Annotated in this window: 50 protein-coding genes (1 of these 50 cut by a window edge); 42 read left to right on the forward strand and 8 right to left on the reverse strand. The window is 47.0% G+C overall.

The window, feature by feature from the left end; all coding sequences use genetic code 11:
- Positions 1-112: 112 nt before the first annotated feature.
- From MWG26_RS09520 to MWG26_RS09530, 3 genes are read left to right on the forward strand one after another with little or no spacing between them, the layout of a single operon-like run.
- A complete protein-coding gene (locus MWG26_RS09520) occupies positions 113-1,060 on the forward strand; it encodes an AAA family ATPase (RefSeq protein ID WP_025657783.1) in 948 nt (315 codons plus the stop codon).
- 8 nt (positions 1,061-1,068) lie between these two features.
- Positions 1,069-2,124 (forward strand): DUF58 domain-containing protein, encoded by a 1,056-nt coding sequence (locus tag MWG26_RS09525; protein ID WP_025657782.1) that lies wholly within the window; start codon positions 1,069-1,071, stop codon positions 2,122-2,124.
- Positions 2,125-2,138: 14 nt separating this feature from the next.
- A complete protein-coding gene (locus MWG26_RS09530; RefSeq protein ID WP_025657781.1) occupies positions 2,139-4,202 on the forward strand; it encodes a transglutaminase-like domain-containing protein in 2,064 nt (687 codons plus the stop codon).
- A gap of 6 nt (positions 4,203-4,208) precedes the next feature.
- Here MWG26_RS09530 and MWG26_RS09535 read toward each other — a convergent pair whose 3' ends face one another.
- The 3 genes from MWG26_RS09535 to MWG26_RS09545 are packed head-to-tail and all read right to left on the reverse strand — an operon-like array spanning position 4,209 to position 6,522.
- The gene (locus tag MWG26_RS09535) at positions 4,209-4,376 is read right to left on the reverse strand and encodes a hypothetical protein (protein ID WP_153921307.1); all 168 of its coding nucleotides are present in this window, start codon (positions 4,374-4,376) and stop codon (positions 4,209-4,211) included.
- Positions 4,377-4,392: 16 nt separating this feature from the next.
- On the reverse strand, positions 4,393-6,009 hold the full coding sequence (locus MWG26_RS09540) for an ABC1 kinase family protein (RefSeq protein WP_025657780.1): 1,617 nt from the start codon (positions 6,007-6,009) through the stop codon (positions 4,393-4,395).
- Positions 6,010-6,021: 12 nt separating this feature from the next.
- Positions 6,022-6,522 (reverse strand): phasin family protein, encoded by a 501-nt coding sequence (locus MWG26_RS09545; RefSeq protein WP_025657779.1) that lies wholly within the window; start codon positions 6,520-6,522, stop codon positions 6,022-6,024.
- Positions 6,523-6,844: 322 nt separating this feature from the next.
- Between MWG26_RS09545 and MWG26_RS09550 the strand changes: the two genes are divergently transcribed.
- A complete protein-coding gene (locus tag MWG26_RS09550) occupies positions 6,845-7,285 on the forward strand; it encodes a GNAT family N-acetyltransferase (RefSeq protein ID WP_025657778.1) in 441 nt (146 codons plus the stop codon).
- Positions 7,286-7,457: 172 nt separating this feature from the next.
- Positions 7,458-7,802, forward strand: a complete 345-nt coding sequence (locus MWG26_RS09555) for a cupin domain-containing protein (protein WP_025657777.1) — start codon at positions 7,458-7,460, stop codon at positions 7,800-7,802.
- 376 nt (positions 7,803-8,178) lie between these two features.
- Here MWG26_RS09555 and MWG26_RS09560 read toward each other — a convergent pair whose 3' ends face one another.
- Positions 8,179-9,273: a pyridoxal phosphate-dependent aminotransferase gene (locus MWG26_RS09560; RefSeq protein ID WP_025657776.1), complete on the reverse strand. Its 1,095-nt coding sequence runs from the start codon at positions 9,271-9,273 to the stop codon at positions 8,179-8,181.
- A 123-nt stretch (positions 9,274-9,396) separates the two neighbouring features.
- On the opposite strand from MWG26_RS09560, the gene MWG26_RS09565 reads away from it, so the two are divergent.
- From MWG26_RS09565 to MWG26_RS09650, 18 genes are all read left to right on the forward strand, one after another.
- A complete protein-coding gene (locus MWG26_RS09565) occupies positions 9,397-12,687 on the forward strand; it encodes a DUF5717 family protein (protein WP_025657775.1) in 3,291 nt (1,096 codons plus the stop codon).
- A gap of 157 nt (positions 12,688-12,844) precedes the next feature.
- Positions 12,845-14,128 (forward strand): DUF5716 family protein, encoded by a 1,284-nt coding sequence (locus MWG26_RS09570; protein WP_025657774.1) that lies wholly within the window; start codon positions 12,845-12,847, stop codon positions 14,126-14,128.
- Positions 14,103-14,870 (forward strand): hypothetical protein, encoded by a 768-nt coding sequence (locus tag MWG26_RS09575; protein ID WP_025657773.1) that lies wholly within the window; start codon positions 14,103-14,105, stop codon positions 14,868-14,870. Before MWG26_RS09570 ends, MWG26_RS09575 begins: the two co-directional genes overlap by 26 nt.
- Positions 14,871-15,015: 145 nt before the next feature.
- Complete coding sequence (locus tag MWG26_RS09580) at positions 15,016-15,894, forward strand: amino acid ABC transporter substrate-binding protein (RefSeq protein ID WP_025657772.1); 879 nt, start codon at positions 15,016-15,018, stop codon at positions 15,892-15,894.
- Positions 15,895-15,963: 69 nt separating this feature from the next.
- Positions 15,964-16,620: an amino acid ABC transporter permease gene (locus MWG26_RS09585; RefSeq protein ID WP_044927442.1), complete on the forward strand. Its 657-nt coding sequence runs from the start codon at positions 15,964-15,966 to the stop codon at positions 16,618-16,620.
- A gap of 11 nt (positions 16,621-16,631) precedes the next feature.
- Positions 16,632-17,324, forward strand: a complete 693-nt coding sequence (locus tag MWG26_RS09590) for an amino acid ABC transporter ATP-binding protein (RefSeq protein WP_117440667.1) — start codon at positions 16,632-16,634, stop codon at positions 17,322-17,324.
- Between the two features lie 870 nt (positions 17,325-18,194).
- Positions 18,195-18,902 (forward strand): phosphoribosylaminoimidazolesuccinocarboxamide synthase, encoded by a 708-nt coding sequence (purC, locus tag MWG26_RS09595; RefSeq protein ID WP_025657768.1) that lies wholly within the window; start codon positions 18,195-18,197, stop codon positions 18,900-18,902.
- A 13-nt stretch (positions 18,903-18,915) separates the two neighbouring features.
- Positions 18,916-20,355 (forward strand): amidophosphoribosyltransferase, encoded by a 1,440-nt coding sequence (gene purF, locus MWG26_RS09600; RefSeq protein WP_117440665.1) that lies wholly within the window; start codon positions 18,916-18,918, stop codon positions 20,353-20,355.
- A gap of 107 nt (positions 20,356-20,462) precedes the next feature.
- Positions 20,463-21,896 carry an adenylosuccinate lyase gene (gene purB / locus MWG26_RS09605; protein WP_025657766.1) on the forward strand — a complete coding sequence of 478 codons (1,434 nt, stop codon included), beginning with the start codon at positions 20,463-20,465 and terminating at the stop codon, positions 21,894-21,896.
- A gap of 640 nt (positions 21,897-22,536) precedes the next feature.
- Positions 22,537-23,010, forward strand: a complete 474-nt coding sequence (locus MWG26_RS09610) for an LURP-one-related/scramblase family protein (protein ID WP_025657764.1) — start codon at positions 22,537-22,539, stop codon at positions 23,008-23,010.
- 195 nt (positions 23,011-23,205) lie between these two features.
- Positions 23,206-23,757, forward strand: coding sequence for a LemA family protein (locus MWG26_RS09615; RefSeq protein WP_050642571.1), 552 nt, complete (start codon positions 23,206-23,208; stop codon positions 23,755-23,757).
- 15 nt (positions 23,758-23,772) lie between these two features.
- Entirely contained in the window at positions 23,773-25,743 is a 1,971-nt protein-coding gene (locus tag MWG26_RS09620; protein ID WP_240285749.1) for a DUF2207 family protein, read from the forward strand.
- A 53-nt stretch (positions 25,744-25,796) separates the two neighbouring features.
- Positions 25,797-27,128, forward strand: coding sequence for a hypothetical protein (locus MWG26_RS09625; protein WP_244062720.1), 1,332 nt, complete (start codon positions 25,797-25,799; stop codon positions 27,126-27,128).
- A gap of 185 nt (positions 27,129-27,313) precedes the next feature.
- Positions 27,314-28,087, forward strand: coding sequence for a threonine/serine exporter family protein (locus MWG26_RS09630; protein WP_117440672.1), 774 nt, complete (start codon positions 27,314-27,316; stop codon positions 28,085-28,087).
- Positions 28,084-28,512 (forward strand): threonine/serine exporter family protein, encoded by a 429-nt coding sequence (locus MWG26_RS09635; RefSeq protein ID WP_025657761.1) that lies wholly within the window; start codon positions 28,084-28,086, stop codon positions 28,510-28,512. Before MWG26_RS09630 ends, MWG26_RS09635 begins: the two co-directional genes overlap by 4 nt.
- 116 nt (positions 28,513-28,628) lie before the next feature.
- On the forward strand, positions 28,629-29,411 hold the full coding sequence (locus MWG26_RS09640; protein ID WP_044927435.1) for an SIR2 family NAD-dependent protein deacylase: 783 nt from the start codon (positions 28,629-28,631) through the stop codon (positions 29,409-29,411).
- Positions 29,404-30,858: a glutamate--tRNA ligase gene (gltX, locus tag MWG26_RS09645; RefSeq protein WP_025657759.1), complete on the forward strand. Its 1,455-nt coding sequence runs from the start codon at positions 29,404-29,406 to the stop codon at positions 30,856-30,858. The genes MWG26_RS09640 and gltX overlap by 8 nt, the downstream gene beginning before the upstream one ends.
- Before the next feature lie 42 nt (positions 30,859-30,900).
- Positions 30,901-32,739: an ATP-dependent helicase gene (locus MWG26_RS09650; protein WP_117440664.1), complete on the forward strand. Its 1,839-nt coding sequence runs from the start codon at positions 30,901-30,903 to the stop codon at positions 32,737-32,739.
- On the opposite strand, the gene MWG26_RS09655 is transcribed toward MWG26_RS09650, so the two are convergent.
- A complete protein-coding gene (locus tag MWG26_RS09655; RefSeq protein ID WP_025657758.1) occupies positions 32,736-33,053 on the reverse strand; it encodes a DUF1292 domain-containing protein in 318 nt (105 codons plus the stop codon). The genes MWG26_RS09650 and MWG26_RS09655 overlap by 4 nt on opposite strands.
- A 360-nt stretch (positions 33,054-33,413) precedes the next feature.
- On the opposite strand from MWG26_RS09655, the gene MWG26_RS09660 reads away from it, so the two are divergent.
- From MWG26_RS09660 to MWG26_RS09670, 3 genes are read left to right on the forward strand one after another with little or no spacing between them, the layout of a single operon-like run.
- Positions 33,414-34,418 carry a sugar ABC transporter substrate-binding protein gene (locus tag MWG26_RS09660; protein WP_117440663.1) on the forward strand — a complete coding sequence of 335 codons (1,005 nt, stop codon included), beginning with the start codon at positions 33,414-33,416 and terminating at the stop codon, positions 34,416-34,418.
- 25 nt (positions 34,419-34,443) lie between these two features.
- Complete coding sequence (locus MWG26_RS09665) at positions 34,444-36,144, forward strand: alpha-amylase family glycosyl hydrolase (protein WP_025657756.1); 1,701 nt, start codon at positions 34,444-34,446, stop codon at positions 36,142-36,144.
- Between the two features lie 40 nt (positions 36,145-36,184).
- Positions 36,185-36,745, forward strand: coding sequence for a DUF5662 family protein (locus MWG26_RS09670; RefSeq protein WP_025657755.1), 561 nt, complete (start codon positions 36,185-36,187; stop codon positions 36,743-36,745).
- 211 nt (positions 36,746-36,956) lie between these two features.
- Here MWG26_RS09670 and MWG26_RS09675 read toward each other — a convergent pair whose 3' ends face one another.
- Complete coding sequence (locus MWG26_RS09675) at positions 36,957-37,436, reverse strand: S-ribosylhomocysteine lyase (RefSeq protein ID WP_025657754.1); 480 nt, start codon at positions 37,434-37,436, stop codon at positions 36,957-36,959.
- A gap of 273 nt (positions 37,437-37,709) precedes the next feature.
- On the opposite strand from MWG26_RS09675, the gene MWG26_RS09680 reads away from it, so the two are divergent.
- The 6 genes from MWG26_RS09680 to MWG26_RS09705 all read left to right on the forward strand — a co-directional run bounded on the left by MWG26_RS09680 (position 37,710) and on the right by MWG26_RS09705 (position 41,609).
- Complete coding sequence (locus tag MWG26_RS09680) at positions 37,710-38,324, forward strand: histidine phosphatase family protein (RefSeq protein ID WP_025657753.1); 615 nt, start codon at positions 37,710-37,712, stop codon at positions 38,322-38,324.
- A 414-nt stretch (positions 38,325-38,738) separates the two neighbouring features.
- Positions 38,739-39,338: a recombinase family protein gene (locus MWG26_RS09685; RefSeq protein WP_025657752.1), complete on the forward strand. Its 600-nt coding sequence runs from the start codon at positions 38,739-38,741 to the stop codon at positions 39,336-39,338.
- Between the two features lie 264 nt (positions 39,339-39,602).
- A complete protein-coding gene (locus MWG26_RS09690; RefSeq protein WP_025657751.1) occupies positions 39,603-39,836 on the forward strand; it encodes a hypothetical protein in 234 nt (77 codons plus the stop codon).
- A gap of 175 nt (positions 39,837-40,011) precedes the next feature.
- Entirely contained in the window at positions 40,012-40,569 is a 558-nt protein-coding gene (locus MWG26_RS09695) for a TetR/AcrR family transcriptional regulator (RefSeq protein WP_025657750.1), read from the forward strand.
- Positions 40,570-40,774: 205 nt separating this feature from the next.
- Positions 40,775-41,188, forward strand: coding sequence for a hypothetical protein (locus MWG26_RS09700; RefSeq protein WP_025657749.1), 414 nt, complete (start codon positions 40,775-40,777; stop codon positions 41,186-41,188).
- 43 nt (positions 41,189-41,231) lie between these two features.
- Positions 41,232-41,609: an HsmA family protein gene (locus MWG26_RS09705; protein WP_025657748.1), complete on the forward strand. Its 378-nt coding sequence runs from the start codon at positions 41,232-41,234 to the stop codon at positions 41,607-41,609.
- Between the two features lie 204 nt (positions 41,610-41,813).
- On the opposite strand, the gene MWG26_RS09710 is transcribed toward MWG26_RS09705, so the two are convergent.
- Positions 41,814-43,448 (reverse strand): ABC-F family ATP-binding cassette domain-containing protein, encoded by a 1,635-nt coding sequence (locus MWG26_RS09710; protein ID WP_025657747.1) that lies wholly within the window; start codon positions 43,446-43,448, stop codon positions 41,814-41,816.
- Positions 43,449-43,613: 165 nt separating this feature from the next.
- Between MWG26_RS09710 and MWG26_RS09715 the strand changes: the two genes are divergently transcribed.
- From MWG26_RS09715 to MWG26_RS09745, 7 genes are all read left to right on the forward strand, one after another.
- Entirely contained in the window at positions 43,614-44,471 is an 858-nt protein-coding gene (locus tag MWG26_RS09715; protein WP_025657746.1) for a patatin-like phospholipase family protein, read from the forward strand.
- 83 nt (positions 44,472-44,554) lie between these two features.
- Entirely contained in the window at positions 44,555-44,959 is a 405-nt protein-coding gene (locus tag MWG26_RS09720; RefSeq protein ID WP_025657745.1) for a secondary thiamine-phosphate synthase enzyme YjbQ, read from the forward strand.
- A 211-nt stretch (positions 44,960-45,170) separates the two neighbouring features.
- Positions 45,171-47,273, forward strand: a complete 2,103-nt coding sequence (ppk1, locus tag MWG26_RS09725) for a polyphosphate kinase 1 (protein WP_025657744.1) — start codon at positions 45,171-45,173, stop codon at positions 47,271-47,273.
- Between the two features lie 18 nt (positions 47,274-47,291).
- Positions 47,292-48,338: an aldose epimerase family protein gene (locus MWG26_RS09730; protein ID WP_025657743.1), complete on the forward strand. Its 1,047-nt coding sequence runs from the start codon at positions 47,292-47,294 to the stop codon at positions 48,336-48,338.
- A 137-nt stretch (positions 48,339-48,475) separates the two neighbouring features.
- A complete protein-coding gene (locus tag MWG26_RS09735) occupies positions 48,476-50,545 on the forward strand; it encodes a DNA topoisomerase (RefSeq protein ID WP_025657742.1) in 2,070 nt (689 codons plus the stop codon).
- 11 nt (positions 50,546-50,556) lie between these two features.
- A complete protein-coding gene (locus tag MWG26_RS09740; RefSeq protein WP_117440662.1) occupies positions 50,557-51,552 on the forward strand; it encodes a D-2-hydroxyacid dehydrogenase in 996 nt (331 codons plus the stop codon).
- 12 nt (positions 51,553-51,564) lie between these two features.
- Complete coding sequence (locus MWG26_RS09745; RefSeq protein ID WP_025657741.1) at positions 51,565-52,230, forward strand: acyltransferase; 666 nt, start codon at positions 51,565-51,567, stop codon at positions 52,228-52,230.
- A 578-nt stretch (positions 52,231-52,808) separates the two neighbouring features.
- Here the strand turns inward: MWG26_RS09745 and MWG26_RS09750 are convergent.
- The gene (locus MWG26_RS09750) at positions 52,809-54,116 is read right to left on the reverse strand and encodes an IS30 family transposase (RefSeq protein ID WP_044927431.1); all 1,308 of its coding nucleotides are present in this window, start codon (positions 54,114-54,116) and stop codon (positions 52,809-52,811) included.
- Positions 54,117-54,384: 268 nt separating this feature from the next.
- Between MWG26_RS09750 and recA the strand changes: the two genes are divergently transcribed.
- From recA to rny, 3 genes are all read left to right on the forward strand, one after another.
- The gene (gene recA, locus MWG26_RS09755; RefSeq protein ID WP_025657739.1) at positions 54,385-55,494 is read left to right on the forward strand and encodes a recombinase RecA; all 1,110 of its coding nucleotides are present in this window, start codon (positions 54,385-54,387) and stop codon (positions 55,492-55,494) included.
- A gap of 1 nt (position 55,495) precedes the next feature.
- Positions 55,496-56,110 carry a regulatory protein RecX gene (locus MWG26_RS09760; RefSeq protein WP_025657738.1) on the forward strand — a complete coding sequence of 205 codons (615 nt, stop codon included), beginning with the start codon at positions 55,496-55,498 and terminating at the stop codon, positions 56,108-56,110.
- Between the two features lie 92 nt (positions 56,111-56,202).
- Positions 56,203-57,671, forward strand: the 5' portion of a protein-coding gene (gene rny / locus MWG26_RS09765) for a ribonuclease Y (RefSeq protein WP_181969558.1). The gene runs 76 nt beyond the window's last position; only the first 1,469 of its 1,545 coding nucleotides appear in the window; the start codon lies at positions 56,203-56,205; its stop codon lies beyond the right edge, outside the window.

Consider the following 57,671-nt stretch of genomic DNA (forward strand, 5'->3'; position numbering starts at 1 on the left):
GTTTCCCCGCCTCCGTAGTCCCTCCCGCCCTAGATAGGCGAATCCTTTCCCAAAACTACTTGATTATATGATATAATTTGGGGAACAAGTATTTGTCAGGAGGAGGCGTTTTATGTCTGATTATAGAGAGGCTATTGATGTGGTGCTTCAAGAGGTTGGCAGGGCCGTTGTTGGGAAAGAGGAGATTACGGAAAAGATTATGATGGCGATTCTGGCTGGGGGGCATATTTTAGTGGAGGATATTCCGGGGATGGGAAAGACCACCATGGCCCTTGCTTTTTCTAAAGCGATGGGGCTTGAGGAGAAGCGGGTTCAGTTTACTCCGGATGTGCTTCCTGCTGACCTGACAGGGTTTACGCTGTATCAGAAAGCGACGGAGCAGTTTGTGTACCAGCCGGGTGCTGTGATGTGCAATCTCCTTCTGGCGGATGAGATCAACAGAACCTCGCCAAAGACGCAGTCCGCGCTATTGGAGGTTATGGAGGAGAGGCAGGTGACCGTGGATGGGGTGACCAGAAAGACGGGGAATCCTTTTATCGTGATCGCTACGGAGAATCCCGCCGGTTCTGCGGGAACACAGCTGCTTCCGGAGTCTCAGCTGGATCGGTTTATGATCTGTGTCAGCATGGGGTATCCAAGCGTGAAAGAAGAAGTAGAGATTATGAAGAGAAACCAGTCAGGGCGTAGCACCGGACCTGTGAGACGGGTAATGACGGCGGAGCTGCTTTTGCGGGCGCAGGAAGAAGTGAAAAATCTGTTTATACATGACGCCGTATACACTTATATTGCCCAGCTGGCAAAGGCAACCAGAGGCGGAGAATACATTGCAATGGGGCTGAGCCCAAGGGGAACCGTGGCCATGGCGGCTATGGCTAAGGCCGGCGCTTATATGAGAGGCCGGGAGTATGTGATTCCAGATGATGTGGCGGATGTGTTTCAATGTGTGGCAGGGCACAGGGTACTGCTCAGCACCAAGGCAAAGGTCGGGCATATCCGGACGGAAGACGTACTGGAACAGATCCTGGAAGAGGTGAAGCCACCGGTTATGAAAAGGCGTTAGGTGGCGGCATGATAAGACGAACACTAGGATATGCGGCGGCGGTTCTGGTAACCGGGTATCTGTTCCTGATGTATGATACTCCGGCCCTTTCAGCAGCTTTAGTGCTGGAAATCCTGTACCCCTTTGTCTCAGTTGCCTGTCTGCACAACATGTCTGCAAGGTTGACGGCGGGGATCGGGAAGGTTCCGGCTATGGGGGAGAAAAACCAGAAAATCAGGGTGAAATTATGGGTAAATAATACTTCCAGGATCTGGAATGGGAAATATGAACTTCGGGTGAAGATCGGCGGAAGAAATTCCGGTCAGATGATGGTAAAAAAGATGTCCGGAATGTTGGAGCCGGGCAGAAAAAAAGCTCTTCCGTTTTATTTTACATCGGAATACTGCGGAAGCATGGAAGTCGCGCTTGTCGGTATGAAAATTTTTGACTTTTTTGGGATGTTTTACAGAACTATCCCCGTTGCGGACAAGGCTTATGTAGGGATCATGCCCCGAACCGGCCTGATGCCGCTGGAAATTACGAGACGGACGCGGGAGTTTCTGGCCGATGCGGATGAATATTCCGTAGAAAAAAGCGGGGATGACCCCGCTGAAATCTATCAGGTCAGGGAATACCGGCCATGGGACTCTGTGCACGACATCCACTGGAAGCTGACGGCCAAAGAAGATGCACTGATGGTGAAGGAATACAGCTTTCCCCTGGGATGCGTTGTGCTGGTCTGGATGGAGTACCCAAAAAAAGCACAGAGCAGCGAGGGGTTCAGTAAAATGCTGGAATCAGCTGCCTCCCTGTGCATGACGCTGGTGGAGGAAAAATGTATTCATATGGCTGCCTGGTTTGAAGAAAAGAATATGAGAATTGTGAAATGGAAGGTCAGCAGTGAGGAGACCGTGCACGGCCTTCTGTGGAGAATGCTGGATATGGAGCCGTATACGGATGACAGCATGCGCAAAGCCTGCTATGAAGATGCATTCCGCGGGGAGCATTTCAGCAGTATTGTTAATATTGACGGACAGGGCGGGATAACCGTCAATGGTGAAAAGCAGGAATTACTGCAGCTGTAGGGAGGAGACTGCCGATGAAAAACAGAAAAGAAGGTAAATCAGGCATCAGGCTGTTTGAACAGAAGAGCAGAGAGATATCCGGGGAAATGAACCGGATTAGTCTGTTTGCGGCAAGGGCATTATCTGCGGGTTTTCTTGCCGCCGCATGGTGGGAGAGCCTGCTGTCCGTGTTCCCCCTGCAGGTATTAAAACCCTGTTTGTATGGCTGCCTTTTTCTGTTGTCCGTATTCTGGCTGTGGCTGTGGGGAAGCAGGGGAAAGAAAAAAATTCTATATCTGGCCGCAGGAGGCGCGGCCCTGATTTTTTTTGTATGGAAAAATCGTGTGCCTGCAACAGCGGTAGTGAATTCACTGGCGAATGCCTATCTGCGTATTCATGAGGAGGGCAGTGTGCCGCTCCTGCTCTATGAAGTGCCTGAGATTTCCAATATCCTGCTGGCCGTAGGGATTGCAGCAGCCACCATACCAATCATAGCGGTGTTTTCCCTGGTTCTGCTCAGGGGAAAAGGAAAAGCGGCTGTCATAGTGCTGCTTTTCTTTCCGGTTATCCTTTCTGCCATGGAAGGTTATTTTCCATCTGTGAGGTCCTGTGGTCTGTTGGTTATGGCCTGCGGTATCTATTTTGCCATAGGGACAGGCAGTACAGGGAGGGCTGCCTGGGGAAATGCGGTGACAGCTGCAGTGCTGGTCTCTGTGCTCTGCGCAGTCTCCTGGGGAGCTGCAGGCAGGATAGAGGTACAAAAGTCCGCAGAAAATGGGTTGTATATCCAGGCAAAGGCAGTAATCGAGAAACATGTGATCCAGAGACTGGAAGAGGCCTCCGGTGTATCAAAAGAAGAAGAACCAAAGGAAAAAGAAGAAGCGAAGCCGGAAAGGCCTCAGGATACTGCACCGGAGAAATCCCAGGATAACGAAGTACAGAACAATGAAGATACCCGGGAAGGTCTGTTTCCAAACGAAGGAGGTACGACTGCCGGAATCCCTCACGACCTGTTCGCTCCGGATCAGTCAACAAGCCTGCAGAACATCGGATATTTCCGGCCGGGAGACGGAAACGGACTTGTTGTAGCGTCTCCAACCCGCCCCGAGAGCACCGTTTATCTGCCGCTGACGTACGGCGCAGTCTATCAGGACAGTACTTGGAAAGCTCCGGAAGAAAACGGTGAGATACCAAATCAATATAGAGGATATCCGGGAAATCTGACCCGTCTGATCAACCTGTGCGAAAAACAGGAGATCCATTCAGTAGAGGAAGCCGCAGAATTTATACAGAAAGAGTTTGAGGAAAATACAGTATACGATTATCAGCCCGGGCCCACTCCTTCGGGGCAGGACTTTTCCGAATACTTTCTGTTTGAAAACAAAAAGGGATTCTGTGTCCATTTTGCCACAACGGCCGTTCTGATGTACCGCATCATGGGATATACAGCCAGGTATGTCGAGGGCTATGCCATCCCTCCATCGGCGTATAAAGAGCAGCCGGACGGTTCCTACCGTGCAGAAGTAACGGGCGACATGGGCCATGCCTGGTGTGAAACCTATGAAGACAAATGGGTCATAAGAGAGCACACCCTCCCGTATACCGGAGACAGCCAGGCAGCAGTACCGCCCGCATCCGCCAGCAAACCCGCAGTAAGCCGTCAAGCCTTATCCAAATCAGCCCTGGCCATCCTGACAGCCTTCCTGCTGGTATTCCTGTGCACAATCCTAACAGCAACACAGGCTGCCGTGCGGAGAAAAAAGAAAGCAAACGCCATACAAAAATACGCCCAGGGCAAGGGCATAACCGAGATCTACCTTGCCTTCTGTGCGGCAGCAGCCGTCCTTGGCACAAACATAAAAACCCCGTTCAGTACAGATTCCTTCGAAACCCTTAAAAAAGCCCTGCCTGTCCTGACCGAACAAGACTGCAACACCCTCCGGCAGGCCGCCCAAAAAGCAATGTACGACAAAACCCCGCCCCCAAAAGAAACCCACCAAAACTTATACGCCCTTTACCAAAAAACATCAAAACACATCCAAAAAGACCTGCCCATAATCAAAAAGATCCAATACCGCTATATAAAATGCCTGCCATAATCTAAATTAAAAGAAGATATAAGCAAGCAAAATCCCCTTGCCAAATACAGCCCTGCCATCCATCCCCACCCGCCCAAGCCACAAAATACCGATCGGACATCCCCCTGGCAGGATGCACCCAGCTTTGCGGAAGGCGAACCGGGAGGGGCCGGGAAGGCGTGTGCTGTTTTGCATTGCGCCCCCTCCCTTACTACTTCCGCCGCGCCATCAGTATCCTGATAATCAATCCGATGATGAGCACCCCAGAGACCGTATACCCCAAAAAACTGATCCAAGGTATCCCAAACCACTGTGGAATTGTGCGTACATGAATAATCATTCCGGAGCCTATGAACAGAGCTGCCGCCAGTATACTCAGAACAAAACGGTCAGCCGTTTTATGAATATCGGCGCGTATCTCTTCGGAATCAGAAAGCTGCAGATTCAGCTGGGCCTGTCCATTCTTGGTAATATTGAGCAGATCAGATATCTGTGCCGGAATCTCCATGGACTTATCCATAGAAGTATAGAGCTGGCGTCCTTTATGCCTGAGCAGTTTTTTTATATCCAGTTCTTTCAGCAGGAGCGAGGACATGTGCATAGAAAGAATCTGCAGAATATTGACGTCCGGGGCACAGGCTGCCAGCGTTCCCTCCATCGTGACCATGCTCCGTCCGAGCAGCGTAATGTCTGGGGTAATAGCCAGACGGTGATCCTTTACAAGAGAAAGCATGCGCTCAATTAATTCTCCCAGCTTCATTGTTCCGAAATCCATGGACATATATTTGCTTAAAATATCATCAATGTCTGTATAAAGTCTGGCATGGTTGACGCGTTCCTGGGGTTCCCCGAATGCCAGAAGCACATTTTTCAGAGAATAGATATCGTGTTCCAGAATCGCCGTGATCGCCTTCTTGAGCAGCTGTTTGTTGTGCTCAGTCAGCCTGCCCGTCATCCCTAAGTCAAGCCAGGCGATCTGTCCGCCTGCTACCCAGAGATTGCCCGGATGGGGATCCGCATGAAAAAAACCATCCTCGAGTATCTGCTTACAGTAATTTTCGGCAGCCTTCTGGCCGATCTCTGTCATATCATAGCCAAGCTCTTTGAGACGTTCTGTCTCGTCGATCTGTATTCCGTCAATATACTCCATCACAAGCAGCCGGGGAGTAGTAAACTCGTGAAATACTCTTGGACAGGTGACATACACAATATCCTTCTGGTTCACATAAAAAAGATTCAGGTTTGCAGCCTCCTGAAGAAAATCTATTTCTTCCCGGGTGGTCTTCCAGAGTTCATCCAGAATCGTCCTGAAATCAATCAGGTCTTCTGTCCCAATAGCCAATTTCAGAATGCCGGCAGCTTTTTTCAGAAGCAGGATGTCGTCCTGCATGATCTCTTTTATGGCCGGCCGCTGTATTTTAATAACGACTTTTGTGCCATCCTTCAGGACCGCGGGGTGCACCTGGGCAATCGAAGCAGAGCCGAGAGGTGTCTCCTCAATCTGAGAGAAGATGTTTCCCGCCGGCTCTTTGAGTTCTTCTTCAATGACTCCGGACACAACGGAATAGGGCAGGGGGCTTACCTCTGTGCGCAGCTTCGTCAGCTCACGGCAGTAATTTTCAGGAAGCATATCCGAACGCATGGACATAATCTGCCCAAGTTTTACATAAGTTGGGCCCAAATCTTCCAGAATTTCGCGAAGCTTGGCCGGGGTGAGCCCATGGGTTATGCGATGTTTACCAAGTACCTGCATGATCTCCCGCAGGCGCTTTTGGGAAGCTGGGGGTTCTGCCTGGGATGTCTCCGGGGTTACGATTGTTTCGTTCATAGGCAGAACCTGCTATTGGGGATCCTGAGGGGCATCAGCTTCTGCTTCCTCTGCAGGGCTGTCCTCAGTGCAGGAGTCCTCCCCTGCAGGGCCGTCCTCAGGGTCGGCAGCTTTCTCCGCTGCTTTACAGGAGTCGCCGTTATCCGCATCCATGGCCCCGTCCCCGGACTTTTCCTCCGCAGCCTCTTCTGCGGCTTTCTCTGCAGCCTTTTGTGCTGCGGCTTTTTCGACCTCTGCGATTTTGGCCTTGAGTGCTTCCAGCTCATCCTCTTTCATATGGTCTACTGCGGTCATTGCATCTTTGTATTCCTTCACAACTGTGACAGATACATGCTCCTTCATCTTTTCCCTGGCGTTTTTTTTCAGTTCTTCATTGAGTACTTTTCCCTGCTCAACAGTAATCTCGCCTTTTTTTACCAGATTCTCAACCACATCTTTTGCCGTCTCTGCCGTAGTGGCTATCGCACCGACACCCGCAAGAAATATTTTCTTTAATCCTTCGTTTAATTCCATAAATATACCATCCTTTCTGGAGAATTCAGTCAATTAGTTATAGAAATATTATACCACAAATCATGGAGATGATTTCTTAAAATTCCATAAGGAAGTTAAGAGGTCATTTTTTACGGGGCCGTGTACCACGCTGCACGGCATTTGAGACAATAAAGTGATAGGGTAAGAGTAGACCTTTTCCGGGAAATATGATAATATGAGGGCAGCGGAGATGGCGAAGGACCGTGCTTTTTCGTGCCGAGAGTTTGTGGAGGCCGGAAATGGCGGCCAGGAAGAGCTGCTTCGAAAGAAAGACATTTGAAGGATACAACAGGAGGCATATATGATACGAGAAGTGAGACAGGAAGACAGAGAACAATATTTGAAGATGGCGCATGATTTCTACCATTCACCGGCAGTGCTGCATCCGATACCGGATTCATATATTGAGAAAACCTTCGAGGAATGCATCAGCAGCGGAACTTATGGAAAGATCTATATGCTGGAACATGAGGGCAGCATGGCGGGGTACGGCCTGATCGCGAAGACATTTTCCCAGGAGGCTGGCGGGTATGTGTACTGGCTGGAAGAACTCTATATCTTGGAAGAATACCGCTCCAAGGGGCTGGGAAGCGAATTTTTCGCATACATGGAAGCACACAGAGAAGAAGGTGTCACACGCTTCCGCCTGGAAATAGAAGATGACAATACAAGAGCAAAAGCCCTTTATGAGAAACTGGGATATCAAGATCTGGATTACCGGCAGATGAAGAAAGATTTTTAGCATACATGTATACCTTATTCTGCAGCTTTGCTGCAGACCCGCCCGCAGGGCATGAGTTGCGGGGTGCCCTTTGGATATGCAATGTTTTATGTCAGATCGAGAATGGGTTTAAAGCACAGATTACGCGCGGAATTAGCCTAAATATACAACAAAGAAAAAGGAGGACTTTAATATGACAAAAGCAGGCGAAAGAAAGATTGAGACAGTAGAAAAAGCAAACGGAGGTGCAGGCTTCATCATGAAGGAAGCCCTGTTAAGCACAGAAGAGCTTGGAAACCACTGCAAAATGTTCTCAAGAGTAACGCTCAAGCCCAATTGTGAACTTGGCCATCACGAGCATCACGGAGAAACCGAAACGTACTACATTCTCTCTGGAAAGGGAATGTATGATGATAACGGAAAAGCGGTGCCTATAGAGGCGGGAGATGTAGTATACTGCAAAAACGGAGACGGACATGGAGTCAAAAATACGGGGGGAGAGGATCTTGTTTTTGTGGCGCTTATATTGAGGGTGTAGGACGCCTGATGGGAGCGGGCCGCTGCGATGCTGTCCGGGGAGGCTTATGCTGATCCTGGAAACCGGCCGCTTAGCCTACAATTGCTAACTGTGAAAAAGCCGCAGCTTATGGGACCGAGCATATTCACTTAGAAAGCCTGATGCTTTCTAAGCTCAGATGCTCTGGAAAACTGATTTGGAAATCAGTTTTCCCCCATAAGCTGCGGCTTTTTCGCAGTAAGCAATTGTACGGCACGCTAAAGGCTTCCAGAATCAGCATAAGCCTCCCCGGACAGCATCGCAGCGGCCCGCTCCGATTTTGATTAGCGGCGCTTACGCACTGATTCCGCCGCCAGAAGAGCCCTGTTCCACTTCCGTACAGCGTCCCCATACCAACCTACCCCAAACTCCTTCGAATCCCCTCAATAAGCCTAGAATTCTCCTCCCGCCCCATTACACAAAACCGCACATATTCTCCCTCCAGGCACTGAAAGGAAGAACAGTCCCGGATCATCATGCCCTGTTTGATACAGGCCTCGAATAGGTCAAAGGCAGTCATACCGGGTTTGCGGATACGGATCAGGATGAAATTGGCGGCTGCGTCGTAGACGGTGATGCCGCTTATTTTGTGCAGTTCTTCCAACATTCTTGTGCGCTCAGCTTTTATTAAGGAGCGGGTTTCTTCTATATAATTAGTGTCCTGCAGCATCAGTTCTCCGGCAAAGGCGGCGATGCTGTTCAGAGACCAGGGAATCTGGTGCTCCTTTACCCGGGCCAGGAAGGAATGGCTGCTGGTGACTCCGTAACCCAGGCGGAGGCCGGGGGCGGCGAAGAATTTGGAGACTCCGCGCAGAACCATGAAGTTGTCAAATTCTTCGATCAGGGACATGGCACTTACGGAAGAGATATCTGGGGCGAATTCTACATAAGTTTCATCAATCATAACAAAGGTTCCGGCCTTCTGACAGACGGACAGGATGCTGCGCATATCAGAGGTGCCTATGACTGAAGATGTAGGATTGTTGGGATTGCATATGATCAGGAGATCATACCCAGCCTCGAGTCTTTCTAGAAAATCAGAGATGTTGAGGCAAAACCCAGTGTCGGGATTCAGATGGTAGTAATCCTGCGTACTATCAGAAAACGAGAGTTCTCTTGCATATTCTGAATATGTGGGGCCCAGTATGAGAGTTTTTTTAGGGCGGCGCTGCTCAATAAGCAAAGAGATTAGTTCTGTAGATCCATTTCCCACCATGACATGAGCGGGGGATACCTGACAGTATTCGCCGATGGCGCAGCGAAGGGAGGTATATTCTCTGTCCGGATAGGTGGAAATGATATCCAAATGACGGCTCAAAGCCGCTTTTACCTTCCGGGATAGGCCCAGTGGGTTTACATTGGCGCCGAAGCTGATTATGGAATCCTTAGGAATTCCGTAGTATTCCGATATTTTTTCCAGGTCACTGCCGTGAAATTCTGGTTTTGTATTCATGTATACGATCCCCTTTCAAATTCTTTCATTCACCCGTTGCAAGAAATAGTATAAAGATGATATAATTCATTATAGCGTGCTTATGAAAAAATGCAACGAAAGAAATATGAGTAGGTGACTAACTTGAAGAATAAGATTAAACGTCTTTCCAAAGGAGATTTTCACATTCCGCAGCCGGAGATTATTTTCCCCGAGACACGGATTATTATGCGTGTCGGCGAGGGGGAGATGTATAAGGGCAGTTTTTCCCTGCAGAACCAGGGCGAGGGGACCATCAGAGGGTTGGTATATCCCTCTTCTTATCGTGTCCATTGTGAGGAACAGGGCTTCGATGGGAACCCGGTTAATATCTATTATACATATGATGGTTCCGGGCTGGTGCCGGGACATGTGGAACATGGCAGGTTTACCATAGTGTGTAATGGCGGGGAATATGATGTTGCATTTACGGCAATCATAGAGAAGCCCTTTGTTATGACAAGCTATGGGAAGGTTCAGAGCCTGGAAGATTTTAAGAAGCTTTCTTTCCGGGATCCGGCAGAGGCGGAAAAGCTGTTCCGCTCCAGAGATTTTTACGAGATTTTAAAATATGAAGATAAACGTATCCAGGCCCTTTACGACAATATGCGCAAATGGGAGTTGGATCAGCAGGCCCTGGAGGAATTTCTTGTGGGCTGTAAGCAGAAAGAAAAGATATTTCTGACCCTGGAAGAGGAGAGCCGCGCTTTTATGGAAGTGGAAGAGGCTCGCAAAGAAACTCTGACGATTAAAAAGAATACTTGGGGATATCTTTCTATTGACGTGCAGACGGAAGGAGATTTTTTAACCGTAGAGCACGTGAAGGTGACCACAGAAGAGTTTATCGGCAATTCCTACCGTTTGGAATATATTATCACACCGGAGCATCTGCACCGGGGCAGCAATTTCGGGCAGATCATGCTGCAGACACCTTATGAGACTCTGGCCTACGAGATTGTGGTGGAGAAGGATGTCAGGCGGGAGGAGGAACACCGTGCGGGCGATATGGAATTTACCAGCATTGTGAAGCGGTATCTGACTTATGAGGCCGGCAGGATAGACCTAAATACCTGGACAGAGGAATCCCTGAAAAAGATAGAGCATCTCAGGGAGAAGGATAATAAGAAGGAGATGTATCTTCTTGTACACGCGCATATCTGCCTGCTTGGAAAACGCATGGAAGAGGCGAAGTGGATTCTGGAATCCTATAATTATAACCGGTTTGCAATTGGCAAGAATGTTGAGATGAGTTCCTACTATTTATATCTTACGACCCTGCTCAGCAATGATTCGATCGGGCAGCGCCGGGTGGCAGAGGAACTTTCCAAGTCCTATATGAAGCATCCGGAGAGCTGGCTGATTCTGTGTATGCTGGTCAATGTAGACTCCGAGTATAAGATATACAGCGAACGCCTGCGTGCACTGGAACGCCAGTTTTATGAGGAGAAGACGCACAGCATCTGGTTCTATATGGAGGCATTTAAGTGCTTCAGGGATAAGAGTTCCTCCCTGAAAAAGCTGGGCAAATTCGAGGTTATGGTGCTGTATTTTGCGGCAAAATATAAACTGATGACAAAGGAGCTGGCCCTGTATACGGCGAATCTGGCAAGCCAGCTGAAGAACTTTGACAGGCACCTGTATGAGACCCTGGTACTGGCCTACAAGATGTATGAGGAAAACATGATCCTTACAGCCATCTGTACCCTTCTGATCAAAGGAAACTGTATCGGCTACGATTATTTTAAATGGTATGAAAAAGCGGTGGAGACTGAGCAGAAGATTGCACAGCTCTATGAATATTATATGGCTTCTATTAAGGAAAGCCATTTCCATAAGGCACTGCCCAGATCTGTGTACCTGTATTTTATGCATGGAAACACGCTGGACTACCGAAAGTGCGCTCTATTATACTCCAATTTGATTACGTATGAGGATGAATCCAGCGAGATCTATGCGCATTACCGGGATGAGATGGAGGCTTTTGCATGGAATCAGCTGGAGAGACGGCACATCGACGAACAGCTGAGGATCATTTATAAGCGCTTTATCGTGGAGCGTTCCATGAATCCGGAGCGCATCAAGGCATTATATGATATTTGCCACGCCTATGAGATTACAACCAAGGTACCGAACATGAAGTTCATCCACATCATAGCGGATGACGGAAGCATTACCCAAAAGGTGCCGTATACGGACCGGGGCGCCCAGGTCTTCTTATACGCCAAGACAGACAGGCTTGTATGGGAATCCAGGGACGGCAGGCATTATACGGATTCAATCCCTTATGAGAGCAGACGCATGTTCTATGAACTGCGTTATATGGATATGTGCAAGAAGTATATCAACAGCATGCGCATGAACCGGATGGAAGAGGCAGAGGAAACACTGACTCTTGATATTGTGCGGGAAAAGGGCGTTGAGAACTATGAGGAAGAGGAATTATTCAGTCTCTGCAGTAAGAACATCAGGGAGAATAACTACGAAAACGATGATTTTCTGACCTATATCTGTTTTGAATTATTCAAAAAAGGTCAGTATGATAAGGTGATCCTGACGTATCTTTCCAATTATTACTGCGGCGCCACAACGGATATGAAGCGGCTCTGGAGAGAGGCGCGGGAGTATGAGGTACATACGCATAAGCTGGCGGAGCGGATTCTGACACAGATGCTCTTCTCGGAAGAACTGTTTGCGGAAGTGCAGGTGTTCGAGGAATACTATGCGGAGGGCGCATATTTCAGACTGCAGCAGGCATACCTGGCCTATATGTCCAGGGGCTATGTTGTGGAGGAAAGAAAAATCAGCAAGAGCATCATTGATATTATATGCAGAGAGTATGAAAAGGGAGAGGACACGATAGATATCTGTAAGATTGCGGTTCTCAAGTACTATTCCAACAGAGAATATAATTCGATGATACGCAAGACCCTGAAGAAGTTCCTGCAGGAACTCAGCGGCAAGCAGATTTATTTCCCGTTTTTCCTCGCATATGAGAAAGACTGGCTGATTGAACTTCAGCTCTGGGATAAGACGCTGATCGAATATAAGGGGCAGAAGGGCAGCCGTGTCATGCTTTACTATCAGCTGCAGAAAGGGGATTCCGAGGAGGTGGATTACTCCACCGAGGTTTTGACTCCGATGTACGAGAACCTGTATGTGAAGAAGTTTGTGCTGTTTGCCAATGAAAAGCTGAAATACTATTTTAAGGAGACAATTGACGGAAATACATACAGGAGCGATAAGGAAACCTGTGTGAAAGAAGTAAAGAAAGGCGAATCGGGAAGATACGGACGTCTGAACGACATCCTGCTGGAGGATGGCAGAGAGCGGGATATAAAGATGAGGTCATATGCGGCGGAGGATGCGATTGCCGCTCATATGTTTGAACAATATTAATGGAAGATGATGGTTACTGTTCACAGGCCAGCCTGGGATCGGTAACATAGAATGTCACTATGCCGCCGGGAGGACTGGGACATAGCCGGCAGAAAGTACATTGCGGCCGAGGGGCAAAGTAAAAGCCCCGGCGGTAAAGGTGAGGAGGCTGTCTGTAATGGGACAAGGCAATATAATTGGATATGAGATAAATGATAAGACCTGCCAGATCAGTTTCTACAACGATCAGCAGCTGGAGCCGGAGACACTGGAGGTGGATTCTGATAATTACCAGATCCCCCTGATTATTGGTAAACTCAGGGATACATGGGCTTATGGTAAGGAAGCAAAGCGTCTGGTTACAATTAAAGAGGGGTTTACGGTTACGAGGCTGCTGGACAAGAGCCTGGCAGGAGAAAAGATTGAGTTCGGGGAAGAGACTTATGATGCGGTCTGGCTGCTCTCCAAGTTTGTGCAGATGTCGCTGCAGTCTTTTCCGCAGATTGAGGGGATCGTGTTTTCTGTCCCGGAACTGACTGAGGAGCTGGCCCAGCTTCTGCGTGGGATTGCGGTACGCATGAACATCGATAAGAGGCACATTTTCATTCAGGATTATAAGGAAAGTTTCTGTAACTATCTTTTTTACCAGCCTAAGGAATTGTGGCAGTACGATGCCGCACTATTCTGCTGTGACCGTAATGAGATCAAGGCTTTTATGTTAAGAAGACTGAAGCCCGGGCTGGGTGGGGGGAAGACGACTTTCGTCACGGTGGACGAAGTCGCCAGCGCCCATATGAAAGAATTGGCTGCCGTTTATCCGGTGCTGAATGAGGACAAGGCGAAGGAGGCGGATTCACGTTTTTGCAAATTTATAGAAAGCGTATTTGATAAACGCATTGTATCCTCAGTCTTTCTGACAGGAGAGGGGTTTGAAAATAACTGGTATCCGACCTCTCTGCGCGTACTTTGTAATGGAAGAAGAGCTTTTATCGGAAATAATCTGTACAGCAAGGGAGCCTGTTACACGGCTTACCGGAAGATGTTTATGCACATAGAAGATCCGGTATATCTCTCGGAGACAAAGCTGACGGATCAGATCACTGTGAATATGAGAGTAGACGGCCAGGAGATGTGGTACCCGATTGTGTCCTGGGGAGCGCACTGGTATGAGTCTAACAATCAGTGGGAAGTGCTTCTGGAGGATATGGAGAACATAGAACTGCATGTAGAATCTCTGGTGCAGGGAACTTTAAAAACAGAGGTTATTTCGTTGGAAAATTTCCCAAAGAGAGGCGAATATTCTATGCGGCTGCAGATAGAGACGCTGTTTCTGGATGAAAAGACCTGTAAAATCACAGTGCGGGACGTAGGGTTCGGAGAATTTTACCTGCCTACGGATTTTCAGGAAGAGAAGATTATACATTTAGGAGGCAATGATGGGAAGTTTAATTCTTTGTCATGACAGGCATGCAACGCATCCTTATGAGATTACAAGGATCCACTGCAAGATATTTACAATTGAAGAATTATGCTATTATCTGTGCAACAATCTCTACCTGATTGACTACACGATCATGAACGAACAGCTCTGTACCTGGCTGGAGGAAGAGATCGGTATGCCGGAACTGGCAGGAAATCTCAGGGATGTCATCCGGATGCGCGGTTCAGTGGAAAAGTTTGTATTGACGATCCTGAAGAGCTCCCGGATATTCAGGGAACCGGAGATGATACGGATCCAGAATGTGCTGGAGCGGCTGAAGAATCAGAAGGACATTGAGCGTCAGAAGTATAAGGGCGATAACCTGCTGGAGAGCGGGGAGATCGAGGAGGCGATCCTCGTGTATCAGGCCATACTCAACGAAGAGGCGGATGAAAGCGTGGACCCCAAGTTCTACGGCAAGATATACGCCGGGCTGGGTGCAGCTTACGGGAGGCTGTTTTTATATCAGGAGTCGGCCAGGATGTACGACCGGGCTTACCAGATCTGCGAAGACTCTGCACTGCTCAAGCCGTATCTGTATGCGTCCTATAAGTATATGTCCCTGGAGGAATACCACATCCTGCTGACTAAGCATGACGACTATGTGGAAGTCAACGCTCAGATGCGCCAGGAGATGGAAGACATTAAGAAGCATATACAAATGGAGCCAAATTCCGTGCTGCTTGAAAAATGGAAACAGCAGTACCGGCGAAGTCATATATAGGGGGACGTTCCATGTTAGGACTCAAGCCCGTCCCCAAATCCCAATTGACATTCGAATAGAAGTATGTTATTATATGTACGATTTTAGCGTGGTAAAGTAATCAATTTGTAAAAGAATAAAGCACCACGACAGGGAGGGCGTATCTATGAAGAGAAAATTAGCAGTAGCAATGGCAGCTGCACTTGTGCTGACAACAGCGCTGGCAGGATGCGGAAACAAAACGGAAGATACCAAGTCAGAGGGTACTAAAACAGAGGATACCAAGACAGAAGATTCCGCAAAAGGCGATGAAAAGACAGATGCAGTAAGTGCAGAAAAAAGCGAGGGAGACAGTTTTACGGTAGGGTTTGACGCAAGTTTCCCGCCTTATGGCTATAAGGATGATGACGGCGAATACGTAGGATTTGACCTGGATCTCGCACAGGAAGTGTGCGATAGAAACGGCTGGGAGCTGAAAAAGCAGCCGATCGACTGGGATGCGAAGGATATGGAGCTTAGTTCCGGCACCATCGACTGTATCTGGAACGGATTCACCATGAATGGCCGTGAAGACGATTACACATGGTCAGAGCCATATGTAGACAACAGTCAGGTAGTGGTAGTTGCAGAAGATTCCGGAATCAAATCACTGGAGGATCTGGCAGGGAAAATCGTGGAAGTACAGGCTGATTCATCTGCACTGGCAGCCCTGGAGGGAGACCAGAAAGAACTGGCAGGAACATTCAACCAGCTGACACAGGTACCGGATTATAATACGGCATTTATGGATCTGGAAGCAGGCGCTGCAGAAGCGGTAGCAATGGACGTAGGTGTTGCAAAGTATCAGATCGAATCCCGCGGAGGCGGATACATAACCCTGGACGAGACGATTTCTTCCGAGCAGTATGCAGTCGGATTTAAAAAGGGAAATGAGAAGCTTAGGGATCAGGTTCAGAAAACGCTTGATGAGATGTCAGAGGATGGAACATTCATGACAATCGCTAAAAAGTGGGGCGTTGAAGACGCTGTCTGCTTAGGCAAATAAAATTTAAAAGTAAGAATGAAAAAGGTCAGAATTACTATCTGGCCTTTTTACTACCCGGAGGTCAGGAAGATGAAGATAAGTTTTATGGCAATGATCAGCCAGTTATCAGGGGGCATGTTAGGAACAGTAGGGATATTTTTTGCAACTCTTTTGTTTTCACTGCCGTTAGGTTTGCTTGTGTCATTCGGAAGAATGTCAAAAATTAAAATCATTCAGTGGATAACGAAAGTATATATTTCTATTATGCGCGGGACACCGCTCATGCTGCAGCTGATGGTGGTTTATTTCGGGCCGTACTACATATTCGGAATCCGGATCACGGCGTCTTACAGACTGAGTGCGGTTTTGATTGCATTTGCGGTCAACTATGCCGCATATTTTGCAGAAATTTACCGCGGGGGAATCGAATCTATGCCGGTCGGACAATACGAGGCGGCAAAGCTGCTGGGATATAACCGGGTGCAGACTTTCTTCCGTATCATTTTCCCCCAGGTTATCAAAAGAATTCTGCCGTCAGTGACAAATGAAGTAATTACGCTTGTAAAAGATACGTCTCTTGCATTTGCAATTGCCTATGCGGAAATGTTTACGACCGCAAAACAGATAGCAGCTGCCCAGACCTCCATTATTCCTTTGGTGGCTGCAGGTATATTCTATTATGTGTTTAACCTGATCGTAGCAGTTTTCATGGAATTTATCGAGAAGAAGCTAAATTATTATAAATAGGAGGGAATGTCATGAGTCTGTTAGAAATGAAACATATCAAAAAACACTTTGACGACGTTGAAGTACTGCAGGACATTTCCCTGAAGGTAGACGAAGGACAGGTCCTGGCAATTATCGGCCCATCCGGATCCGGAAAATCCACACTGCTTCGTTGTGCGACGAACCTCGAAACCCCGGATGCGGGAGAGATCCATTATGAAGGAGAATATGGTCTGGTATTCCAGAATTTCAATCTTTTTCCCCATTTTTCAGTTATGAGGAACATCACAGATGCCCCGATCAAAGTGCAGAAACGGGAAAAAGAGGAGGTCTTTAAGGAAGCGCGCGTACTTTTGAAAAAAATGGGTCTGGAGGACAAGGAAAATGCTTACCCGTACCAACTCTCGGGCGGTCAGCAGCAGCGAGTTTCCATAGCCAGGGCCCTGGCTATGAACCCCAAAATCCTTTTCTTCGACGAGCCAACCTCGGCGCTGGATCCTGAGCTGACGGGAGAGATCCTGAAAGTAATCAAAGATCTGGCCGCAGAGCACATGACTATGGTGATCGTCACCCACGAAATGAATTTTGCAAAACATGTGGCCGACCATATCATCTTTATGGATAAGGGCGTTATCGCGGAACAGGGAACCCCGGAAGAGGTCTTTGGGTCGGATAATATACGAATGAAAGAATTCCTGGGGAAACTCTCCAGAAATGGGATATAGATTACGAGATTTAGCCTTGGGGGGGGATGGAGAGGGGGCGCTTACCGCGAGCCGGGACGTGCTGCCAAAAGTGCCTATCCTGTTGGAATTACAGCCCGCTGCGCCAAGCAGCAGTAAGCGGAAATCCGCAAAACCAGACAGAACCGAACACATTCACCGCTTAATCTGATGATTAAGCGCCTTAGGTGTTCTAAAAAGCTGCTTCGGAAGCAGCTTTTTTCTGTCTGGTTTTGCGGATTTTCGCTAACTGCTGCTAGGCTCGCTAATATGTAATTCCAACAGGATAGGCACTTTTGGCAGCACGTCCCGGCTCCCGGTAAGCTGGACTCATCCAGTCGGCAGGGAAGATCTCATTCCCCCGGTGGGGATTCTAAAACGGGGGCTGCGGATGTGGAATGGCTGCGGGGAACGTTTTTGAGGGGGAGGTGATTTGCATCAGTTTTTGCAAAAAGTCCAATATTTCATAAAAATAATAAGCATGTGGACATCATATACATAGTCGATACACGTCCGTTACTCCGGTCTGGGACTCCAACCGGGGAACGGGCTTTTTATTACCGGCTGGATGAGCCAGCTTTATGACAGGGATGCCGGGGTGGGACTGGGGCTGTATATGCCGGAGCGAAATGCTAGAAGCGCTTAGCAGCACGGGTGCATTACGCACCGGCATATACAGCCCCAGTCCCACCCCGGCATCCCTGTCATTAAGCGTCCCCATCTCACCCCGGGACGAATTCTCGTCCTCCAAATCCCATATTGATTTTCCGTCTCCCTTGTATTATAATCATCATGCGAGACTTTGTTTTTCTTTTAGAAAGACAGCCTTACTACTTTATGTATGAAAAATCGAAAAAGGACAGGTGTGAACGTATGAAAAAATTAGAACAGCTTTACGAAGGAAAAGCAAAAAAGGTATTTGCTACTGACGACCCGGATATTGTGATTGTAGATTATAAAGACGATGCCACCGCATTTAATGGTGAGAAGAAGGGGACGATTGTTGGGAAAGGCGTGATTAATAACCGCATGACCAACTATATCTTCCAGGTGCTGGAAAAGGAAGGCGTGCCGACACACTATGTAAAAGAACTGAGTGACAGAGAGACTGCAGTGAAGAAGGTGGAGATCGTTCCTCTGGAAGTGATTGTGCGTAATGTGGCTGCGGGCAGCTTTTCCAAGAAGCTTGGGATTGAAGAAGGCAGAAAATTATTAGCACCGACTTTGGAGTTCAGTTATAAAGATGATGATCTGGGCGACCCTATGATCAATGATTATTTTGCAATTGCGATTGGGGCTGCAACGAGAGAAGAGATTGATAAGATTACGGAATATACTTTTAAAGTTAATGACGTTATGAGAAAGTTCTTTGATGAAGCTGGGATTGAGCTGATCGACTTTAAGATTGAATTCGGCAGATTCCATGGGGAGATTATCCTTGCGGATGAAGTGTCACCGGATACATGCAGGCTGTGGGACAAGGAGACACACGAGAAATTGGACAAAGACCGTTTCCGCAGAGATATGGGCAATGTAGAGGATGCATATCAGGAAGTATTTAAGAGAATCGGCATCAAATAAATAGGAGACATTCATGAGCAGAATTGATAAAGTTATGACAGGCTTGGGGGAAGAATGTGGAGTTTTTGGTGCATATGATATGGATGGCGGCAATGTGGCGCCATCCGTATATTATGGCCTTTTTGCACTGCAGCACAGAGGACAGGAAAGCTGTGGTATTGCGGTAACTGACACATATGGACAGCGAAGGGTTTTATCAAAAAAGGGCCTGGGGCTTGTGAACGATGTGTTCGATGAGGAATCCCTGCATGGTTTGAAGGGGAATCTGGGGATCGGACACGTGCGCTATTCCACGGCAGGGGGAACCCGGGTGGAGAATGCACAGCCGCTCGTTATCAATTACGTGAAAGGGACACTGGCCATTGCCCATAACGGCAATCTGGTCAATGCCATTGAATTGAGAAAAGAACTGGAATATACAGGAGCTATTTTTCAGACTACCATCGATTCGGAAGTGATTGCATATCATATCGCGAGGGAGCGCCTGAATGTAAGCCGGGCGGAGGACGCAGTTAAAAATGCGATGATGAAGATAAAGGGGGCGTATGCCCTAGTAGTGAGCAGCCCGCGCAAGATGATTGGAGCCAGGGACCCTCTGGGACTGAAGCCGCTGTGTATTGGAAAAAGGGATAATACGTACTTTCTGGCCTCGGAGAGCTGTGCCATTGCGGCGGTGGACGCGGAGTTTGTACGTGATGTACTTCCCGGGGAGATTGTTACGATTACCAAAGAAGGAATCGCGTCCGATACGAGCATGGCAGTACCGGCTGCGGGACAGGCCCGCTGCATTTTTGAGTATATTTATTTTGCGCGGACAGACAGTACTCTGGACGGGGTAAATGTCTATCATTCCAGGATTACCGCAGGCAGGGCATTGGCGGAATCATACCCTGTGGAGGCGGATCTGGTAGTTGGCGTGCCGGATTCCGGGCTGGTTGCGGCAAAGGGATATTCGGAACAGTCGGGCATCCCCTATGGGATGGCCTTCCATAAGAACAGCTATGTGGGAAGGACGTTTATTAAGCCGAGCCAGAGCGAAAGGGAATCCAGCGTGAAGATCAAGCTGAATGTCATACCCGAGGTGGTAAAAGGCAAAAGGATCATCATGGTGGATGATTCGATTGTGCGGGGAACAACCTGTGCTAATATTATCAGGATGCTGAAAGCAGCGGGAGCCACCGAAGTCCATGTCAGAATCAGTTCACCGCCGTTCTTGTATCCGTGCTATTTTGGAACCGATGTACCGTCCAATGAACAGCTTATAGCGCATTCCCATACGCCGGAACAGATTCGGAAGATGATAGGGGCGGATTCTTTGGGATACATGGAGGTCAGTAAGCTGAAAAATATGGTGGGAGATCTGGGCTACTGCGATGCATGTTTTACCGGAAAATATCCAATGGAGGTGCCGGACGGGGATATCAGCCAGGCATTTGAGCAGGGGACCTGGTAGGACGCCTGCTTTTCGCTTTTATGGATATGAAGCAGAAATCCTTGGTTTATACAATTGCCGGGGTATTGACAGTCATTTAGTATATATAAGAATAGGAGATTAGATTTATGAGTACGGACCGTTATGTCAGCCCTCTTTCTGAGCGTTATGCGAGTAAAGAGATGCAGTATATATTTTCACCTGATAAGAAGTTCAGAACATGGAGAAGGCTTTGGATTGCCCTGGCCGAGACGGAAAAGGAACTGGGTCTGAATATCACAGATGAGCAGATTGAGGAATTAAAGGCCCATGCGGAAGATATCAACTATGATGTGGCTAAGGAAAGAGAAAAGGTCGTGCGCCATGACGTGATGTCTCATGTGTACGCCTATGGTGTACAGTGCCCCAAGGCAAAAGGCATTATTCACCTTGGCGCCACATCCTGCTATGTGGGAGATAATACCGATATAATCGTAATGGCGGAGGCACTGAGGCTGGTGAGGACAAAGCTGGTCAATGTGATCGCGGAACTTTCCAGGTTTGCAGACGAGTATAAGGCACAGCCTACGCTTGCATTTACCCATTTTCAGCCTGCACAGCCTTCCACAGTCGGCAAGAGGGCGACGCTCTGGATGCAGGAGTTTGAAATGGATCTGGAGGATTTGGATTATGTCCTTGGCAGCCTGAAACTGCTGGGATCCAAGGGAACCACAGGAACCCAGGCAAGCTTTCTGGAGCTCTTTGACGGGGATCAGGAGACCATTGACAAGATCGATCCTATGATCGCGGAAAAGATGGGATTCGGAGCTTGTTATCCGGTATCCGGGCAGACTTATTCCAGAAAAGTGGATACAAGAGTTCTGAATGTATTGGCTGGCATTGCCGCCAGCGCGCACAAGTTCTCAAACGATATCCGCCTTCTGCAGCACCTGAAAGAGGTGGAGGAACCCTTTGAGAAGACCCAGATCGGCTCCTCTGCTATGGCATATAAAAGAAACCCGATGAGAAGCGAGAGGATTGCGTCCCTTTCCAGATATGTAATGATAGACGCATTGAATCCGGCTATTACATCGGCGACACAGTGGTTCGAAAGAACACTGGATGACTCTGCCAATAAGCGTCTGAGCATACCAGAAGGGTTCCTGGCAATTGACGGCATTCTGGATCTGTGTCTGAACGTCGTCGACGGACTGGTTGTATACCCAAAAGTAATTGAAAAGCGTCTGATGTCAGAGCTGCCATTTATGGCCACAGAAAACATTATGATGGATGCCGTGAAGGCGGGCGGAGACAGACAGGAACTACATGAGCGCATCCGCGAGCTATCCATGGAAGCAGGCCGGAATGTAAAGGAAAAAGGGCTGGATAATAACCTTCTTGAACTGATCGCACAGGATGAAGCCTTCAATATGAGCTTGGAAGATCTGAAGGAGACGATGGATCCCTCAAAGTATGTAGGGCGGGCAAAAGAACAGGTAGAGTCTTACCTTAAACATGTAATAAGGCCTCTGTTGGAGGAAAATAAAGACATTTTGGGCGTAAAAGCAGAAATTAATGTTTAGGTTTTAGATGGGCGGGGGATTTTCTCAAAGGGGACGCTGAAAAACCGGGAAGCCTGCCCCAGGCCGGGCACATCTATGCCATTTTAAAAATCCGTTCCGTTTACGTAAGCGGCCCTAAAGGAAAAAACATAGCAAATGGCGGTTCAGCGGCATGCAACCCGAAATTTGATAATTTCGGGTTTTAGGCCGCTTCAGAATTTGACGTGAGACGTCAAATTCTGCCCACCATTTTCTATGTTTTTTCCTTAAGGGCCTCTAACGTAAACTATAGGACTTTTAAAATGGCATAGATGCTCCCGGCCTGGGGCAGGCTTCCCGGTTTTTCAGCTGGTACATCCGGCCGTTAGGAAAAGCTCGTCCACTGAGCGGGGCTCCGAGCGGTGGCAGCGTATTAATTCTTTCTGGGGCTATGCTGTCCCCCAGCGAATTAATACGCTGCCACGGTCTGAGAGCCATCCCGGCGTACGAGTCCTTCCTGCCGGTTGGATGCATCAGCGATATGAAGGGATCAGCGAAAGCCTCCCCATCCATTCACAAGGCTAAAGCTTGTTCATTTAGTTTTGAAGGGGTGTTTTTTTATGTGGTCTGTGTTATGATAGATGAAAGTGTTATTAATTTAACATTTGGAAGGAGAGCGGAGATGCGTTTATTTATTAAACAGAGGGTGTTTTCCTGCACTGATTCTTACGATGTATATGATGAGGGCGGGGAGGCAAAATATTTTGTGAAGGCTGAGTTTTTTACGCTGGGCCATCAGATTCATGTGTATGACTGGCGGCAGAGGGAAGTCGGCGCCATTCGTCAGAAGCTGATGACTCTGATGCCGCAGTTTGAAATCGAAATGAACGGTATGGTACTGGGAGAAATCCAGAAAAAGTTTACATTTTTCCGCCCAAGATATGAAGTGGATTTTAAGGAATGGCATGTGGAAGGCGATTTTCTCGGATGGGAATATGATGTCTGCGACGGCCGCGGTCCGGTGGTGCATATCACTAAGGAGTTCATGCATTGGGGAGATACCTACGTGCTCGACTTTGCAAATCCGGCGGATGAACTTACGGGGCTGCTTCTTGTTATTGCAATAGACGCGGCGAACTGTACGAATGGGCAGTAAGGTACATGAGAGATTATCCGGTTACATTCCGTATGGAGAGGATGCGGCCGGATGGTAACAGTCCGGGCATGCCGGAACTGTTACGCTGGATGCGGGAATAGAGTACTGAATTTTAGAAATTTTATAGACGAAAGTATGAAACTGTCTTATAATTGGAAATAGTAAATTCAGGGATAAATAAAGGAGGCCGTATTTATGGCAATATGGATTATATTAGCAATTATTGTGATTTTGATTATTTGGCTTGCAGGCTCTTACAATGGGTTTATTAAGCTGAGGAACAAGACAGAGGAAGCATTTTCTGCAATGGATGTGTCTTTGAAGAAAAGATACGATCTGATTCCAAACTATGTGGAGACGGTAAAAGGATACGCAAAGCATGAGTCGCAGACTCTGGAAAAAGTGATTTCCGCGCGTAATGCAGCGATGAATGCATCAACGGCGGAGGAACGGATTGCAAACGACAACATTCTAAGCGGCACTTTAAAGTCTTTATTTGCAGTATCTGAGGCATATCCTGATCTGAAGGCAAATCAGAACTTTCTGCAGCTTCAGGACCAGCTGCAGCGGATTGAGGAGGAGATTGCCGGTTCCAGAAGATATTATAATGGCGTAGTGAATCGTTTTAATACGAAGACAGAGATGTTCCCGGGCAATATCATTGCCGGTATCTTCGGGTTTCAGAGAAAGCCTCTGTATGAAGTGAATGACAGCGGTGAGCGTGAGAATGTGAAAGTGACTTTCTAGCAGGGGGATGCCAGTATGAAGAAATTTAGCGGAAGAACCGCCGCTATCATTATATGGGCTGTTGTATGGGTGTTTTTTATGTTTGGTTCAGGGATTGTGGAAAAAGTTGTAAACCCTGAGGTAGAACGAAAAGAAGATCTGAACATGACTACGCAATATTTTAACACAGACATCGAGGTGGGGGAGAACCAGTCCTATAAAGTGACAGAGCAGATCGGAGTTGACTTTCTGACGCCCCGGCATGGCATCTACCGTTATATTCCGGTGAAGGGAACCGTATATACTAAAGACGGCGGGAACTTTCAGGGGGTGCCTTATAATGCCCGGCTGACAGGGCTGGAATCTCGGGAGGAAACAGAAGTTGATTCTGAAAGCGGATCTAAGGTAATCCGTTTTGGTTCGGAGGATGCATATCTGACCGGACGGAAAGAATACCGGTTTTCCTATACGGTGACACCGCGTTTCCAGGAGAATGCGTATCAGAACGCCTATTATAACGTGTTTCCGACTCAGTGGCAGAACAGGATCCCTGCTGGAAGCAGATTTACCATCACATTTCCGAAAGAATTTCCTCACGATATTCTGGAGTTTTATTACGGAACCTATGGGGAGAATAAGAACGCTGCAGCAATTCTGGATCTATCCTGGCAGGGAAATACGGTCACGGGCATTTTGAAAAAAGATTTAAAACTGGGGGAGGGAATTACGTTCTTTGCGCCCATGGAAGCTGGTTATTTCACAGGTGTCGGGCAGCTTACTTTCCTGCCATGGCTGCTGTTATTGCCGGCCGTGATACTTTTGCTGCTGATTGTTTTTCTTTTTGTGAGATTCGGAAGGGATGAACCGATTATTCCTTCGATTCAGTATCAGCCTCCGGATAATCTGGACAGTGCCGCCGTGGGGTATATTATTGACGGCAGTGTAGAAGATAAAGACTTGCTTTCCCTGATTATATACTGGGCGGACAAAGGCTTTCTGAGCATTAAAGAAATGCCGGACCATGGGCTCAGTCTGTTCAAGCTGAAGGAACTTCCTGAGGAAGCGCCCAGCTATCAGTTCTGCATTTTTAATAAGCTGTTTGAGTACAGAGAAATCCGTAAAATCAGTGACCTCCAGTATAAGTTTTCAGGCACGCTGGAGATGGCGAAAAAACAGCTGAAGAATTATTTTCAAAAGCAGGGCCGGGATATGATATATACCAGAGAATCTAAAATTGCCAGGACAGCGGCGATTGTATGCTGTACGCTGCCTTTGGCCTGGTTTATGGTGCTCACAAGTATCTATTCTTATACAAGCGGCGGCAGGATCTTTGTCCAGGTGCTGCTGTGGGTTATGCTGCTGGTTGGCACACTGGTTTTCTGCAGTGATATTGATACATGGTATGCCAGAACCGATACATCCCGCAAACTGACGGCGGGAGGCACACTGGCGGTCTGCTTTTTATCTACCGCAGTGTATGCGGGCAGTTATGTTATGCGTGTATTCCAATATGAAGTCTTTAATTATATATGGGTGCTGGTTCCTGTTCTGGCGGCCACCGGAGTGATGATCGGGCTGGCAGGATTTATGAAGAGACGGACATCCCAGTGTATTGAATGGATGGGAAGACTTGCCGGGCTTCGTGATTTTATAGAAACGGCTGAACTGGAGCGCATGAATGAACTTGCAAAAACGAACCCTGAGTGGTTCTATCATATTATTCCTTATGCTTATGTGTTTGGTCTTTCCGACGTTTTTGCTAAAAAACTGAAAGGCCTCTCAGTACCGGCTCCTGAATGGTTCTCTCCATATCACAGCTATTCTTTTTTCGATTACTATATGTTTAACAGACTCATGATGAGCAGCCTGAATAAAACTGCATCCACGCTGACCGTATCCAGACCAGTGCAGTCAGGAGGTTCCGGAGGCAGTTTTGGCGGCGGAGGCTTTGGCGGCGGCGGTTTTTCCGGCGGCGGTTTCGGCGGCGGAGGAGGAGGCAGCTGGTAATATTAAGAAAATGCAAAGGAATGTTGCGAAAGATTGCGGCGTTCCTTTTTCTTATGTTAAATTTATATTTGTGTGAGTATTATTTGTGGTATGGAAAGAAAGGTGCAGGTAAACTGAAAATGGAATGTTGTATTAGAATTTTTGAGAGCGGTGTTGCGCGAAGAAGGGGATCGCGCATCATAGGGATAGTGATGATAATTATGCTGGCGGCAGGGCTTGTCTGTGAACTCCCTGCTTTGGAATTTACGGAGTCGGACGCCGCATATCGAATGATTTACGGAAAATATTATGGAAAAGAGCTGGTGACATATGGGACAAACAGTGAGGGAGCCGGCGCCTTAGATATTTTCGGCAATGCGGTGAATCGAATACCGGTAAAGACAAATATTAATAAAATGTTGAAAGAAAACAAAAGAGTGAAGTCGATGACAGAGCAGCCGGAAGCGGAACAGGCAGACTTGCTTTCGGACTTCTTTTTGATGGGCATAGAAATACCGGCTATTGGTGGAATATCAGAGACAGAGGTTCCAAATCTCAATTTCACGGGAGTGCATATCCCGGAATCACCGACAGGAAATGTGACCCCGCCGGTGATTCCGGATATTCCTGCAGCCAATGATAAACCCTCAGTTCCGGATGCACCCATCACACCGGATAATCCGATCGTACCCGATCTGCCAATTGTGCCGGATACGCCGCTTGTTCCGGATAATCCACCGGTGGATGTTGACCCGGCAGTTCCGCCGGATGTGGTCGTTCCGGATACTCCGGATGTGGAAGCACCCGACATTCCGGGAGAGAATGATGATCCAAACAACGGTACGGATGAACCGGCGATTGAACAGCCGGCAGGCTTTACGGTAAATGCGGATGGTATGATCTGTGCTTACGATCCCTCTGCGGGTATCGTAAAGGAAGGCCGTCTTGTGCTTCCCGCAGAAGGCTGTTCAGGAATTGCAAGGGGGACCTTTGAAGGGGTCGGCGCGGAGATCTATGAACTTTTTATTCCCCCGAATATTGTAAATATCGAACCAGGTGTTCTGAGTGAACTGACGGACCTTGGCTGGATTCAGCTGACGGAACCCAATGCAAATTATACATGGCAGGACGGTATGCTGTTTGACAGCAGCATGACAACACTTCTTGCATTCCCGCGTGGAAGAATCGGTACATATGCGCTTCCGTCTAATGTGACAAGGCTGGAAGATTATTCGTTTTTAAACACCAATCTGACCAAGATAGATATGATGAAATGTGGTGCTGTAGAAGTGGGCAGCAATGTGTTTGGCGGGAATGGCGGAAATGGAATTACGATTATGGCGCCAAGGGAGCACCTGGAGCATTACCAGAATGTATTTGCAGAGTTGGGTGTGACAATACGTTAAAAAGAGATTTCCTCTGAGGACTTTTCGTAACAGGTAACAGTTTAGGACCGCCTGAAATTTTCCGCGGAAAAGGTGTATTTATTCAAAAAATGTGTTAAAATGTGTAAGGATTTGTGCAGACTATATGTGACAGAGAAGCAAGAATCAGTATGCCCGGCACACCCGGGACAAAGGCGGGAAAATGGATGGATTATAAGCTTGTGATGAATACGGCGGTACTGGCCGGCGAGATGATGCTGCGCAGCGGGGCGGAGACGTACAGGGTGGAGGATACCATCAACCATATTCTGCACACGGCTGATACAGAGACGGTTGAGGCCAGTGTGATGATGACCGGCATTGTGGCCACAATTGGCAACCCGGATATGGAGCCGATTACGGTGATTAAAAGAGTACAGAAACGGGGAACAAATCTGAACCGGATTATGAGGGTGAATGAAATATCAAGAAAATACTGTGCGGGAGAGCTGACTCTGGAAACGGCTTATAATGAGCTGAAGAGCATCGGTGGAAAGCAGTACCCTGTCTGGATTTATAATCTGGCAACGGTGCTCGTCCCCGCGGGATTTGCCCCGCTGTTTGGGGGCGGTATTCTGGAAACTGCCGCTGCTGCGTTCGTGGGTGCTGTGCTTGCATTGGTGGTGACTGTGGGAAAACGCCTGCAGATCAATGGTTTTATACTGGATACGCTGTCCTCCTTTGGACTGGCTGTTGCGGCTGCGCTTTTGAAAAGGTTCTGCCCGGGGCTGGATGAGGATATTGTCATTATCAGCGCGATTATGCCAATGGTGCCTGGGGTTGCGATTACAAATGCGGTGAGGGATACCCTGCAGGGGGATTACATTTCCGGCGGAGCCAGGATACTGGAGGCATTTCTCAAGGCAGCGGCTGTAGCGCTGGGAGTAGGGGCGGCAATGGCTCTGACGGGGCTGATGTATCCGGGAGGTGGCAATTTATGAAGCTGATATTTGGAGTCATAGGTTCCTTTGTGGCTGTGGCAGGCTTTGCCGTACTGCTGGAGACGCCGCGCAGATATCTGCTCCATGCGGGAATCGCCGGGGCGATCGGAGGTTTTGTGTACCTGTTCAGCATCCAGCGAGGGGCGGATGTGGTTCTGTCCTCATTTTTTTCTGCGCTGGCGATTGCGCTTACATCGCATACCTTTGCACGGGTGTTTAAGGCGCCGGTTACGATCTTCCTGATTGCAGGAATCCTGCCGACGGTACCCGGGGCGGGGATGTACCGGATTGTGTATTATATCATAGCCAACGACAGCGCAAAAAGCAGTTATTATCTGATCCAGACACTTGAGATTGCCGGTGTCATAGCCCTTGCTATCTTTATCATGGACACCGTGTTTAAAGTGCGGTTTAAGAAAGTATAAAAATACCAAAATTCGCCTTTTTTGTTTGTTGAACAATACAGGGACTTGTTTTATAATGAAATTAACAACATAACCTGCAACAGACTGTTCATGCTAGAGGAAAGGGCGGGATGAATATGCGTAGTAAGAACATTTTGCAACTACTGGAAGAAAGCAAGTATACCGTAGCGATAAGTGGAAAAGAGATGTTTCTTGAGAATGGTTACCCCGGAGTACGTGATGGAGAAGAGTCTTACGAGATTGAACAAAAGTATGGGTATTCTGCCGAGGAGATTTTGAGCAGTGCTTTTTATGCGACAAGGAAAGAAGTTTTCTTTGAGTTTTACAGAACCGAGATGCTTGCAGCTGCAGCGATTGCGCCTGGAAAGGGCTTTTTAAATCTGCAAAAGATGGAGGAATACGGCCTTGTACACTGCGAGATTACAAAAAGGCTGTTTGGACTTCTTGAAAGAGCCGGATGCAGGAATGTGATTAATCTTCATGGAAGTATCTATGATAATTTCTGTCCCCATTGCGGGAAAAAATATCCCATTGAGTACATTATACAGTCAAAAGGCGTGCCCTTGTGCGAGGACTGCAAGAACACGATACGCCCTAAGATCTGCCTTTATGGAGAGATGGTGGATAATGGGATTGTTACAAAAGCAGCGGAGGAGATCCAGAAAGCAGATGTACTGCTTGTGCTTGGAACAAGCCTCCATGCGTCGCTCTGTCATCAGCTGATCCAGTACTATAATGGTGATAAGCTGATCCTGATTACGAACGAAGAGCATTATTCTGATAAGCTTGCAGACGTGCTGGTCTACAGCAGAGTGGATGATGCCCTTGAAAAACTGGTAACAGCATACCAGAACAAATGGAATAAAGAACATGAATTGGAGAAGAGAGAACATGAGTAAAGTAAGAACAAGATTTGCACCCAGCCCGACAGGCAGGATGCATGTAGGAAACCTGCGGACAGCATTGTATGCTTATTTGATCGCAAAACACGAAGGCGGCGACTTTATTCTCCGTGTGGAGGATACGGATCAGGAGCGCTTTGTGGAAGGCGCTCTGGATATCATATACCGTACCCTGGAGAAAACAGGCCTGATTCATGACGAGGGGCCGGATAAGGACGGTGGATTCGGACCTTATGTGCAGAGCGAGAGGAATGCCTCCGGGCTGTACCTGAAGTATGCAAAACAGCTGGTTGAGCAGGGGGACGCTTACTATTGCTTTTGCGATAAAGAAAGGCTGGAATCTCTCAAAACATCCGTGTCGGAGGATGGAACAGACATTGTCGTATATGACAAGCACTGTCTGGGACTTTCCAAAGAGGAGGCAGAGGCAAACATGGCTGCGGGCATGCCGTGGGTTATCCGTCTGAATGTACCCAACGAAGGGACAACGACTTTTCACGATGAGATATATGGGGATATTACGGTGCCGAATAACGAACTGGACGATATGATTCTGATCAAATCTGATGGTTTTCCAACGTACAATTTTGCAAACGTTGTTGATGATCATCTGATGGAAATTACGCATGTTGTCAGGGGAAATGAATACCTCTCCTCCGCTCCCAAATATAACCGGCTTTATGAGGCTTTCGGATGGGATGTACCGGTTTATGTGCACTGCCCGCTGATTACCGATGAGAACCACAAGAAACTGAGCAAACGCTGCGGACATTCTTCCTATGAAGACCTGATCGAGCAGGGCTTCGTGTCAGAAGCCGTTGTAAACTTTGTGGCGCTGCTGGGCTGGAGTCCGGCCGACACACAGGAGATTTTTTCCCTGGAAGGCCTGGTGGAGGCTTTTGATTACCGCAGGATGAATAAATCACCGGCGGTTTTTGATCCGGTAAAGTTAAGATGGATGAACGGAGAATATTTAAAAGCCATGGATTTTGATACATTTTATGAGATGGCAGAACCCTATCTCAGAGAATGTATTACAAAAGATTACGATCTGAAGAAGATTGCATCACTGATCAAGACAAGGATCGAGATATTCCCGGATATCCGTGAACAGGTAGACTTTTTTGAAGAGCTTCCGGATTATGATACAGCAATGTTTACGCATAAGAAGATGAAGACGAATGAAGAGTCCTCTCTGGAAGTACTTACCGAGCTGCTTCCGCTGCTGGAAAAACAGGAAGATTACAGTAATGATGCGCTGTTTGAGACGCTAAAGGGCTATGTGGCAGAGAAAGGCTGTAAGAACGGTTATGTGATGTGGCCGGTGAGAACCGCTGTCTCAGGAAAGCAGAATACACCGGGGGGCGCCACCGAGATCATGGAGATCATCGGAAAAGAAGAGTCTCTCAGACGAATTAGAATTGCAGTTGAAAAGTTAAGCTGACGGTTCACATTTCTGAACGTCAGTAAGTAGAAAGAGGTACGTATGAGTTTTAGTAAGGCTCAGTCAGATGCAGTCACTCATGGGGTGGGCCCATGTCTTGTCCTTGCAGGTCCCGGATCCGGGAAGACCCTGACGATTGTAAACCGAATGAAATACCTGATTGAGGAGCGAAAAGTAAGGCCAGAAGAAATTCTGGTCATTACTTTTACTAAGTATGCAGCAGCAGAGATGAAGTCCCGTTTTCAACAGCTGATGGGAAATAAAGGCCTGCCGGTAACCGTGGGGACCTTCCACGGGATCTATTATGGTATTCTGAAATGGGCATATCATTTCGGCCCTCAGAATATTCTCTCAGAGGAAGAAAAGTATCAGATCGTGAGGCAGGCTGTGAACAGGCAGGATATCGAGATCTTTGATGAGGAAGATTTCCTGCAGGATATCGTGACTGAGATCGGTATTGTGAAAAATAACAGAATGGACATAGATGAATACAGATCCGAAAAGTGCGCGCCGGATGCTTTCAGAAACATTTACCGGGAATACGAGACACAGCGGAAAATCGCAAAGAAAATCGATTTTGACGATATGCTTGTACTGTGTTATGAATTGTTCCGGTCCAGGCCGGATATCCTGAAGCTTTGGCAGGAAAAGTTTCATTATATATTGATTGATGAATTTCAGGACATCAATCAGATCCAGTATGATGTAATTAAGATGCTGGCGGAACCACAGAGTAATCTGTTTGCCGTGGGGGATGATGATCAGTCGATATACGGGTTTCGAGGGGCTGATTCACGGCTGATGTTCCGGTTCACAGAGGACTATCCGGAGGCGAAACAGCTGCTGCTGGATATCAATTACCGGTCCACTTCCAATATTGTGGAGAATGCCCTGAAGGTGATCGGTCACAATGAGATCCGGTTTCAGAAGAAAATACGAGCACAGAAACCCCGGGGAGCAAGCCTGCACGTGCAGGAGGTGCGGGATCCGGCGGAGGAGGGAGGATATGTGCTGGAAGAGATCCGGGAACGGATCCGCGAAGGCGTACGGCCGGAAGACATTGCGGTACTGTTCCGGATCCATACGGATGCCCGGCCTCTCGTGGAGCAGCTGATAGAACACAAAATATCTTTTCAGATGAAGGAACATATGCCAAACATTTACAGCCACTTTATAGCAAAAGATATTATGGCATATTTCCGGATGGCATCGGGGAGCCGTGCCCGCCAGGATTTTCTGCAGATTATGAACCGCCCCAAGCGGTATATTTCCAGAGAAAGCTTATCCGGCAGGGAGGCATCTTTTGAGGATTTGAGAAAGTTTTACTGTGACAAGGAATGGATGCAGGACAGAATAGACCAGTTCGAATGGGATCTGAAAATGCTGGCTAAGATGGCCCCTTATGCTGCCTTCCAGTATTTGAGAAAAAGGATCGGATACGATGATTTTCTGCGGGAATACGCTTCATCCAGAAGAATGCAGGCAGGGGATTTATTCGAGGTGTTGGTAGAATTGGAGGAGGCGGCTAAGCCTTTTGCATCTATGAAGGAATGGTTTGAGCATGTGGAGGAGTATACCAGTGCGCTGAAAATGCGGGAGAGCAGCAGGGAAAGACAGCAGGAGGGCGTCCGGCTGATGACGATGCATGCTGCAAAGGGCCTGGAGTTTGATACGGTTTATATCATCGAGGCGAATGAAGGGCAGATTCCTTATAAAAAAGCTTTGAAGGAACAGGGGACGGAAGAAGAACGCAGGCTGTTTTATGTGGCCATGACCAGGGCAAAAGAGCAGCTGAAAATCATATATGTAAAGAAAAAAAACGGAAAGGATGTTTCACCTTCCCGTTTTGTCGAGGAACTTCTTGAGGATGCAAAGAATTAATCCTCGTCCGAATCCAAGTCTTCATCCAGGTCCAAATCTTCAAATTCCTGGGAATCCAGCCATTCATCAAACTTATCTGCAGCACGTTCATACTCATCGTCGTCTTCAATGTTTTCTAGTTCAGGCTGTCCTTCTACTGGTTCTGAGAAGCGGTAGAGATAAACCTGTCCTTCGTCATTGCTGCCTTCCTCGTCGAGCGGAAGCAGGGCAATGTATTCCTGGCCTTCCACCTCATAAATCGTGAGGACGGCACACTCCAGCTCTTCGTCATTATCGAGTGTCAGTGTTACAGTAAGTGATTCATTTTCGCTCATAAATGGTCTCCTTTTTTCATTGATAACTTAACTCTAACAAAAAGAAGGCTAAAAAGCAAGGGAAAAACATGAGCCGGTTCCTATTGTGACTGTGTCCGTTACTATTTACGGCCCAGGGGCCGCGCATAGTAACGGTATCTGGGCCATTTAAAGTCGCCTAGGGCGAGGGCCCAGATGCCCGGCTCCATCACTTTAATGGCTCAGATGCCGTGCAGCGGGGGCACGGCCCCGTGAATAGTAACCTGCGGCACACTGCATCGTTTACGGCACGGTGTGATCAGTAACTTCCTATTGACATTGGGGAGAAACACGATAGAATGGAAGAAGGTTCTTAAATTTTGCTGAACAGGAGGGTATTGAATGAAAAGAAAGTTACTGAGCGTATTACTCATTGTCCTGATGGTGTGTTTGCTGCTGGCAGGATGTAAAAAGAATGTGGGTACGCCTGAAGATAATGCAGTACAGGATACAGAGACAGAAGAAGGAGAGGACGAGGAGCAGGAGGAGACTGGCTATACATTTGGCTATAGCTGCATTGATATGGGGAACCCCTATTTTGACACCTTAAAGATGTCGATTGAAACCGCGCTGTCCGAACAGGAGTATCACCTGACAGTCAAGGATCCCGGCACAGATGTGAATGTTCAGATTGAGCAGATTCAGGAAATGATTGAGCAGGGTGTAGATGCGGTCTTTTTGTGCCCGGTAGACTGGGAAAAGATCACGCCGGCTTTGGAAGCGCTGAAAGAGGCTGATATACCGGTGATTAATATAGATACACAGGTAAAGGATACAGATTTGATTGACGCTTATGTAGGTTCAGATAATAAAAATGCCGGTTTTCTGTGCGGTGAGGATTTGATGAAGCAGCGTCCGGACGGAGGCAGGATTGTCATTCTGGAGTGTCCGTCCATGAATTCAATTAATGAGAGAATAACAGGCTTCGAGGAGGCGATTGCCAACGGCGGTTTTGAGGTGCTGGCAAGAGCGGATGTTCAGGGAAAAAAGGAGAATGCCAAAAGTGAAATGAAGCGCATACTGTCTGAGAAACCGGAGATTGACGCTGTCATGTGCGGAAATGACCAGGTGGCGCTCGGGGTGCTGGAGGCCGTGGAAGAAGCGGGCAGAAAAGATATCCTGATATATGGGGTAGACGGCTCGCCGGGAGTGAAGAGTGAACTCTCGAAAGCAGGTACTTCCATTGCAGGAACCGGAGCACAGTCGCCCATCAATATCGGCAAAAAAGCCGTGGAAACGGGAATTGCCATCCTGGAAGGCAATGATTATGAAAAAGAAATTTATGAGGAAACATTTTTTATAAATAAGGATAACGTAGAGATGTATGGAACTGACGGCTGGCAGTAACAGCAGGAAGAGAGGACCTTAGATTGTGAAAAAAGTACAGGGAAGCCCGCAGCCATTAGGCGTGACAATCGGAACCGAAAGAATGAATTTTGCCGTTTCCGTATCCCCGGGGAAGTTATGTGAGCTGCTGCTGTACCGGGCCGGCAGTGCGGACGTTGAGACAGTATATCCCATGCAGGAAGACCCTGCGATGGGGGAGGTACGCTTTCTTGCACTGGAAGGGCTCAATCCGCAGGAATATGAGTACAATTACCGGATCGGGGGGAAGGTAACTCTGGATCCATATGTGAGGCGCATAACCGGCCACCTCGACTTTGGCCAGAAAGAAGATCTGGAGTCGCATAAAGTGCGGGGCGTCTTTCTGACGGAGAACTTCGAATGGGAAGAGGACAGAAGGCCCTGCATCCCTTATCATGAAGTCATCGCCTACAGTCTCCATATCCGTGGATTTACCATGCACAGCTCTTCAAAGGTAAAGCATAAGGGGACTTATATGGGGGTGATGGAAAAGCTTCCATATCTGCAGGAACTTGGAATCAACCAGGTGCAGTGCATGCCCGTCTACGAGTTTGAAGAGTATGCGGGAAAACGAACTAATTACTGGGGCTATGGCCGGGGCTGCTATTTTGCGCCCAAGGCGGCCTACAGTGCCGCGGGAGATGCTGCCGCAGAGTTAAAAGAAATGGTAAAAGCCTTCCATAAAGCGGGAATAGAGGTTATCCTTGAGATGCCTTTTGAGGAGGGAATTCTGTATCAGACCGCTCTGGAATGCCTGCATTACTATATGCTGGAATACCATGTAGACGGGTTTGTGGTCAATCCCTATCATGTATCATGGGACGGGCTTATGGCTGATCCTCTTTTAAAGGGTGTCAAGATTCTGAAAAAGGAAGAGTGGTTCCAGAATGTGATGCGCCGGTTCCTGAAGGGGGACGAGGGTATGATAGACGATGTGATATGGGCGCTTCGCCGCAACACAAAAGAGGACGGCTGCTGCAACTATATAACCACGCACACCGGATTCACTCTGGCGGATCTTGTATCCTATGATGAGAAGCACAATGAGGCTAACGGTGAACATAACCACGATGGCCCCGCCTATAATTACAGCTGGAACTGCGGAGCAGAGGGACCCAGCAGAAAACGCTCCATTATGGAGCTTCGCAAAAATCAGATAAAAAATGCATTCTTTCTCCTACTGACAGCCCAGGGGACTCCCTGTCTGCTAGCAGGCGATGAATTTGAAAATACCCAGAAGGGAAATAACAATGTATACTGCCAGGACAATGAACTATCCTGGCTGAATTGGAATAGACTAAAGAATAATGATTCCTTATTCCAGTATGTAAAAGCGTTGATTGCTCTTAGAAGGGAACATCCTGTGCTGCACAGGCCGGATGCGCTGCTGGGGCTGGATCAGATCTCGTGCGGTACTCCGGATGTATCTTATCACGGAGAAAATGCATGGCAGGTACCGGCAGATGTCTCAAGCAGACAGCTGGGGGTCTTGTACTGCGCAAGCGGGCAGAACGACAATGATTGTTTTATTGCCTACAATATGCATTGGGTTAAACATACATTTGCCCTGCCGGCACTGCCAAAGAAAAAGAAGTGGTACCGGGTTATGGACACGGCAGAGGGAATACTGGAAAAGCCGCAGCTTCTGGAAAACCAGAAGACGATGGTATTAAAAGAAAGAAGCATCTTGCTTCTGATCGGCAAATAAATACCGGCTGGCAGGAAGACAGGAAGGACGTTAAAGCGGTATGAAAGCAATACGGCATTTTTGTACAATAACCAGACATAAACTATTGGTCATGAAGGAATGCTTTCGGGTGGGCCTGTACTGGCAGGGGCTTCTGCATGACCTTTCCAAATACAGCTGGACAGAATTCAGCGTAGGCTGCAGATACTACCAGGGAAACAGAAGCCCCAACAATGCAGAGCGGGAGGCAAAGGGACTGTCCAAGGCATGGCTGCATCATAAAGGCCGGAATAAGCATCATTATGAATATTGGATTGATTATGGAATAAACGGAGAAAAAGATATGACAGGCATGAAAATGCCGGTCCGCTATGTAGTAGAAATGTTTCTGGACCGCATCGCGGCCTGCAGGATATACAAAGGCAAAGCTTATAAGAAGACCGATCCCCTTGAGTACTTTATGGCGGGGAAGGGACATTATCTGATGCATAAAGAAACTGAGGCGCTGCTGGAAAAACTGTTGGTGATGCTCGCAGAGAAAGGTGAAGAGCCGACCTATCAGTATATCCGTGAGGAAGTGCTTTGCAGAAATAACCGCTTTACAAAATCATGCCGGGAGTAGAGAAAGAAGAACATAAATAAAGTGTAACAAAAAGAACGACAAAAAGCCAGCATATAAACACAGAGGGCAGGGAAGTGCAAGCAGACTACAATTGTACGGAATGCCTTCACCACAGGACGTAGAGGCTGTGGAAAGTTTATTTGCTGGCTGTTATGGTTTGAGTGATATTTATTGTGCATGTTTTTCTGAAGACGTCAAGTGGAATCTAAATTTATTCCGGATAATACATTTGATAATCCTGTATGTCGATAAGTACATTCTGCAGATATTTTTTCGCTACATATTTCGCCATAGGAAGATTCATGTCCAGATAATTGCCGCAGTCCTTGGCTGCTGCGCCTGGCACTTCTCCTTCAAATGCAGATATATAACTAAACATATCCCTGATAAGCCCAACGATATCTTCCGGCTGATATTGTCCTGCCAGAAGCAGATAAAATCCGGTCCGGCATCCCATCGGCCCGAAGTAAAGCACTTTGTCTTTAAAATCAGGATGGTTCCTCAGAAAGGTAGCGCCGATGTGCTCCAATGTATGAACTTCGGCGGTATTCATAACTGGTTCATCGTTTGGGCTGGTCATACGGATATCAAAAGTAGTAATAGGATTTCCGTTTACCTCATCTCTTCTGGAAACATAAAGGCCCGGAACCAATTTTAAATGGTCTATTGAAAAACTTGCAATTTTTTCCATAATAATCTCCTTTTTGTATACCCAGGGGCAACCCACAACCCATGTACTGCGGGCGGATCCACATGCAAGGGATTGGTGACAGAATTCCCTGGGGTATTAAGTTAATTTGATTTCACCAACTATTATAAAGGTATCTGGCAAATAAGACAAGAAGTAAAAGTTGACGAAAGAAAAAGTAATGATTATACTAAATAAGCAGAGAAATATGATTTACGAAAAAGTATCCTGTAAAATATGTTTATTCATAAAAATTATATATCAGGGAGGCAGATAATGAAGTTATATCTTGTTCGCCATGGCGAAACAGCATGGAATAAATTAAAAAAAGTTCAGGGACACTCCGATATTTCGTTGAATGCGTATGGAAGATACCTGGCGGAAGAGACGGCAAAGGGGCTGGGGGATATTCCGTTTGCGGCCGCATATACGAGTCCTTTGTCCAGGGCAAAGGAAACAGCGCAACTAATTCTGGCAGGGAGAAATATCCCTTTATATGAGGATATCCGAATCCAGGAAATGGGATTTGGCGTAGCAGAGGGAATGTGCTGCAGGGGCGAGAACAAAGAGCCAGGCAGCGATGAGTTTAACAAACTTTTTACTGACACGAAGAACTATATAGTGCCTGAAGGAGGGGAATCGATCGGACAACTGGAAGACAGGATCCAGGACTTTCTTCATGAGCTGTATGACAGAAAAGAGTATGAGGATAAAACACTTTTAATTTCCACGCATGGAGCCGCCCTCACAGCAATGCTGAATCTTATAAAAGGACAGAAGGATATTGCAAGATTTTGGGAAAACGGAGTACCTGCGAATTGTTCAGTTACTGAAGTTACAGTACAGAATGGAAGAGCGGAAATCATTGAGGAAGGACGGGTGTATTATTAGAAAAAGGCCAGTCGAGAACCGGAGGGCAGAGAAATGCTAGTACCTCGAATAATTTTATCTTAGCTTAAGAGTCAGTTACTTGATTTACAATGCACCAGTCAGCCGGAGTAATTAAAAAGAAGGACTGCACAGGCAGCCTGGACACACCAGCCGAAGCCGGAAGGCTGCGCGTTCTGGGACCAGGAACAGGTATAATCCGGATTATACTTTTGCCTTTGCTGTCCTCCTTTTGCGTTGTAATATCTTTCTATGAAAACGATACCGCACAAGCCGCCCCGCGTTTTGTGAACGCATTCTGCTCCTCGAAAAGAAACCCACCTAACACCTGTCAAAACACATAATTGGAAAAATATACCAGCATGAGGCGGTGTATAAATATGCGATAATAGTTGTGTCGTAAAAGGAGGGAAAATAATGCACAAAAGCTTTGGTTATGTTAGGGTATCTTCAAAAGACCAGAATGTAGAACGACAGTTGGTTGCAATGGAATCCCTGAAAATACCGGAAAAAAATCTTTACATTGAAAAAATATCCGGAAAAGACTTTGACAGGCCCGAGTATAAAAGACTTTTGAAAAACCTGAAAGAGGAGGACGTGCTCTATGTAAAGTCAATTGACCGCCTGGGCAGAAACTATGAGGATATTATTGAGCAGTGGAGATACATAACAAAGGAGATAGGCGCGGATATTGTGGTGATTGATATGCCGCTTCTGGATACCAGAAAAGGAAAAGATCTGGTGGGAACACTGATTGCCGATATTGTACTGCAGCTGTTGTCATTTGTTGCACAGAGCGAGCGTGAAAGTATCCGCCAGAGGCAGGCTGAAGGCATCGCAGTAGCAAAGGCTCGGGGAGTTCGTTTTGGCAGACGCAGCCTGAAGATACCAAAAGCATTTGAAAAAATCTATTGGCAGTGGAAGCGCAATGAAATCAGCGCCAGAGAGGCCTCAAGAAGGCTGAATGTGGATTTTAAAACTTTTAAGAAGTGGTGCAGCCAGAAAGATGGGATGTAAAAATAAGGCAAATAATGCAGAAAAAGGTAGACTTTATTCTGCATTATTGATAATATAAATTAAAACAGAAATCACAAAATATATATGGAAAATTTAGTCATTTTCCTATAAAAAGTCACCTTTTACGATCTAAAAAGTTATGTAATGCACTTGCAGACCAAAGTCTACCTTTTTCTTCACAAGATGCATCCAACTAATACTATTTTACCAATAATGCAGAATAAAGTCTGCTTTAATCCGCAGTGCCGTAAGGAGGAATGAACTATGACAAGAGAAGAGGGGCTGTTAGAATTTTTGGCGCATCAGGTAGGTGCCAGCTATATTTCTGATTTGCGGAAAGATGATTTTCACAGGGAGCTGATCAATTGTATAGAAAAAATTAAGAGTACTGACTATCCAATAAATGAATGGGTAGATGTTTTAGACTATCTGACAGGAATTAAAAGAAGAATAGAAAGCCCCGAAGAAGGTAAAGAAGCTTTACTCGAAGTGTTATGAACAGCGTAAAGAATGTAAAACAGGTATCCATAAATCCCGGATAGGATTGCGGATACCTGTTTTATCATTTGGGAATAGAATAACAGATCCATACATTCTGCCACTTGACATGTGGCACTCGAAGGAGTATTATTCAAAATGAACTATGTTCAGTTTCGCATAGGAGGTGTTCTAAATGAACTTGACGGCTACATCAGAAGAGGCAATTATCGAAGCCTGTCAGAGAATTGTGAAAGAAAAAGGACTATCAGCCGTCAATATGCGTTCTGTTGCTGCAGAGTGTAATGTAGCGGTCGGCTCGATCTATAATTACTTTCCGTCCAAATCGGATTTGCTATGTGCGGCAATAGAAAGTATTTGGAAGGACATCTTTTATATATCGGGCAGCAATCCCGGGTTTGTATGTTTTGCGGACTGCCTTTCATGGATGTATGAGAGCATGAAAGAAGGTGGACGGAAATATCCAGAGTTTTTTTCCATGCATGCGTTAAGTTTTGCATCAGAGGATAAAGTGAGGGGACGCAGAAGGATGGAGGAATATTTCACCCAATTAAAGGAAAGCCTTCTGGAAATATTAAAGAAAGACTCCAGAGTGAGGGAAGGGGCGTTTAATGAAAGCCTGACGCCGGAACTGTTTACAGACTATATCCTTATGATCTTTTTTTCATCACTGACAGATACTCAGCAAAATAGCGCAGGACTGCTGGAGATCGTGAAGAGATGCCTTTATTAACCCATTGTCTGGAATAAACTGCAGACCTATCCGGCGGAGTTAACGTGCCGGTACACATAGACTTACACATACCCAAAGGGCACCCCGTAACTCATGCCCTGCGGGCGGGTCTGCAGCTTTGCTGCAGAATAAAGTATACCCACTTTCAGAGTGGGAAAATTTTTATCCAAAATGAACGGTGTTCAGATATTTTCGGAGGTTCATCATGAAAGTAAAAAAAGAAAATTTATTGATAATAGCAAGTCTCGTATGGCTTGCGGCGGGATTCAATATTCTTCGTATAGGAATCAAATCCTATTCAGGATATGTTACGATTTTAAACCTGCTCCTTTCTGCCGTCGTTTTTCTTATATTCTGGTTTATGGTCTTTTATAAATTAACAGTGAAACATACCGACAGGATACAGAAATACGAGGAGGAACTACAGTTCTTTTTAAAGTTTTTTGACATCAAATCATTTTGCATCATGGCCTTTATGATGATATTCGGGATATCAATCCGTTCATTTAACCTTGCGCCGGATGTATTTATCGCTGTTTTTTATACAGGACTCGGCACCGCCCTGTTCGGGGCCGGCCTTTTGTTCGGCCGCAACTACTATAAGTATAAACAGCATTAAGAAGCCATGAAAAAAGTTTTGTATCATTCAACCGGAGGTTTATATGTCTAAATTACTGATCGCAGCGATTATTTTTATGACCCTGGCGCTTACATTCTATACAATCGGGGTATTTGGCGAAAAGAAAAAAGGAGTATTGATGAAATGGCACGTCTTAGTATTTTGGATGGGCTTTATCTGCGATACCACAGGAACTACAATCATGGGAAAAATATCAGGTTCCGGCTTTTCATTCAACCTGCATGGGATAACAGGCCTGATTGCCCTTCTTTTAATGGCATTTCATGCCGTCTGGGCGGCATTCATACTTGCAAAAAACAATGAAAAAGCCAAGAGAGTTTTCCATAAGTTCAGTATCATAGTCTGGTCAATCTGGCTGATCCCATATATACTAGGAATGATCATCGGAATGCAGGGATAAAACAACCGTCCACATACAACTGTCCCCGTTCACCTAATTTCTTAACCCAACCCAATCCGCCGCTTCCGCCGCCAATTTCCCCAAAAAGCGGACATCTTACAATCCTGATGCGCCCAGCCTATCTGAGACGGAGAGAGGCATCCCTCTCCCCGTTTCAGATAGGCGTCCCATCATCATACATTAAAATTCCCGCTCAATAAAATTTTAATCATCCTCTTCTGTAGCGACGCTGTATGTCTGCCGTTTTCTAGCCATCTCATCGTTCTCGAGGTACTCATCATAGGTCGTGATCTTATCGATCAGTTTACCGCCCGGTACGATTTCCATGATCCGATTGGCGGTTGTCTGCACAATCTGATGGTCACGGGATGTGAAAAGCAGAACTCCCGGGAATTTAATCATCCCGTTGTTGAGTGCGGTGATTGCCTCCATATCCAGGTGGTTGGTTGGCTCATCTAAGAGCAGGACGTTGGCGCCGGATATCATCATCTTGGACAGCAGGCAGCGAACCTTCTCACCACCGGAAAGGACCCTTAGGCGCTTCACGCCGTCCTCACCGGCAAAGAGCATTCTGCCGAGGAACCCGCGGACATAGGTCACATCTTTGTTCTCGGAATACTGAGTAAGCCATTCGGTGATGGTATAGTCATTATCAAACTCCCCGCCGAAGTCTTTGGGAAAATATGCCTGTGAGGTAGTGATTCCCCATTTATATGTTCCCTCGTCCGGCTCCATTTCCCCGATCAGGATCTTAAACAATACCGTTTTGGCTTGTTCGTTGCTGCCCACAAAGGCAACCTTGTCATCGTGTCCAAGCGTAAAGGTAAGGTTATCCAGTATTTTTTCTCCATCAATGGTCTTGGAAAGTCCCTCTACAGAAAGCACCTCGTTTCCGATCTCACGGTCAGGACGGAAATCGATGTATGGATATTTTCTGCTGGATGGTTTGATCTCATCCAGTTCGATCTTCTCCAAAGCCCTCTTACGCGAGGTTGCCTGCTTGGACTTGGAAGCGTTCGCGCTGAACCGGGAAATAAAATCCTGCAGTTCCTTGATCTTTTCTTCCTTTTTCTTGTTGGCCTCCTTCATCTGGCGGATCAGCAGCTGGCTGGATTCATACCAGAAATCATAGTTGCCGGCGTATAGCTGAATCTTGCCGTAGTCAATATCGGCTATCTGCGTACATACCTTATTCAAAAAGTAACGGTCATGAGAAACGACGATGACCGTGTTGTCAAAGTTGATCAGGAACTCTTCCAGCCATGCGATCGCATCCAGGTCCAGATGGTTGGTAGGCTCGTCCAGAAGCAGGATATCCGGGTTGCCGAATAATGCCTGGGCAAGAAGTACTTTAACCTTTTCTGCACCAGTCAGATCTTTCAGATATTTGTAATGGAGTTCGGTGTCGATGCCGAGGCCGTTCAGGAGGGTGGCTGCGTCTGATTCTGCCTCCCAGCCGTTCATGGTTGCAAATTCCGCCTCCAGTTCACTTGCCCGGATTCCGTCCTCATCCGTAAAATCTTCTTTTGCATAGATGACTTCCTTTTCTTTCATAATTTCATACAAACGCGCATTCCCCATAATTACGGTGTCAAGCACAATAAACTCGTCGTATTTGTAATGATCCTGCTGCAGAAAGGAAAGACGTTCACCCGGTGTGATATTGACCTCGCCTTTGGTAGGTTCCAGCTGACCGGATAAAATCTTTAGAAACGTAGATTTTCCCGCGCCGTTGGCACCAATCATACCGTAGCAGTTTCCTTCTGTAAATTTGATATTGACATCTTCAAACAGCGCTTTTTTACCAACGCGCAAGGTTACATTATTTGCACTGATCATAGCATAATCTCCTTTATATTCATGTTCCTGTAATCCCAACGCTTATATTAACATGAGATGGATGGAAATGGCAAGGTTTCGGGCGGTTTTCACGAAAATTAAAAGTTTGTTGTTTTCGAATAGAGAAAATCGTTATATAATGAGAAAAGAAAGCGAGGAGAATTTATGCAGAAAGCAACATTAGTTTTGGAAGGCGGAGCAACACGCGGAGTATTTTCATCGGGAGTCCTGGATTATCTGATGGAGCAGGAGCTGTATATGTCACATGTGATCGGAGTTTCGGCCGGGGCATGCAATGCAGTGGACTATGTTTCCAAGCAGCCGGGCAGAACCAGGGACTGCATGATACCTACAGATAAAAGCGGCAGTTATTATTATGGTTTCAGGAAGTTTGTCAAAGAGCGCAGCCTGATGAACATGGATTTGATTTTTGACATTTTCCCGAATCAGATCTATCCGTTTGACTATGAGACTTATTTTCAGTCCGAGATAGAGTGCGAACTGGTGGCGACCAACTGTCTGACTGGAAAAGCGGAGTATTTCAAAGAGAAAAGCGAAAAAGAGAGGCTCATGAAGATTTGCCGTGCGTCTTCAAGCATGCCCTTGGTGACGCCGATTGTAAAGATAGACGACGTCCCCTATCTGGACGGAGGGCTTGCGGACAGTGTGCCGTTGAAGCATGCAATGGAACTGGGCAATGACAAGGTCGTGGTCATCCTGACCAGGAATGCGGGCTACAGAAAGAAGAAAATATCTTCCGGGCTGGCAGAGGTATACCGAAGAGCCTACAGATCCTATCCGAACCTGGTAAAGGCAATATTGACCAGAAGTTTTTACTATAACCGTACCATGAACCATCTGGAGACACTGGAGAGACAGGGGAAGATATTTGTGCTGCGTCCGCTTGTGAAGCCGGTAGCCAGGATGGAACGAAACACGGAGACGCTGACCGCGTTTTATGACCATGGATATCAGCTGATGGAACAGGAATACGGCAGGCTGATGGAATATCTTACAAAATAATACACAGCAAAGCAGCATTGCCGGTACATCGAAATCATGTACTGCCACTTAAGCAGACTGTTAAAAGAAAAGGAGGCCGGAATATGAATTTGTTTGAACATCACATTTCTACAAAGAATGCACAGCAGATGACAAAGGTAACCAATATGGTGCGTGAGGATGTGGCCAGGAGCGGAGTGAAGGATGGAATTATAGTTGTATATTCTCCGCATACGACAGCAGGATTTACGATCAATGAGAATGCAGACCCCGATGTTGTGCACGATATGCTTGCCGGATTCGAGGAAGTATTCCCTCTGGAAGCGCCTTTTTACCGCCATGCGGAGGGGAATTCCCATGCGCATATGAAGACAGCCGTGACAGGGGCGTCACAGACATTGATTCTGAATGACGGGGAGATTCTGCTTGGAATTTGGCAGGATTTGTACTTCTGTGAATACGATGGCCCCAGAAACCGTACTTTTTTTGTGAAAATTATGGAAGGATGAGGGCCGGCAGGTCTGCAGTTTTAACAGGGATTTAACAATATTTTATGTAAACAGGATGGAAAGGCACCTCAATGCATGCTAAGATCATCATGGGATTTCAGGTATTTATGCCGGAAAGCGGATGCCCGTTGGGAATCCGGCAGCGCGCTTCAATAAATGAGCGGCTGCCCAGTGCCTTAAGGATATTACTGTGAAAGATGAGGAAGAGAGTATGAGCAGAAAGACATTAGACTATACACAAAACAGAGAGCTGTCCTGGCTGCGTTTTAACCAGCGGGTGCTGGAGGAGGCGCGTGATGATAGTGTGCCTCTTTTAGAGCGGATGAAGTTTGTCGCAATTTTTACGAGCAATCTGGACGAATTTTTTATGATTCGTGTCGGAAGCCTGTATGATATGGCCTCTGTTGATAACAAGACCGTAGACAGCAAATCCGGCATGACAGCGGAGGAACAGCTGGACGCCATATATGCGGCTGTGGCGCCGCTGTATAAAGAGCGGGATAAAACCTATGCGGATATTAAAAAGCAGCTCCATCCGTACGGCGTGTGCGGTCTGGACTTTAAGGAGCTGGATCCCCAGGAAAAGAAATACGTAAAGAAACACTTCAAAGAGCAAGTGCTTCCCGTCCTGTCTCCGCAGATTGTGGATGCAAACCACCCGTTCCCTCATTTGCTGAATAAAGAGATCTATGTGGTGGCGGATCTGAAAATGGATAATAAAAGTATGATGGGGATCGTGCCCGTGCCGCAGTTCATCTCCGATATCCTGTATCTGCCCGGACATGATATCAGATATATCCGGATGGAGAAGGTAATTATGGAATATCTGGATCTGGTATTTGAGCAGTATCAGGTATCAGAAAAAAACTATATCTGTGTAACGCGCAATGCAGATATTTCACCGGATGATGAGGCTTTTGCGGATAACGAAGATTTTCGTTTTATCATGAAGGAAACGCTGCATAAAAGGAAAAGAATGGCGGTTGTGCGCTTGGAAACTGCAGATCCTCTTACAAAAGAGATGGAAAAGTATTTTTGTGACAAGTTTAATATAACCCCATCCTGTGTTTTCCGAACAAAGATGCCTATGAAGCTGGATTATATGTTTGCAATTGCAGAAAAGGTTCCGGTTTCCATGAGGAGGTCGCTGATTGACGAGCCGTTTTCACCGCAGCCGTCCCCTTCCGTATCAGAGGGCAGCGTATTGGCCCAGGTGAAGAAGCGTGATATTTTGCTTTCCTTCCCCTATGAGTCCATGGAGCCGTTTCTCCAGATGATCAAAGAAGCATCCGTGGATCCTAATGTCATGACAATAAAGATTACCATTTACCGGCTGGCTAAGAAAACCCGTCTCGTGGAATATCTTTGTGCGGCGGCCGAGAATGGGAAAGAGGTAACGGCTCTGATTGAACTCAGAGCACGGTTTGACGAGCAGAATAACATCGACTGGTCCGAACGGATGGAGGAGGCCGGATGCCGTGTTATTTACGGTTTTGAAGGCTACAAGGTTCATTCCAAAATCTGCCTGATTACTTACAGGAATAAGAACGAGATCAAATACATTACCCAGATTGGAACCGGCAATTATAACGAGAAGACCGCAAAGATGTACACAGACTATACTTTGCTTACATCCAGCCAGTCTATCGGGGAGGATGCGGCGGTATTTTTTAAGAATATGTCCATAGGGAACCTGGACGGCGCCTATCAGCACCTGATTGTGTCGCCGACCAGCCTGAAGCCAAAGGTGCTGATGCTGATGGATGAGGAGATCCAAAAAGGCACTGAAGGCAGGATTATTATGAAGATGAATTCCGTAACGGATATGAATTTTATAAATAAAGCGGCGGAAGCCTCCAGGGCGGGGGTTAAGATTGATCTGCTCGTGCGCGGAATCTGCTGTATCCTTCCGGGAATTCCGGGGGAGACGGAGAACCTCACAGTGACCAGCATTGTGGGAAGATTTCTGGAACATCCACGGGTGTTTGTGTTTGGAAGCGGTGCTTCGCAGAAGGTATATATTGGCTCTGCGGATATGATGACCCGCAATACGGAAAAGCGGGTGGAGGTTGCCTGCCCGATCTATGACGAGGCCATTAGGCGGCGTCTGGTCCGGGGCCTGAATATCATGCTGGCTGATAATGTAAAAGCAAGAGTGATGCAAAGCGACGGAACCTATAAAAAGAAAGAGCAGACAGAGAAAAGAATCAGCGCCCAGGAGGTATTTATGAAAGAAGCGCTGCATACTAAGCGCCATGAAAAACCGGTCGAAAAGCCATCATTCCTGCGGCGTCTTAGAAAATTATTTCGCTGAGAACGGAGGAGGCAGAAGATGGGAACACTGACAGAAACAGAATTTGGAACAGCGGGGAATGGACAGACCGCATTTTTGTATACGTTAACAAATAAGAACGGGATGACCATATCCGTGACGGATTACGGGGCTGCACTTGTGGAACTGATCGTTTTGGACAAAGAGGACAGACCGGTGGATGTAGTACTGGGGTATGATGACGCCGCTGCATATGAGGCTGGCGGTGCATCCTTCGGTGCACCGGTTGGCAGAAATGCGAACCGCATCGGCGGGGCCTGCTTTGAACTGAACGGGATTACCTATCCGCTGGAGAAAAATGACAATAACAATAACCTGCACAGCGGAACGGCTTACTATAATAAAAGGTTCTGGGAAGTGGAGGAAAAGTCCGGGGACAGTATTACATTTGTCCTTTACAGCCCGGACGGCGACCAGGGATACCCCGGAGCGCTCGATATGCGGGTGACTTATGAACTGACCCAGGATAATACCCTGCGCATGAAATACCATGCAGTTCCGGATCGGGATACAGTCATCAATATGACCAATCACAGTTATTTCAATCTGAACGGCCATGGCAGCGGTAATGTGCTGAAGCACCGGCTGACGGTAGATGCGGATTATTTTACAAGGGCGGACGCCGAGTCTATTCCAACGGGAGAACTGACGGCTGTAGACGATACGCCGATGGATTTTAGAAAACCAAAGGAAATCGGCAGCGGGATCGATGTGGACTACGAGGCAACACGCCTTGGCCAGGGGTATGACCACAACTGGGTATTGAAAAATAATGGAAAATTTGCTAAAGTAGCGGAAGCGGCCGGTGACGTGAGCGGAATTATTATGGAGGTGTGGACAGACCTGCCTGGTATGCAGATCTATACATCCAATTTTCTGGACCAGGAACCGGGAAAGAAGCAGGCAGTGTATCCAAGGCGTGCGGCAGTCTGCTTCGAAACACAGTATTTCCCGGATGCCGTACATCATGACAACTTCGAGAGCCCGGTATGCAGGGCAGGGGAGACCTACTCCACCATGACGGCATACCATTTTACAGTAAAGTAATATATTTTGTAACAGTTCAAGCCGATCTGAACTGTTACTGTATTTTACTCCCAGGGCAGCGGCGGCAGCAGGTTTTCCTGTTCCGGTGGTTCAGCATTTGGGGAGAATATAGAGAAAAGCAGGCAGTATAAGTATTTATGGGGAAATCAGTATACATAGCGGAGAAGCCGAGTGTGGCCCAGGAATTCGCAAAGGCATTAAAATTGAATACAAGACGAAAAGACGGTTATCTGGAATCGGACGAGGCGATTGTGACATGGTGCGTCGGGCACCTGGTCACGATGAGCTATCCGGAGGAGTACGACCCTGCGCTGAAGCGCTGGAGCCTGAATACCCTTCCGTTTATTCCGAAAGAATTTAAATACGAGGTCATTCCCTCGGTGGCCAAACAGTTTCAGATTGTGAGCGGGCTTCTTACAAGAGCGGATGTAGACACGATCTATGTGTGCACCGACTCCGGAAGGGAAGGGGAATACATCTACCGCTTGGTTGAGCAGGAAGCGCATGTAGAAGGCAAAAAAAGAAAGAGGGTCTGGATCGATTCCCAGACCGAAGAAGAGATTTTGCGCGGAATCAGGGAGGCGAAGGATTTATCGGAATACGATAATCTCAGTGCCTCTGCTTATTTGAGGGCAAAGGAAGATTATCTGATGGGGATCAATTTTTCCCGTCTCCTGACGCTGAAATATGGGAACAGCATATCCAATTATCTGCGCAGCAAGTATGCGGTCATATCGGTAGGGCGCGTAATGACCTGCGTGCTGGGGATGGTTGTCCGCAGAGAGCGGGAGATCAGGGACTTTGTTAAGACACCGTTCTACCGTGTCCTGAGCACCATTGAGGCAAAAGGGCAGAATTTCGAGGGAGAGTGGCGTGCCGTCAGGGGATCCCGCTTCTTCGAATCCTTTGACCTGTACAAGGAGAATGGATTTAAGAAGAGGGAGAAGGCAGAGGAACTGGTGGATTACTTGAAGGAACCGGAACCCGTGACATGCCAGATTACAGCCATTGAGAAAAAGAAAGAGAAAAAGAATCCGCCGCTGCTCTATAATCTGGCGGAGCTTCAGAATGACTGCTCCAAACGATTCAAGATCAGTCCTGATGAAACGCTCAGGATTGTACAGGAGCTGTATGAAAAGAAGCTGGTTACTTATCCGAGAACGGACGCCAGGGTGCTGTCCGCAGCCGTGGCAAAAGAGATCAGCAGGAATCTGAACGGACTTTCCAAGTACCCGGTGGCCGCGCCTTATCTGCAGGATATCCTGGGATTTGGAAGCCACAAAGGCCTGGCAAAGACCAGGTATGTTAACGATAAGCAGATTACGGATCATTACGCGATCATACCGACGGGGCAGGGGCTGGGGGCCCTCAGCTCGGTTTCCTCGACAGCGTCGAGAGTGTATGAATGTATTGTAAGAAGATTTTTGAGTATTTTTTATCCCCCGGCGGTGTATCAGAAGGTGTCCATTACCACAAAGATCAAAGAAGAGAGTTTCTTTTCCAGTTTTAAGGTACTGGCAGAGGAAGGTTACCTGAAAGTGACGGGTGTGCCTCAGGCAAAGAAGAATGTTTCCGCACAGGGAAAGGAAAACAATGCGGAAACCGGAGAAAACAGCGGGGACGGTGACAGCGGTGAGAACAGCGGCGCTCAGGATCTGGATACCAGTTTCTTCCAGGTGATACAGAGTCTGAAGAAGGGTGCTGTCCTTCCTGTGAAGGCATTGGATATAAAAGAGGGAGAGACCTCTCCGCCGAAACGGTACAATTCCGGTTCCATTATCCTGGCGATGGAAAATGCAGGGCAGCTCATCGAAGACGAGGAACTGCGTGCGCAGATCAAAGGAAGCGGAATCGGAACCAGTGCGACACGTGCGGAGATCCTGAAAAAGCTGATCCATATCGAGTATCTGGGCCTGAATAAAAAGACTCAGATTATTACACCTACACTGCAGGGCGAAATGGTGTTTGACGTAGTGGATAATTCCATCAAGTCGCTTCTGAATCCCGAACTGACGGCCAGCTGGGAGAAGGGGCTGACTTATGTGGCAGACGGTGATATTACGCCGGATGAGTACATGAAAAAGCTGGATCACTTTATCGTCAGCAGAACCAACGGAGTAAAAGGACTGAACAACCAGTACCAGCTCCGCGGATGCTATGACCGTGCAGCCAGATTCTATAAAGAAAATAAGGGAAAAAGTAAGTAAGGAGCAGAGGCGTGTTAGAAATATTGGTTACCATTCCGGTTGAGCAGCGGCACCGGCAATACCTGGAAGATACAGCCGCCCATATTATAGGCAGCGGCGGCGCTCATTTTGTATACAGAGCGCAGAAGGACGCGGATCAGGAGATGGTCGAAAAGGCAGATATTATACTGGGAAATGTTAAGCCAGAGTATCTGAAGTATGCTGCGGGTCTTAGATTACTGCAGCTGGACAGTGCAGGGGCCGCCCTTTATACTGTTCCGGGCGTTATGCCTCCCAGTGTAAAACTGGCGAATGCCACAGGAGCCTATGGGCTGGCGATCTCTGAATATATGCTTGGAGCCTCGCTGATGCTGATAAAGAAACTGCATTTATATGAGCGCAATATGCATGCACATGTATGGAAAGATGAGGGGCAGGTGAATTCCATTGCTGACTCTGTGACCCTGGTCGTAGGCCTGGGCGATATCGGCGGGCAGTTTGCACAGAAAATGCACCTCATGGGCAGCCATGTCATAGGAATCCGCAGAAATATGGCACAAAAGCCGGATTATCTGGAAGAATTATATCAGCTGGATGCACTGGATGCGCTGCTTGGGAGGGCGGATATTGTGGCATGTACGCTTCCAGGCACCCCGCAGACAGAGGGACTGTTCTGCCGGGAGCGCCTGGAGAAAATGAAAAAAGGGGCAATTCTGCTCAATGTTGGGCGGGGAAGCCTGATTCCAACCATGGATCTGTGTGATGCCCTGCACAGCGGCAGGCTGGGAGGTGCGGCCATTGATGTGACGGAGCAGGAACCTCTGGAGCCGGATTCTCCGCTGTGGGATGCGCCGAACCTGCTGATCACCCCCCATGTGGCAGGAAAGTACCATATGCAGCAGATTTTGGAATCTGTTGTAGAAATTGCGGCATATAATTTAAAAGCAATCCTGACAGACGGTAACATAAAAAATGAAGTAGATTTTCAGACCGGCTACCGGAAGTTCACTGAGCCGGCGGAGAAGTAGGAGGAAAAGAAAATGACGGAATTAACTGTAAAAGAGCTTTATACACTGGAAGAGACAATTGCTGCCGGTATATTCGACGGTGTGACCTATCCGTGGGAAGTCCTGCCGAAAATCAGCGGCTTTATTCTGGAGCTGGGAAAGACTTTAGATGAGGAAGAGTACGAAAAGAGTGGTGAGAATATCTGGATTGCCAAATCTGCAAAGGTGGCTCCCACTGCATATATCAACGGACCGGCAATTATCGGAAAAGAAGCTGAGGTCAGGCACTGCGCATTTATCAGAGGCAATGCAATCGTAGGCGAAGGCGCGGTAGTCGGCAATTCTACAGAATTGAAAAACGTGATCCTGTTCAATAAAGTACAGGTACCACATTACAATTATGTGGGAGATTCCATACTTGGCTACAAATCACACATGGGAGCAGGTTCTATTACCTCCAATGTAAAATCTGATAAAAAACTGGTCATTGTAAAAACACCGGAAGGAAACATTGAGACGGGTATGAAGAAGTTCGGCGCCATGCTGGGTGATGAAGTCGAGGTAGGGTGCGGCAGCGTGCTGAATCCGGGAACCGTGGTTGGAAGCCACAGTAATATCTACCCTCTCTCATCTGTCAGAGGGTATGTGCCGGGGTGGAGTATCTATAAAAAACAGGGGGAAGTTGTAAAAAAGCGGTAAGTAATTTGAACGACGAATTCTAGCATGTGTACGGATGAAAGGGGGACGCCTGCCGTGGAAATAGGACAGGGGCGGTCTATGGAGGGATCCTTCATAGGCCGCCCCGTTCCGTTCCACGGCAAGCGTCCCTCTTTCATCCAGACGGCTGTGCAGATGCCCGTCTCCATCACTTTACAGGCTCGAATGCCGTACAGCGCGGTGCACGGCTCCCTGAATCGTAATAATATGGCTTCACAATGTGACTAGAAAGGGATTGTTTTATTCGCTGAGGGGTGCTAAAATTAGTTTACAAAGCTATCATTCTTAGATTTCTTTTTATAAATGCGGCGTTCGTCCAAAATATTCCATGGTCTTTAAATGAAAAAAGTAACTGCTAGTACATATTGACACTAAAAATCTTAAACATTAAAATGAGGCCAAAACCGAGCTTAAAACGGTATATAATGAATCAAAAGCTATTGTTTTGCATGATTTCTGGACATGACTAATAAGCGGCATGACAGTCGGTTTGCAAAAGTAACTGAGACCCCGCTTCGATTTATGATATGAGGCCTTTGTTTGATCCGACAGATTTGTATTTAGTGTTTAATTAGTTTTGGACTCAGAATAACCTCATCAGGTGGAATGGGTGACAGGTTAAGTGCAGATAATAGCTTTTTTTCATCTGCAGAATCCATTAAATCAAAAGGTGTTTTGCCATCCAGGTTGTCACGTATAACGCTGTTGATGTGACAACAAATAAGTCGTGTATCTTCAACATTAAGCTTATTTAGACTAGTTCCCTTTGGAATGATTCTTCTTATTAATCTGTGATTGTTTTCAACATGAGGCTTCTGCCAAGAGGCCTGAGGATCACAGAAGAATACATGAGTACGAATAAACCCTGGACGTGTGTGCTCTAAGGCATTTGGGTTCTTGAACTCAACACCATTGTCAGTGAGTATTACACCGAAAAGTCTTTTAAAGAGAGCAGTGCCAAGCAAGCTGCTTAATGTATCAAAGACCTGTATAACACTATCCTGAGTACCGTCATTCATTAGAAATATAAGCATGAAGCTGGACTTTCTAAATATCATAGTGAGAAATACTTTGCCTTTTTCACGGCTTCCTTTCACTGTGTCCATCTCAACGACAGAAAGTTCAGGATTGGCTTCGACAAAGGAATTGAAATCCTCAATAGTGCGGCCTTGTCTGTATTGGTATTCAAGTTTGGTAAGAACTCTTTTAGGACGGCGTTGTCTATAAACAACCTTCTTTGGAAGATCAATGTTTCGGACCTTAAATACGTTCTTATCTATGTAGTTATAAAGGGTTCTTTCAGAAAGACCAAGTTCATCTGCATGTGCCCTGCATATGTGATTTAGGGACTGCCCTTTAGCAATCAAGGGTTCAATAATCTCTGATATTTCGCGCAGTTCCTTAGGTGTTTTTCGAACACCGCTGTGAGCGTTCTTGATGGATTTGTGATGAGCTGCATTGGCTTTATGAGCGGAATAATAGGCTTTGTTTTTCTTGCAGCCTTTCTGCATCTTACAGTTACTGCAAACATAGGGAGGCTTATCAAGCAAATCGCATTGAAATGAATCATAGTTGTCACAAATTGATGTGCAGATAATACCTACTGGACAACGCTTACACCGTGAGGCAAAGCAACCATGAACACCCATTTCAGGACAAAGGGTATTGCGTTGGCAACTAGGACGATTAATACAATCGTTTTCCCCCATAAGTGGAATTCTGCTTGTAAAGCAGCGATAGTGCAAAACTTCACGAGCTATGGTGGAAGCGGACCTATCCAGGTTTCTTCCAATAGAAGCAAATGAATAATCTTTGTGGATCATTTGCTCAATAACAATACGTTCAGGTAAGGATAATTGTTTAGCCATAATAACTCCTTCCTGATCAAACAAAGGCACCTTAATTATAAGCCTTTGCAAAAGTAGTTGCTAGTTTGCAATCGTAGTTGCAAGCAAAATCAAGCGTTTAAAAATGCAATTAAAGGAGGAAAAGTATAAAAGAAAAGTCCTGTTTATAGGACATGTAAAATTGTATAATAGGGTTATGAAATTGTTGTTGACATTTTACAACAAGTATAATAGTATATTATTAGAAAACGAACAATTGTTCGAAAATTGAGAAGGAGAGTACCGACATATGGCTAATGGAAATGAAGATAAGAAAAAAGCGCTGGAAGCGGCGATTGCGAAGTTAGAGAAAGATTTTGGAAAAGGGACGGTTATGAAGCTCGGTGAACCGGGAGCCCATGTTGCGGTGGAGACGGTGCCGACGGGCTGCCTGAGCCTGGATCTGGCGCTGGGACTGGGCGGTGTGCCAAAGGGGCGTGTGATAGAAGTCTATGGACCGGAGTCCAGTGGTAAGACGACCGTTGCATTACATATGATTGCAGAAGTACAGAACAGGGGAGGGATTGCCGGGTTTATTGATGCGGAACATGCACTGGATCCTGTATACGCGAAGAGTATTGGCGTTGATATTGATGAACTTTATATATCTCAGCCGGACAGCGGGGATCAGGCGCTTGAGATTGCGGAGACAATGGTACGTTCGGGGGCGATTGATATTATTGTTATTGACTCTGTGGCGGCTCTGGTGCCGAGACAGGAGATCGAAGGGGATATGGGTGACAGCCACGTGGGATTACAGGCGAGGCTGATGTCACAGGCCCTGAGAAAGCTGACTCCCGTTATCAGTAAGTCTAACTGTGTTGTTATTTTCATCAACCAGCTGCGTGAGAAGGTAGGCGTGATGTTTGGAAATCCTGAGACAACAACGGGCGGACGTGCCCTGAAGTTCTACGCATCTGTCAGGATGGATGTCAGAAGGATCGAGACTCTGAAGCAGAGCGGCGAGATGGTCGGGAACCGTACGAGGGTCAAGATTGTCAAGAATAAGATCGCGCCTCCGTTTAAAGAGGCCGAATTTGATATCATGTTTGGAAAAGGGATCTCTAAGGAGGGGGATATTCTGGATCTGGCAGCAGGGATTGGCGTGGTGAAGAAGAGCGGCGCATGGTATGCGTATGAAGGCGAGAAGATCGGACAGGGAAGAGAGAACGCTAAAGCATACCTCACGGAGCACCCGGAAGTGATGGAAGAGCTGGACCGCAAAGTGCGTGCCCACTATAAGCTGAACGGTGAAGGAGAGGAAGAAGCAGCGGAGGAACTGAAGCTGACAAAGAAGGCAAAGGACTCAAAAGCGCCCGAACCGGGAAAAACGGAAGTGAAAGCACCGGGGGAAGCATAGGATGACAGTTACAAAGCTGGACGCTGTAACGAAAACAAAGTCTAAAGTCTTTCTGGACGGCCAGTTCGCCTTTGTCTTATACAAGGGCGAACTGGCCCGTTATGGTATCAAAGAAGGAGCACAGATCGAGGAAGAGAATTACAGGGAGGTTCTGGAAAAAGTTGTTATAAAGCGTGCCAAGTTAAGAGCTATGCATCTTCTGGAGGATATGGATCGCACCGAGTCCGGGCTCAGGGATAAGCTGAAACAGGGGTTATACCCGGAGGAAGCCATAGACGCCGCCTTGTCCTACGTGAAATCATTTGGGTATATTGATGATGAGCGGTATGCAAGACAATTTATAGAGAGCAGGAAGGCGTCCAAAAGCAGGCGCGAGATTTATGCCCTGCTGTGCGGCAGGGGTGTGGCGCCTGAAAAAATTGAACTGGCATTCGAGGAATGCTTTGAATCCGATAATGAAAAGGATGCAATCCGGCAGATTATCAGGAAGAAAAGGGTGATTCCGGCGGAGGCGACAGAGGAAGAAATGCGTAAATTATATGGCTATTTATCGCGAAAAGGGTTCCGTTATGACGACATCCGTCAAGTGATACAAAATAATGATGAGAATGCTTGACATAGTTGTGAAAACAGTATAAAATTTAACTGTTGTATTTTAAGCAAGAATGTACAATGAAAATTGAACAAGGAGGTGCTCCTGTGCCAACAATGATAAGTATTGTTATTGCTGTAGCCCTCGCGTTGATAGTTGGTATTATTACTCACTTTGTAACGATATCCAATCTCAGGAAGAATGCAGATTCCAAGATTGGCAATGCCGAAGCAAAGGCAAGAGAAATAATTGATGATGCCGTAAAGACTGCTGAGACAACGAAAAAAGAAGCTCTTTTAGAGGTGAAGGAAGAGTCGATCAAGACGAAGAATGACCTTGAAAAAGAGACAAAGGAAAGAAGAGCCGAATTGCAGCGTTATGAGAAAAGGGTGCTTGCAAAAGAAGAGGCCGTTGATAAACGGTCAGAGGCGATCGAACAGCGTGAAGTCAAATTTACAGCAAAAGAAGAGCAACTGAAGCAGCGTGAAGCAAAAGTAGAAGAACTTAGTCAGAAAAGAGTACAGGAACTAGAAAGAATCTCAGGACTTACCTCCGAACAAGCAAAAGAATATCTGTTGAAAACTGTTGAAGAAGATGTGAAGCATGACACAGCCAAGATGGTAAGAGAGCTGGAGACACAGGCAAAGGAAAATGCGGACAAGAAGGCCAAAGAGTACGTTGTCAATGCAATCCAGAGATGTGCGGCTGACCATGTGGCTGAGACTACAATTTCCGTAGTGCAGCTCCCAAGTGATGAGATGAAGGGAAGAATCATCGGCCGTGAGGGAAGGAATATCAGAACCCTCGAGACACTGACGGGTGTCGAGCTGATTATTGATGATACGCCGGAAGCGGTTGTATTGTCAGGTTTTGACCCGATCAGAAGGGAAGTAGCAAGAATTGCCCTTGAGAGATTGATTGTGGATGGACGTATCCATCCTGCCAGAATCGAGGAGATGGTAGAAAAGGCACAAAAAGAAGTGGACACGATGATCCGGGAAGAAGGAGAGGCAGCGTCTCTGGAAGTTGGCGTGCCGGGAATCCATCCGGAATTGATTCGTCTGCTCGGACGAATGAAGTTCAGAACCAGTTATGGCCAGAATGCGCTTAAGCATTCTATAGAGGTTGCCCAGCTGTCAGGACTTCTGGCCGGTGAGATCGGCCTGGACGTCAGGATGGCGAAACGTGCCGGACTCCTGCATGATATCGGCAAATCAATTGACCACGACGTGGAAGGTTCACATATTCAGATTGGCGCAGATCTTTGCAGGAAGTACAAAGAGTCTCCGACGGTAATCAATGCAGTGGAATCACATCATGGTGATGTAGAGCCTCAGACATTGATTGCATGCGTAGTTCAGGCGGCTGACACAATTTCTGCAGCAAGACCAGGTGCAAGAAGAGAAACAATTGAAACATACACAAACAGATTGAAACAATTAGAAGAAATATCAAACCAGTTTAAAGGTGTTGAAAAGTCTTTTGCTATTCAAGCAGGTAGAGAGATTCGAGTTATGGTAGTTCCGGACCAGGTATCTGATGATGACATGGTACTTATGGCCAGAGAAATTGCAAAACAGATTGA

The sequence above is a fragment of the Faecalicatena contorta genome, assembly GCF_022835095.1.
GTDB classification, from domain to species: domain Bacteria; phylum Bacillota; class Clostridia; order Lachnospirales; family Lachnospiraceae; genus Faecalicatena; species Faecalicatena contorta.

Bases quoted from the DNA above. Each gene is read 5' to 3' on its own strand.
- MWG26_RS09550 (WP_025657778.1), top strand. From the start codon at position 6,845: ATGATACGAGAAGTGAGACAGGAAGACAGAGAACAATATTTGAAGATG.
- MWG26_RS09655 (WP_025657758.1), bottom strand. From the start codon at position 33,053: ATGAGCGAAAATGAATCACTTACTGTAACACTGACACTCGATAATGAC.
- MWG26_RS09540 (WP_025657780.1), bottom strand. From the start codon at position 6,009: ATGAACGAAACAATCGTAACCCCGGAGACATCCCAGGCAGAACCCCCA.
- MWG26_RS09525 (WP_025657782.1), top strand. From the start codon at position 1,069: ATGATAAGACGAACACTAGGATATGCGGCGGCGGTTCTGGTAACCGGG.
- MWG26_RS09715 (WP_025657746.1), top strand. From the start codon at position 43,614: ATGCAGAAAGCAACATTAGTTTTGGAAGGCGGAGCAACACGCGGAGTA.
- MWG26_RS09620 (WP_240285749.1), top strand. From the start codon at position 23,773: ATGAAGAAATTTAGCGGAAGAACCGCCGCTATCATTATATGGGCTGTT.
- MWG26_RS09570 (WP_025657774.1), top strand. From the start codon at position 12,845: ATGGGACAAGGCAATATAATTGGATATGAGATAAATGATAAGACCTGC.
- MWG26_RS09735 (WP_025657742.1), top strand. From the start codon at position 48,476: ATGGGGAAATCAGTATACATAGCGGAGAAGCCGAGTGTGGCCCAGGAA.
- MWG26_RS09760 (WP_025657738.1), top strand. From the start codon at position 55,496: ATGACAGTTACAAAGCTGGACGCTGTAACGAAAACAAAGTCTAAAGTC.
- MWG26_RS09580 (WP_025657772.1), top strand. From the start codon at position 15,016: ATGAAGAGAAAATTAGCAGTAGCAATGGCAGCTGCACTTGTGCTGACA.
- MWG26_RS09675 (WP_025657754.1), bottom strand. From the start codon at position 37,436: ATGGAAAAAATTGCAAGTTTTTCAATAGACCATTTAAAATTGGTTCCG.
- MWG26_RS09705 (WP_025657748.1), top strand. From the start codon at position 41,232: ATGTCTAAATTACTGATCGCAGCGATTATTTTTATGACCCTGGCGCTT.
- MWG26_RS09575 (WP_025657773.1), top strand. From the start codon at position 14,103: ATGGGAAGTTTAATTCTTTGTCATGACAGGCATGCAACGCATCCTTAT.
- MWG26_RS09610 (WP_025657764.1), top strand. From the start codon at position 22,537: ATGCGTTTATTTATTAAACAGAGGGTGTTTTCCTGCACTGATTCTTAC.
- MWG26_RS09695 (WP_025657750.1), top strand. From the start codon at position 40,012: ATGAACTTGACGGCTACATCAGAAGAGGCAATTATCGAAGCCTGTCAG.
- purB (WP_025657766.1), top strand. From the start codon at position 20,463: ATGAGTACGGACCGTTATGTCAGCCCTCTTTCTGAGCGTTATGCGAGT.
- MWG26_RS09720 (WP_025657745.1), top strand. From the start codon at position 44,555: ATGAATTTGTTTGAACATCACATTTCTACAAAGAATGCACAGCAGATG.
- MWG26_RS09650 (WP_117440664.1), top strand. From the start codon at position 30,901: ATGAGTTTTAGTAAGGCTCAGTCAGATGCAGTCACTCATGGGGTGGGC.
- MWG26_RS09585 (WP_044927442.1), top strand. From the start codon at position 15,964: ATGAAGATAAGTTTTATGGCAATGATCAGCCAGTTATCAGGGGGCATG.
- MWG26_RS09710 (WP_025657747.1), bottom strand. From the start codon at position 43,448: ATGATCAGTGCAAATAATGTAACCTTGCGCGTTGGTAAAAAAGCGCTG.
- MWG26_RS09625 (WP_244062720.1), top strand. From the start codon at position 25,797: ATGTTAAATTTATATTTGTGTGAGTATTATTTGTGGTATGGAAAGAAA.
- MWG26_RS09640 (WP_044927435.1), top strand. From the start codon at position 28,629: ATGCGTAGTAAGAACATTTTGCAACTACTGGAAGAAAGCAAGTATACC.
- MWG26_RS09680 (WP_025657753.1), top strand. From the start codon at position 37,710: ATGAAGTTATATCTTGTTCGCCATGGCGAAACAGCATGGAATAAATTA.
- MWG26_RS09590 (WP_117440667.1), top strand. From the start codon at position 16,632: ATGAGTCTGTTAGAAATGAAACATATCAAAAAACACTTTGACGACGTT.
- MWG26_RS09745 (WP_025657741.1), top strand. From the start codon at position 51,565: ATGACGGAATTAACTGTAAAAGAGCTTTATACACTGGAAGAGACAATT.
- MWG26_RS09750 (WP_044927431.1), bottom strand. From the start codon at position 54,116: ATGGCTAAACAATTATCCTTACCTGAACGTATTGTTATTGAGCAAATG.
- MWG26_RS09615 (WP_050642571.1), top strand. From the start codon at position 23,206: ATGGCAATATGGATTATATTAGCAATTATTGTGATTTTGATTATTTGG.
- MWG26_RS09660 (WP_117440663.1), top strand. From the start codon at position 33,414: ATGAAAAGAAAGTTACTGAGCGTATTACTCATTGTCCTGATGGTGTGT.
- MWG26_RS09685 (WP_025657752.1), top strand. From the start codon at position 38,739: ATGCACAAAAGCTTTGGTTATGTTAGGGTATCTTCAAAAGACCAGAAT.
- ppk1 (WP_025657744.1), top strand. From the start codon at position 45,171: ATGAGCAGAAAGACATTAGACTATACACAAAACAGAGAGCTGTCCTGG.
- MWG26_RS09630 (WP_117440672.1), top strand. From the start codon at position 27,314: ATGGATTATAAGCTTGTGATGAATACGGCGGTACTGGCCGGCGAGATG.
- MWG26_RS09520 (WP_025657783.1), top strand. From the start codon at position 113: ATGTCTGATTATAGAGAGGCTATTGATGTGGTGCTTCAAGAGGTTGGC.
- MWG26_RS09730 (WP_025657743.1), top strand. From the start codon at position 47,292: ATGGGAACACTGACAGAAACAGAATTTGGAACAGCGGGGAATGGACAG.
- MWG26_RS09560 (WP_025657776.1), bottom strand. From the start codon at position 9,273: ATGAATACAAAACCAGAATTTCACGGCAGTGACCTGGAAAAAATATCG.
- MWG26_RS09530 (WP_025657781.1), top strand. From the start codon at position 2,139: ATGAAAAACAGAAAAGAAGGTAAATCAGGCATCAGGCTGTTTGAACAG.
- MWG26_RS09700 (WP_025657749.1), top strand. From the start codon at position 40,775: ATGAAAGTAAAAAAAGAAAATTTATTGATAATAGCAAGTCTCGTATGG.
- MWG26_RS09545 (WP_025657779.1), bottom strand. From the start codon at position 6,522: ATGGAATTAAACGAAGGATTAAAGAAAATATTTCTTGCGGGTGTCGGT.
- purC (WP_025657768.1), top strand. From the start codon at position 18,195: ATGAAAAAATTAGAACAGCTTTACGAAGGAAAAGCAAAAAAGGTATTT.
- purF (WP_117440665.1), top strand. From the start codon at position 18,916: ATGAGCAGAATTGATAAAGTTATGACAGGCTTGGGGGAAGAATGTGGA.
- MWG26_RS09690 (WP_025657751.1), top strand. From the start codon at position 39,603: ATGACAAGAGAAGAGGGGCTGTTAGAATTTTTGGCGCATCAGGTAGGT.
- recA (WP_025657739.1), top strand. From the start codon at position 54,385: ATGGCTAATGGAAATGAAGATAAGAAAAAAGCGCTGGAAGCGGCGATT.
- MWG26_RS09555 (WP_025657777.1), top strand. From the start codon at position 7,458: ATGACAAAAGCAGGCGAAAGAAAGATTGAGACAGTAGAAAAAGCAAAC.
- MWG26_RS09535 (WP_153921307.1), bottom strand. From the start codon at position 4,376: ATGCAAAACAGCACACGCCTTCCCGGCCCCTCCCGGTTCGCCTTCCGC.
- MWG26_RS09670 (WP_025657755.1), top strand. From the start codon at position 36,185: ATGAAAGCAATACGGCATTTTTGTACAATAACCAGACATAAACTATTG.
- gltX (WP_025657759.1), top strand. From the start codon at position 29,404: ATGAGTAAAGTAAGAACAAGATTTGCACCCAGCCCGACAGGCAGGATG.
- MWG26_RS09635 (WP_025657761.1), top strand. From the start codon at position 28,084: ATGAAGCTGATATTTGGAGTCATAGGTTCCTTTGTGGCTGTGGCAGGC.